General features: G+C 46.6%; 42 protein-coding genes. 21 read left to right on the forward strand and 21 right to left on the reverse strand.

From position 1 onward, the window contains the following. Positions 1–25: 25 nt before the first annotated feature. The 3 genes from DSZ37_RS01165 to DSZ37_RS01175 form a co-directional block, all read right to left on the reverse strand. Entirely contained in the window at positions 26–2,530 is a 2,505-nt protein-coding gene (locus DSZ37_RS01165) for a heavy metal translocating P-type ATPase (RefSeq protein WP_109725141.1), read from the reverse strand. A gap of 104 nt (positions 2,531–2,634) precedes the next feature. Then, positions 2,635–2,985 carry an arsenate reductase family protein gene (locus DSZ37_RS01170; RefSeq protein WP_109725142.1) on the reverse strand — a complete coding sequence of 117 codons (351 nt, stop codon included), beginning with the start codon at positions 2,983–2,985 and terminating at the stop codon, positions 2,635–2,637. Positions 2,986–3,173: 188 nt separating this feature from the next. After that, positions 3,174–4,163 (reverse strand): cell wall hydrolase, encoded by a 990-nt coding sequence (locus tag DSZ37_RS01175; protein WP_242978535.1) that lies wholly within the window; start codon positions 4,161–4,163, stop codon positions 3,174–3,176. Between the two features lie 446 nt (positions 4,164–4,609). Between DSZ37_RS01175 and DSZ37_RS01180 the strand changes: the two genes are divergently transcribed. The 8 genes from DSZ37_RS01180 (at position 4,610) to DSZ37_RS01215 (ending at position 16,285) form a co-directional block, all read left to right on the forward strand. Further along, the gene (locus DSZ37_RS01180; RefSeq protein ID WP_109725143.1) at positions 4,610–5,563 is read left to right on the forward strand and encodes an AAA family ATPase; all 954 of its coding nucleotides are present in this window, start codon (positions 4,610–4,612) and stop codon (positions 5,561–5,563) included. Positions 5,564–5,572: 9 nt separating this feature from the next. Further along, a complete protein-coding gene (locus DSZ37_RS01185; protein ID WP_109725144.1) occupies positions 5,573–6,766 on the forward strand; it encodes a DUF58 domain-containing protein in 1,194 nt (397 codons plus the stop codon). Then, on the forward strand, positions 6,766–9,459 hold the full coding sequence (locus DSZ37_RS01190) for a transglutaminase-like domain-containing protein (RefSeq protein ID WP_109725145.1): 2,694 nt from the start codon (positions 6,766–6,768) through the stop codon (positions 9,457–9,459). Before DSZ37_RS01185 ends, DSZ37_RS01190 begins: the two co-directional genes overlap by 1 nt. A 10-nt stretch (positions 9,460–9,469) precedes the next feature. Beyond that, a complete protein-coding gene (locus tag DSZ37_RS01195) occupies positions 9,470–10,060 on the forward strand; it encodes a DUF308 domain-containing protein (protein WP_109725146.1) in 591 nt (196 codons plus the stop codon). Positions 10,061–10,180: 120 nt separating this feature from the next. Further along, positions 10,181–11,689 carry a TerB N-terminal domain-containing protein gene (locus tag DSZ37_RS01200; RefSeq protein WP_109725147.1) on the forward strand — a complete coding sequence of 503 codons (1,509 nt, stop codon included), beginning with the start codon at positions 10,181–10,183 and terminating at the stop codon, positions 11,687–11,689. 4 nt (positions 11,690–11,693) lie between these two features. Next, positions 11,694–13,013, forward strand: coding sequence for an ATP-binding protein (locus tag DSZ37_RS01205; RefSeq protein WP_109725148.1), 1,320 nt, complete (start codon positions 11,694–11,696; stop codon positions 13,011–13,013). Between the two features lie 11 nt (positions 13,014–13,024). Further along, on the forward strand, positions 13,025–15,262 hold the full coding sequence (locus tag DSZ37_RS01210; protein WP_109725149.1) for a DEAD/DEAH box helicase: 2,238 nt from the start codon (positions 13,025–13,027) through the stop codon (positions 15,260–15,262). Between the two features lie 84 nt (positions 15,263–15,346). Beyond that, positions 15,347–16,285, forward strand: coding sequence for a LysR family transcriptional regulator (locus DSZ37_RS01215; RefSeq protein WP_109725150.1), 939 nt, complete (start codon positions 15,347–15,349; stop codon positions 16,283–16,285). Between the two features lie 273 nt (positions 16,286–16,558). Here the strand turns inward: DSZ37_RS01215 and DSZ37_RS01220 are convergent, their stop codons facing one another. From DSZ37_RS01220 to DSZ37_RS01245, 6 genes are all read right to left on the reverse strand, one after another. Continuing rightward, positions 16,559–17,026, reverse strand: coding sequence for a GNAT family N-acetyltransferase (locus DSZ37_RS01220; RefSeq protein ID WP_109725151.1), 468 nt, complete (start codon positions 17,024–17,026; stop codon positions 16,559–16,561). 119 nt (positions 17,027–17,145) lie between these two features. After that, positions 17,146–18,549: an aminopeptidase gene (locus DSZ37_RS01225; RefSeq protein WP_109725152.1), complete on the reverse strand. Its 1,404-nt coding sequence runs from the start codon at positions 18,547–18,549 to the stop codon at positions 17,146–17,148. A gap of 98 nt (positions 18,550–18,647) precedes the next feature. After that, the gene (gene coaE, locus DSZ37_RS01230) at positions 18,648–19,295 is read right to left on the reverse strand and encodes a dephospho-CoA kinase (protein ID WP_109725153.1); all 648 of its coding nucleotides are present in this window, start codon (positions 19,293–19,295) and stop codon (positions 18,648–18,650) included. Beyond that, a complete protein-coding gene (locus DSZ37_RS01235; protein WP_109725154.1) occupies positions 19,292–20,305 on the reverse strand; it encodes an L-threonylcarbamoyladenylate synthase in 1,014 nt (337 codons plus the stop codon). The genes coaE and DSZ37_RS01235 overlap by 4 nt, the downstream gene beginning before the upstream one ends. 5 nt (positions 20,306–20,310) lie before the next feature. Beyond that, complete coding sequence (gene prfA, locus DSZ37_RS01240; RefSeq protein WP_109725155.1) at positions 20,311–21,384, reverse strand: peptide chain release factor 1; 1,074 nt, start codon at positions 21,382–21,384, stop codon at positions 20,311–20,313. 49 nt (positions 21,385–21,433) lie between these two features. Continuing rightward, the gene (locus DSZ37_RS01245) at positions 21,434–21,622 is read right to left on the reverse strand and encodes a DUF951 domain-containing protein (protein WP_109725156.1); all 189 of its coding nucleotides are present in this window, start codon (positions 21,620–21,622) and stop codon (positions 21,434–21,436) included. A 174-nt stretch (positions 21,623–21,796) separates the two neighbouring features. Between DSZ37_RS01245 and DSZ37_RS01250 the strand changes: the two genes are divergently transcribed. Continuing rightward, positions 21,797–22,153, forward strand: coding sequence for a hypothetical protein (locus DSZ37_RS01250; protein WP_109725157.1), 357 nt, complete (start codon positions 21,797–21,799; stop codon positions 22,151–22,153). A 64-nt stretch (positions 22,154–22,217) separates the two neighbouring features. Further along, positions 22,218–23,138: a S1 RNA-binding domain-containing protein gene (locus DSZ37_RS01255; RefSeq protein WP_109725158.1), complete on the forward strand. Its 921-nt coding sequence runs from the start codon at positions 22,218–22,220 to the stop codon at positions 23,136–23,138. A 34-nt stretch (positions 23,139–23,172) separates the two neighbouring features. On the opposite strand, the gene pfkA is transcribed toward DSZ37_RS01255, so the two are convergent. The 11 genes from pfkA to rpe all read right to left on the reverse strand — a co-directional run bounded on the left by pfkA (position 23,173) and on the right by rpe (position 35,512). After that, positions 23,173–24,135 (reverse strand): 6-phosphofructokinase, encoded by a 963-nt coding sequence (gene pfkA / locus DSZ37_RS01260; protein WP_109725159.1) that lies wholly within the window; start codon positions 24,133–24,135, stop codon positions 23,173–23,175. Between the two features lie 150 nt (positions 24,136–24,285). After that, positions 24,286–27,693, reverse strand: coding sequence for a DNA polymerase III subunit alpha (locus tag DSZ37_RS01265; RefSeq protein ID WP_109725160.1), 3,408 nt, complete (start codon positions 27,691–27,693; stop codon positions 24,286–24,288). Further along, positions 27,683–28,597 (reverse strand): DNA-binding protein WhiA, encoded by a 915-nt coding sequence (gene whiA / locus DSZ37_RS01270; RefSeq protein ID WP_109725161.1) that lies wholly within the window; start codon positions 28,595–28,597, stop codon positions 27,683–27,685. The genes DSZ37_RS01265 and whiA overlap by 11 nt, the downstream gene beginning before the upstream one ends. Positions 28,598–28,615: 18 nt before the next feature. Beyond that, positions 28,616–29,488: an RNase adapter RapZ gene (gene rapZ / locus DSZ37_RS01275; RefSeq protein WP_109725162.1), complete on the reverse strand. Its 873-nt coding sequence runs from the start codon at positions 29,486–29,488 to the stop codon at positions 28,616–28,618. A gap of 22 nt (positions 29,489–29,510) precedes the next feature. Beyond that, complete coding sequence (gene murB, locus DSZ37_RS01280) at positions 29,511–30,416, reverse strand: UDP-N-acetylmuramate dehydrogenase (protein ID WP_109725163.1); 906 nt, start codon at positions 30,414–30,416, stop codon at positions 29,511–29,513. Positions 30,417–30,453: 37 nt separating this feature from the next. After that, complete coding sequence (hprK, locus tag DSZ37_RS01285; protein ID WP_109725164.1) at positions 30,454–31,413, reverse strand: HPr(Ser) kinase/phosphatase; 960 nt, start codon at positions 31,411–31,413, stop codon at positions 30,454–30,456. A 40-nt stretch (positions 31,414–31,453) separates the two neighbouring features. Beyond that, positions 31,454–32,653, reverse strand: a complete 1,200-nt coding sequence (locus DSZ37_RS01290; protein WP_109725165.1) for a putative glycoside hydrolase — start codon at positions 32,651–32,653, stop codon at positions 31,454–31,456. Positions 32,654–32,685: 32 nt separating this feature from the next. Next, positions 32,686–33,258, reverse strand: a complete 573-nt coding sequence (locus DSZ37_RS01295; protein ID WP_109725166.1) for an Rnf-Nqr domain containing protein — start codon at positions 33,256–33,258, stop codon at positions 32,686–32,688. After that, positions 33,242–33,874, reverse strand: coding sequence for an Rnf-Nqr domain containing protein (locus DSZ37_RS01300; RefSeq protein WP_109725167.1), 633 nt, complete (start codon positions 33,872–33,874; stop codon positions 33,242–33,244). Before DSZ37_RS01300 ends, DSZ37_RS01295 begins: the two co-directional genes overlap by 17 nt. Beyond that, entirely contained in the window at positions 33,867–34,859 is a 993-nt protein-coding gene (locus DSZ37_RS01305) for an RnfABCDGE type electron transport complex subunit D (RefSeq protein WP_109725168.1), read from the reverse strand. The genes DSZ37_RS01300 and DSZ37_RS01305 overlap by 8 nt, the downstream gene beginning before the upstream one ends. After that, positions 34,859–35,512 (reverse strand): ribulose-phosphate 3-epimerase, encoded by a 654-nt coding sequence (rpe, locus tag DSZ37_RS01310; RefSeq protein ID WP_109725169.1) that lies wholly within the window; start codon positions 35,510–35,512, stop codon positions 34,859–34,861. Before rpe ends, DSZ37_RS01305 begins: the two co-directional genes overlap by 1 nt. A 237-nt stretch (positions 35,513–35,749) precedes the next feature. Between rpe and sigK the strand changes: the two genes are divergently transcribed. The 5 genes from sigK (at position 35,750) to DSZ37_RS01335 (ending at position 39,926) form a co-directional block, all read left to right on the forward strand. Further along, a complete protein-coding gene (gene sigK, locus DSZ37_RS01315) occupies positions 35,750–36,433 on the forward strand; it encodes an RNA polymerase sporulation sigma factor SigK (RefSeq protein WP_109725170.1) in 684 nt (227 codons plus the stop codon). Between the two features lie 84 nt (positions 36,434–36,517). Then, positions 36,518–37,426: an NAD-dependent epimerase/dehydratase family protein gene (locus DSZ37_RS01320; RefSeq protein WP_109725171.1), complete on the forward strand. Its 909-nt coding sequence runs from the start codon at positions 36,518–36,520 to the stop codon at positions 37,424–37,426. After that, positions 37,423–37,866: an HD domain-containing protein gene (locus tag DSZ37_RS01325; protein WP_109725172.1), complete on the forward strand. Its 444-nt coding sequence runs from the start codon at positions 37,423–37,425 to the stop codon at positions 37,864–37,866. The genes DSZ37_RS01320 and DSZ37_RS01325 overlap by 4 nt, the downstream gene beginning before the upstream one ends. Positions 37,867–37,972: 106 nt before the next feature. Then, entirely contained in the window at positions 37,973–38,956 is a 984-nt protein-coding gene (locus DSZ37_RS01330) for a DnaD domain protein (protein WP_109725173.1), read from the forward strand. A gap of 10 nt (positions 38,957–38,966) precedes the next feature. Next, the gene (locus DSZ37_RS01335; protein ID WP_109725174.1) at positions 38,967–39,926 is read left to right on the forward strand and encodes an ATP-binding protein; all 960 of its coding nucleotides are present in this window, start codon (positions 38,967–38,969) and stop codon (positions 39,924–39,926) included. Positions 39,927–39,963: 37 nt separating this feature from the next. On the opposite strand, the gene DSZ37_RS01340 is transcribed toward DSZ37_RS01335, so the two are convergent. Continuing rightward, on the reverse strand, positions 39,964–41,235 hold the full coding sequence (locus tag DSZ37_RS01340; protein WP_109725175.1) for a hypothetical protein: 1,272 nt from the start codon (positions 41,233–41,235) through the stop codon (positions 39,964–39,966). A gap of 223 nt (positions 41,236–41,458) precedes the next feature. On the opposite strand from DSZ37_RS01340, the gene thyX reads away from it, so the two are divergent. The 6 genes from thyX to DSZ37_RS01370 are packed head-to-tail and all read left to right on the forward strand — an operon-like array spanning position 41,459 to position 46,940. Next, positions 41,459–42,229 carry an FAD-dependent thymidylate synthase gene (thyX, locus tag DSZ37_RS01345; protein WP_109725176.1) on the forward strand — a complete coding sequence of 257 codons (771 nt, stop codon included), beginning with the start codon at positions 41,459–41,461 and terminating at the stop codon, positions 42,227–42,229. 15 nt (positions 42,230–42,244) lie between these two features. Then, positions 42,245–43,135 carry a DUF2156 domain-containing protein gene (locus DSZ37_RS01350; protein WP_109725177.1) on the forward strand — a complete coding sequence of 297 codons (891 nt, stop codon included), beginning with the start codon at positions 42,245–42,247 and terminating at the stop codon, positions 43,133–43,135. Between the two features lie 12 nt (positions 43,136–43,147). Further along, on the forward strand, positions 43,148–43,690 hold the full coding sequence (locus DSZ37_RS01355; RefSeq protein ID WP_109725178.1) for a DJ-1 family glyoxalase III: 543 nt from the start codon (positions 43,148–43,150) through the stop codon (positions 43,688–43,690). A gap of 1 nt (position 43,691) precedes the next feature. Further along, the gene (locus DSZ37_RS01360; RefSeq protein ID WP_109725179.1) at positions 43,692–44,252 is read left to right on the forward strand and encodes a 5-formyltetrahydrofolate cyclo-ligase; all 561 of its coding nucleotides are present in this window, start codon (positions 43,692–43,694) and stop codon (positions 44,250–44,252) included. Then, positions 44,245–45,723, forward strand: coding sequence for an endolytic transglycosylase MltG (gene mltG, locus DSZ37_RS01365; RefSeq protein ID WP_109725180.1), 1,479 nt, complete (start codon positions 44,245–44,247; stop codon positions 45,721–45,723). The genes DSZ37_RS01360 and mltG overlap by 8 nt, the downstream gene beginning before the upstream one ends. Next, positions 45,723–46,940, forward strand: coding sequence for a peptidase U32 family protein (locus tag DSZ37_RS01370; RefSeq protein ID WP_109725181.1), 1,218 nt, complete (start codon positions 45,723–45,725; stop codon positions 46,938–46,940). Before mltG ends, DSZ37_RS01370 begins: the two co-directional genes overlap by 1 nt. Positions 46,941–47,044: the final 104 nt, after the last annotated feature.

Here is a 47,044-nt window from a genome sequence, read left to right on the forward strand (position 1 = left end):
AGCAGCCGTAAAAGCTGCTTTTTTCTTATTTTGTTCCGATATACTTATAGCCAGCATCGGTTATCGCTTTCTTTACCGCTTTTTCATCAAGTGTTCCTGACAGCGTGAGCTTTGCAGTCCCCTGTTCATGGTTTGTTACAGCCTCATCCACAAATGTCAGCTCCTCAAGCGCTTTCTTTACCCTTGCTTCACAGTGACCGCACATCATGCCTTTTATTTTCAGCGTTGCTTCGCTTGTATCATTGCTTGATTCTGCGAGAACATTTTTCCGCTTCTTGTCGTTGCTGCTGTCATGCACCTTGAAGAAGTTGAGTCTAAGAGCATTCGATACTACAAAGAAGCTTGAAAGACTCATGGCTGCAGCACCGAACATGGGATTCATCTGCCAGCCAAAAAGCTTGTAGTAAACGCCTGCCGCCAGAGGTATTCCTATGATATTGTATATAAATGCCCAGAAAAGGTTCTGATGGATATTCCTCAGAGTTGCCCTGCTGAGACGAACTGCCGCAGGAACATCGCTGAGGCGGCTTTTCATGAGTACTACATCTGCCGCATCTATGGCTACATCAGCTCCTGCACCGATAGCAATACCCATATCGGCAGCTGTAAGCGCAGGTGCGTCGTTAATGCCGTCACCGACCATGGCTACCTTGCCTTTCTTTTTAAGGCGGCGGATAACACTCTCCTTGCCGTCGGGAAGTACACCTGCTATGACCTCATCAACACCTGCCTGTGCTCCGATAGCTTTTGCAGTTCTCTCGTTATCACCTGTCAGCATTACAACATGAATGCCCATGTTCTGAAGCTCTCTGACTGCCTGAGGACTGTCGTCCTTTATTACATCCGCAACAGCTATTATTCCCATAAGACTTCCGTCCTTTGTGAAGAACAGCGGTGTCTTTCCCTGCTCTGACAGCTCCTCGGCAGATGACCTCATTTCCTCGGAGACCGTAGCCTGCTCACTTATAAAGGCAAGATTGCCGCCGGTTAATGTACTGCCGTCAGCTTTAGCTGTTAGACCGTTTCCGGCAACAGCTTTAAACTCACTCACTTCGTCGGCAGAGACGCCTTTTTCATCTCCGTATTTGAGAACAGCCTTTGCAAGAGGGTGCTCACTCTTTTTTTCAAGTGCATACGCCAGTCGGAGCAGCTCATCCTCAGCCACACCCTCGGCTGTAATGATATCTGTGACCTCAGGCTGTCCCCTTGTTATGGTGCCTGTCTTGTCCAGTGCTACTATCTGTACCTTACCTGTCTCCTCAAGAGAAACGGCTGTCTTGAAAAGGAGACCGTTTTTAGCACCGACTCCGCTGCCGACCATTATGGCAACAGGAGTTGCAAGTCCAAGCGCACACGGGCAGCTTATAACAAGTACAGAAATGGCTCTTGCCAGTGAATAGCCCACAGGTCTGCCGACAAGCAGCCACACTATAAGTGTAACAAGAGCAATTCCAATTACAACAGGGACAAACACTCCCGAAACCTTATCCGCTATTTTGGCAATGGGCGCTTTTGTGGCAGCTGCATCACTTACCATCTTTATTATCTGGGAAAGTGTTGTATCCTCGCCTACTCTTGTGGCCTCACAGCGCAGATATCCCGATTGATTAATAGTAGCAGCTGAAACTCCATCCCCTGCCGACTTATCAACAGGAATACTTTCTCCCGTTAGGGCTGCTTCATTAACTGCACTCTCACCGTCTATGACAATTCCGTCTACAGGGATGCTCTCTCCGGGCCGTACTGCGAAAATGTCGCCTTTTTTCACTTGCTCAACAGGTACCTCTGTCTCCTCACCATCACGCACAAGGACAGCTGTCTTTGGAGCAAGCTTCATAAGTCCTTTGAGTGCATCTGTGGTCTTGCCCTTAGAACGTGCTTCCAGCATTTTTCCTACGGTGATCAGCGTAAGTATCATCGCCGCAGACTCAAAGTAGAAGTTGTGCATATAATCCATCACAGCATCGGTATTGCCCTTCAGCTGAGCATCTGTCATGGCAAAGAGGGCAACTGTACTGTAAACAAAAGAAGCTCCTGAGCCAAGTGCTACAAGAGTATCCATATTCGGAGAGCGGTGAATGATACCTTTAATGCCGTTGATGAAGAACTTCTGATTGATGACCATAACAATAGCTGCCAGCAGAAGCTGAGCAAGTCCCATCATGACATGGTTGCCCTCCATAAATGAAGGCAGAGGAAATCCGAACATCATATGTCCCATGGATATATACATAAGGAGCAGAAGAAAGCCCAGCGAAGCAATGAGCCTTTTCTTCATAAGAGGAGTCTCCGTATCTTTAAGTTCATCATCAGCAGGTGCAGCGGAAGGCGCTCCCTTTAAGGAAGCTCCGTAGCCTGCATTTTTTACCGCATTTATAATTTCCGAATCGGAAGCTGTCCCCTCTACGCCCATAGAGTTTGTGAGAAGGCTGACAGAGCATGACGATACACCGTCCAGTGAAGATACAGCCTTTTCTACCCTTGCGCTGCACGCTGCACAGCTCATGCCTGTGACGTTGAATTGTTTCATCAAACCACCTCCGAATTTACTTGTTATTATTATATCAAATTCACTGACAAGTGTCAATTAACCAAAGCTAACAAAAAGCGGACTATGTCAGTCCGCTATAATTATTATTTTACTGCTTCCTCATAGTCGCTTTCCTTAAAGCCAACAACTACTTTGCTGCCGTTTATGAGTATCGGACGCTTTACCAGCATACCGTCTGTGGCAAGAAGTCGGAGCTGCTCCTCCTCACTCATTTCGGGGAGCTTATTTTTCAGCTCCATGGATTTATAGAGCAATCCGCTGGTATTGAAGAATTTCTTCAGAGGGAGTCCGCTCATTCCGTACCAACTTTTCAGCTCCTCATACGAGGGATTCTGCTCCTTGATATCTCTCAGATCATAGGAAACACCATTAGCGTCCAGCCACTTTTTCGCCTTCTGACAGGTAGTACATTTAGGATAGCATATAAAATTCATATTATTCCTCCAACTCAAAAAAATTCTCAGAAATGTGTCACATTTCCTGTTTATGTATCGTTTATATATATGGTGAGCATGAGCGGCAGCAAATAACCGCCTACAACAAATATTATATCATATGATCATATCAATAGCAAGAGCGGCGGGCATAAAAAAACAGTCGGCTGTGCGCCGACCGTAATTTCTTATTTCACATAGAAGTGATTGTTTGTACCGTCACCCCAGAAACCATTGTAACCCTGAGTAAAGGATTCAGGCTCTGTAAAGTAAAGTGTAACAGCGTCCTTGACGCTCTGAGTGACATATGAAGAATATGTGCCCAAATTTACATATCCATTTGCTCCCGAGAACTGATACGGCTGAGTAAGTACGTCGTAGATCGTGTTCGGGAATCTAGGTGAATTTACTCTATTCATAATCACCTCTACAACATATGCCTTGTCATATTCTCCTATCCAATAGCAGCCTGCTTCGTGTGCAACTGCATTACAGAGCATTATATACTCCTCATCGGATATCGGAAGTGACCCGCTATCGGAAACTACTTCAACCTCTGTTACTACTTCCGGCTCCTCCGTTACTTCGACGTATGTGGTGGTCGGTTCGGGAGCAGCTGTAGTAGGCTCAGCTGTCGTTGTGATCTCTGCGGTAGTGGTGGTCGTTGTTGCAGCGGTAGTTGTTATCGTTGTAGTTGTAGCAGGCTTTGCAGCCGTGCTTGTTGCCTTTGGCGCAGTGGCTGTTACCTTAGCGACCTTTGCCGCTGTGGTTGCCGCCTGTGTAGAAGGCTGTGTTAATGCAGCCGGCGCGTGAGCCGGTGCTGGCACCGATCTTGAAATCTGAGAAGCTGCTGTAGCGGCCTCGGTACTGTACTGGGAAGATGTGCCTTCCTGTGCGTACATTGAGTATTTGCTTGCAGCCGTTGTATTTTCGGCTGTATAAGATTTCTTGGTGGTTGTTCTTTTGTATGTAGTTGTTTTCTCGTTGTTAACTGCAAATGATGTACTTGCAGTTGCTGAAGTGTTTGTGCTGCTGACGACAGGATCGTCTGCATTTTCCTCAGTAACGAGATCAGCTGTACTTACGGTCGAAGATGTAAGATATGCAACTCCGAATCCTCCGCCCAGGACTGATGCAACTACTCCGCATGCTAATGCTGCGGCTCTGAGATTACCCATCAACTCATCCTTTCCTGAAAAATCATTTTCAATTTTTTTCGGGCTGATGATATGATAACACATATCCTACGAAATATCAATACTTTCAGGATTTTTTCCATTTTGTGGTTGCTTTTTTCCACAATAATTATATCCCCAAAGTAAATCTGCACAGTTTAAATAGATATTTTATGGATTAAATATGAACTCATAATTAATAATTAATCTTATTTATCATCTATTTGTTACAAATCGGTAACAATATCTTGCTGTCAGAGGGTATATCCTCTCATATTCAATCGCCTATTTAACGTCATTTTTTTCATTTTTCGACAGCTGAAATGCTGCATGAAAAGTAACTGAAATATTACATTGGCATATTGACAAAATATACAGACAGCTATTGCAAATGACTGCCTTTAATGATATAATAAATAGGTATAAACATATTTTACAGGAGAAATATTATGAACAAGACGTATTATACAAACCAGATCAATTCTGTTATTGCCGAGGTCAAGAAAGCTGTCATCGGCAAGGACGCTATCATTATCAAGGCTTTGCTTGCTATGCTGTGTAAAGGTCATATCCTTATCGAGGATATCCCCGGTGTTGGTAAGACCACCCTTGCTCTCGCCTTTTCCAAGGCGCTGTCCCTCGAACACAACCGTATGCAGTTCACTCCCGATGTACTGCCCTCTGATGTAACCGGTTTTTCCGTATACAACAAGAGCAACGGCAAGTTCGAGTTTCGACCCGGTGTTGCTTTCTGTAACCTGTTCCTCGCTGACGAAATAAACCGTACCTCCAGCAAGACACAGTCCGCTCTCCTTGAGCTGATGGAGGAAAAGAGCATCACTGTTGACGGAAATACATATAAGCTGCCTGAGCCCTACACCGTTATTGCCACCCAGAACCCCATCGGTTCTGCAGGTACACATAACCTCCCCGATTCGCAGCTTGACCGTTTCATGATAAAGCTCAGCATGGGCTATCCCGATTTTGACGGTGAAGTTTCCATTCTGAAAGCAAAGCATAAGAACAATCCCCTTGAAAAGGTCCAGCCTGTTGCAGACGCTTCATTTATCACCGAGCTTCAGGAGTACATCTCAAACATCTACGTTGATGACAGAATATATGAGTACATAGTTTCCCTTTCGGCAGCTACCCGTAACCATCCTATGCTCAAGCTGGGAGTCAGCCCCAGAGGTACTCTCGCTCTTATGCAGCTTTCAAAGGGTATCGCTGTTGCTATGGGCAGAGATTACGTTATCCCCGAGGATATATCCTATATTTGCAGCGATGTTTTCGAGCACAGGATAATGCTCAACTCAAAGGCAAAGCTCTCGGAAACAAGTGCTTCCGATATCATCACAGAGATTCTGAAAACAGTTCCCGTTCCCGGGATAAGCGAAAAGTAAGGCGGAATTATGATCCTTACAAAAATACTGTTTATTATACTTATAATAGTATGTATCTGCTTCTATGTTCTCTATGTGTGGGACTTTGCTCTGATACTTCTCATCGTTATCGCTGCTCTGCCTGTTATTATGTTCATCACCACATATATAACCAAGAGGCTCATAACCGTGGAATTTGCAGTAAAGGACAAAAATGTTTCAAAGAACAAGGACTTCCCTGTTCAGCTCGTTGTCACTAACAGAAGCATCTTCCCCATCGGTAAAGCAGAAGCACATATTGAATATTATAATGTGTTCAGCGATCAGACATCTGCTTTTGATCTGTATCTGCCTGTTCAGCCGAGAAATTCCCAGCGTATTACTTTCCAGCTCAGTTCAAAGTTCTGCGGAGTCATCAAGATTCGCTCTGCTCGCCTGAATATTTACGATCCGCTGAGACTTTTCAGGTTCAGAACAGCAAAGAATATCTGTACCGATATCGCTGTTATGCCCGAAGGTCACGAGATCGGCGGTATCGTCCATTATACCGACCGCGTAAACGAGGAAAGCGACGTTTTCTCCGAATACAAGCCCGGCGACGATCCTTCTGAGGTTTTCGACCTCAGAGAATATAATCAGGGAGACAAGCTCAATCGCATACACTGGAAGCTGAGTTCCAAAAAAGACGACTTTATTGTAAAGGATTACAGTCTTCCCATAGATGTTCCCTGCTCCGTTTTTCTTGATATGAAATGCTATCAGAACAGCGAGCTTACACTTCCTGTTTTTGATACGCTTATCGAGACTATGATCTCGCTCTCTCAGTTCCTTCTCGAAAACGAGAGAGGTCATTCCGTTATATTCTTCAATTCATCGCTGAACAGGTTCGTCGAGCACACTGTACTGGACAGCTCCGACCTTAACACTGTTATAAATGAGATAATATCATCTGTAAGAGACGATCTCTTCTGTCAGTCTCCAGATGTTTACTTTATGGAAAATCCAACACTTTCTTATGCCTCATTTACTATCATTACCTCATCGAAGGATCAAAAGGTCCTTGAACATATCGATGAGAACATAGAAGCCGATTTCAAGAATGCGCTTCTGATCGTAAATTCAGCTGATGATCTTTCCGATAAACTGGCAGGCTATCAGGCTCTCAGCATCATCCCCGTTGCAGTCGGCAAGATATCCGCTTCAATAAAGGACATAGATATATAATGAAAAGAAAGAACATACAAAACAAAAACGGCATTTCTATCAGTGACAGCATAGTAATGTCCGTAAAAAGGAAACACGCCAATTACCGCAAGCCGTTTTCCGCTGCGATAGCTATTATCGGTTTCGTTTCCATAATAAAAGCGTTTCTCGGAATGTTCCATTTCCATTATTCCGTCAGCACTGTCTTTATGGCTGCTGCTGTCATAGGTGCATTCTATCTGACACTTTCAATTATCAGCAAAAGAGCTTTATGGGTCTACGCCGCTTCAGTTATAGTATTTGTTGTCTGTGCGTACAGAAAAGCCGCCAAGATAGCACTTGGTTTTAAATTTATATATAATATAGTATATAAGGACGCCTATCACTCTGAAATAGAATACTATAAGGGACTAAAGTCGGCTCTTGAGGTATCTTCGGTCAATACACTGTTTATCTTCTATATCTGGCTTCTTGCAATCATAGTATTCTTCTTCACGATATGCCGCCCCAATCCCGTACTGCCGCTAATGGTAACATTCCCTGTGCTTGAGATAGGTATGTACAACGGTATCAGGGTACCTGTTTTCTGGGGAATACTCTGTATAGCCTTCTGGCTGGCGCTTCTTGCCATGTCCACTATCGATGTGGGAGAGTATTCGGGAGGTCAGAGCGGATTTGTACGAAAGAACGATCTGTTCTTCCCCAAGCGGCACATGAAGCTGAAGGTCACTGAGAAGTGCGGTATGCTCATCATCGCTTCTGTTGTTGCGGTGGCAGCTGTTTCCTCATGCTTCCTGAAGCTGACTCACTATAAGCGCAGCGAAAAGATCGACAATAAGCGCCGGGAGATCACAGAGGCTCTCAACGACTTCTCATTCGATAATCTTGCAGAAAGCCTTTCAAATCTCTCAAACGCAATAGGCCTCGACTTTGAGTATGAAAACCATAAGCTCGGTACAAACGACCATGTAAAGTACAAAAATGTCACCGATCTTACCGTTACTCTTGAGCATCCGACAGACAATGCTATATACCTCAAGGATTATGCAGGTGCCATCTACAAGAACAACGAATGGTTCGGTCTTCCGTCATCAGCATATAAAAACGGTACTATCAAGGACTTTGATTCATACGATATCCATCCGCAGGACTATCCCGGACTGTTTTCAAAGCTGCTTGACCCTTCTCTCGAAGAAACCACAATATGGATCAAGCCCAGCGCAAAAAAGAGCAGGCATCTGTATTCTCCATACGGGACCATAAATGTCGGCTCACTCTCCTATAACAAGGACCTTACAGTATCGGACGGCAAAGCAAAAAAGGGCGAATGCTCTTACAAGTTCATAAATCTTGATACAAACTCCATATACGATCAGCTTATCACTGTATCCGAACAGAACAGCCAGCGTAATTCGAGAGAGGTCTATTCGGCTTCCGATATCAAGCCCGCTGCTTTGCGCGACAGAATACAGAAATACTGTGATGAAAAGGGACTAATCTCATACGATGATTTCTTCCCCGTTGATTTCGGTATACCGGCTGATCCCGAATACCTTCTTTCCAAGGGCGATGTTCTGCTTGCAGAGCTTATGCATAACAGCTATAAAGACTTTGTATATGAGAATTATCTTAAAGTCCCCGACACAGCTGCCATGAAAGAAGTCGAGGATGCCTACTCGGATATAATCACAATGTATGATGGCTCCGTCAGCAGCGAGTTCGAGACGCTGAATGCGATCAGGGACCGTATGTCATCGGAATGTACATATTCTCTTTACCCGAGAAAAACTCCTTCAAACCGCGATTTTGTCAACTATTTCCTGCTTGAGAACAAAAAAGGCTATTGTACTCACTATGCTACCTCAGGTGTAATGCTGGCAAGAATGGCAGGGATCCCCGCACGTTATGCTACGGGATATATCCTTGTTGAAAAGGACATCGAAGGCGGTCATTCAAGCTCAGACGGTTCAGTCACCATTGATGTAAAGGACAACAGAAGTCATGCATGGGCTGAGATATATGTGGATAATATCGGCTGGATACCATACGAATTCACAGCAGGTTATTCCGCGCAGGAGATAAACACACAGCCCGTAACAACTGCCGAGCCTACAACAGCTGAGGATGCCACCACAACTACTAATGATCCGGCTTCAAGGACTACGGGCACTGTGAGCAAAGCAGCAGCTACTACCACATCAACAGCTGTAACAACAAAAACGGCAACCTCTATCGCCAAGGGCGGTGCAGGCTCCGGTTCCGGTCATGGAATACATATCCCTAAGGTGCTAAAAAACATTCTTCTGTTACTTTTGGCACTTATCCTTATAACAGCTTTCATTCTTCTGAGAAGGAAGTTTATTCTGAGTCTGAGAGAAAAGCGCTTCACCACCGGAAAGGCAGAGCGTAAGGTTAGATATATGTATGCATATGCAGAAAAACTGCTCGAAGCTCTTGATATGAAGAGTGAAAACGGCAACTATAACAGCTTTGCAGATGAAGTCGAAAAGGCATACGGCGGCATTTATTTCAATGAGGGAGCATTCAGAAAGCTCACCGATACCGCTCTAAGGGCAAGCTTCAGTAAGGATACACCTACTGATAAAGACATCGAAGAGAGCCGCAGGACTATCGAGGCTATCTCCGATAAGCTCTATAAAAAAGCAAGCCGCTTCGACAAGCTGAGACTGATGTATATCAATGTTCTGAAATAGGGGGATCAACATGAAAATCGATAACTCAGGATATCTCTTTAAAGCAATACTCCTTACTGTATGCGGCGTACTTCTGACATTCTTTCCTGGAGTCCTTGCATGGGTATTCTATATAATCGGCGGAATCGTCATTATCGGAAGCCTTCTGACAGGCTTCAGCGGCGGTGATGGAGGTTCACTGTTCTCCGTCGGTATGGTCGGCGCAGGTATCGGATTATTCATAATGTACCTGCCGAAGCTTATAAGCACTCACATTGCAGGCATAGCAGGTCTGATACTTGTAATAGTTGGTATAGTTCAGATAGTAAGGTCACGAAAAAAAGACTTTACCAATGGCATGAAAACAGTCCAGCTTGTATTCGGCATACTGCTTCTCGTAGCAGGAATATTCTTCATGTTCAATCCATTCCATGCCAGCAAGATCATCCGTATTCTCACAGGAGTTGTACTTCTCCTCTTTGCCGCATTCAACTACTATGTTGTCTATGTTATCAATCAGAGAAACGCAGGCAACATAAGCAGCAGTTCAGGCAGCTCTCCTGATATCATCGATACTTCGGGAGTCGAAAAGCCTGACGAGATAAACAATCGCATCGAATAACACTGATACTGCCGAGATATCGGCAGTATTTTTTTGTACAGCAAACCGAACAAGTGTTTGACAACGATAGGGATATGTGATATAATGTAAGTTGAACATTCAGAAAAGGGTGCGTGAAAAATGTCGGATACAAAAGAGATACTTCAACAGATACTCAATGACGAAAAGCTTCTGAAAAGCCGTGCTTTCCGCGACCGCGTCTACACTGACGAACCCATTATCCGAACAGCATCACAGCTTCCGCGCCCCAAAACTCCCGAAAAGATAAAGGAGATGAGAGGACTCGCCTTCACTCCCGAAGCCTACTGGAAAACATCTGCATGGCTTTTCTACACACAGGGAAAATTCATGGAGGACTTTGAGGACGTTTTCCCGTATAATGAGGACTTTGTCAAATACTATCCGTCATACCGCGATATGACAACAGAACAGCTGAGAGGCTATTTTTCATGGCGCACAAAAGTTCGCAAGGGAAAAGTCGAAAAAGCTCCGGAGCCATTTGTATATGTATATCTGTACGAGTTGATAAACTGCATAGGCTATTCAGAGCCGACAGAATGCTTTAAGCAGTTCAGCGGCTTCTGTCAGCAGTACGCTTCCATAGATGACAGCATTGCAAAATACACGGATACATGGCTCAAGGACTTTATCGTGTATTACGGGCTGGACAGCTCATTTGCCGATGAACTTGAAGATATACGCTATGATAAGCAGCTTCTTACCCTTATACACTGGAATGAACACAGCAATGACGAGCTTTTCGCAGCTATTGATGATCTGTCCTCATATCAGCTGAAAAAGTCACTGTTTTACGTAGCATTTCCCGAGGATATAAAAGAAGTCGTTGTCAGAAGCTTCATAAGCCTATCGGACTTTTTCCGCGATAAAAGGAAGAACTCCCTCTGTGACAAGCTTTTCGGCAATATTGTTGAATGCTCGTATAATATGTTCGCTTCATCTATATTCTACGACAGACAGTCGCTGAGAGACTGCGAGTATGCTCTCAACGAAATACACTCATTTACTTGTAAAAGCGGTAAGTGGAAGTGCCGTAAATACTTCGGAAACCGCGGCAGGAACGGTCATCTCGGCGACCTCGTCAAAGCTATTGACAGTCTTATGCGCGAGAAAAAGGACTTTAAGCACAAGATAAGCTATACGGGCGTCTCAAAAACTGCGGTAAAGCTCATACAAGCAGAGATAGACACTCTGTATGAGGGGCAGCGCCGCGCTGAGGCAACTAAAATAGAGATAGACCTGTCGAAGCTTGCCGGGATAAGGAAGTCTGCCGACAGCACTCGTGAGAAGCTTCTGGTCGATGATGAGGAGCCTGAGATAATTACAGCTCCCCATGAGCCTGTTGTTTCTGAGGCTGTCTCCGAGGTAAATGATGAAAGTCCTCTTGACAGTGACGAAAAGCTGTTCATAAAGGCGCTTCTGTACGGCAGAGATACCAATGCAGCGGCAAAAAGCTGCGGAAAGATGGTCTCTATCCTTGCGGACAGCATAAACGAAAAGCTCTTTGATCTCTTCGGCGATACAGTCATAGACTTCTCTGCCGACAGCCCCGAGCTTATAGAAGATTACACAGACGAACTGAGAGAAATGTTCCCCGATAATAAGGAGTAAAACTATGAAAATACCAAAGAGAATAGCCTCCGCAGTCATCAATTCCCTCAAGGGCGGAGTTGTGCCGCGAACAGGTCTGCCTTATATAACCGTCGGCCGTGAGACCGAGATAGACGCTCTCCTCCACGACGTAGATATAATTGCCGACGGCGGAGCTGCCTTCCGCTTTATCTCAGGCAAGTACGGCAGCGGTAAAAGCTTTCTCCTCCAGACCATTAGAAGCCATGTTATGGACAGGAACTTCGTCGTTGTTGACGCCGACCTTTCCCCCGAAAGAAGACTTCAGGGTACAAAGGGTCAGGGACTTGCTACCTACAAGGAGCTGATCCGCAATATGTCAACAAAGACTCGTCCCGACGGAGGTGCTCTTACACTTATCCTTGACAGATGGATAAGCGGTGTGCAGAGCGAAACTGCCGCTGAAACAGGTATGTCCCCTGATTCTCCCGAGTTCGGCAAGGCTGTGGAGAAGAAGATATACGAGGTGATCAACGCTCTCAGCGAAATGGTACACGGCTTCGATTTCGCAAGGCTGCTCACTATTTATTACCACGCATCAGCTGACGGAAATGATGAGGAAAAGGCTAAGGTGGTAAAGTGGTTCCGCGGTGAATATGTCAACAAGACCGAAGCAAAGTCAGAGCTTGGCGTCAATATCGTCATCAGTGACGATGACTGGTATGAGTATATCAAGCTCTTTGCAATGTTCCTGAAAATGGCAGGCTACAACGGGCTCCTCGTGCTTATTGATGAGCTTGTGAATATATACAAGATCCCCAACAGCATAACAAGGCAATACAATTATGAAAAGATACTGACCATGTACAACGACACCCTGCAGGGAAAGGCAAAGTATATCGGTATCATCATGGGCGGCACTCCTCAGTGTATCGAGGACACGCGCCGCGGAGTATACAGCTATGAGGCTCTCCGCTCACGACTGGCTGAGGGACGCTTCGGCCGCGAGGGTGTCAGGGATATGCTGGCTCCCGTTATACACCTTATCCCCCTCACCTATGAGGAGATGCTGGTGCTAACTGAAAAGCTTGCTGATATCCATGCTCAGCTCTTTGACTATGAACAGAAAATTACTCAGGAGGACATGATCCGCTTTATACAGCTGGAGTTTTCCCGTATCGGCTCTGACAGCCATATCACTCCCCGTGAGGTCATACGCGACTTCATTGAGCTCCTTGACATAGTTTTCCAGAATCCGCAGATAAACATAAGCGAGTTCATCGCTTCCGACTCCATGGCTCATGTAAAGCCTTCTGTGGGTCAGGACGACCAGACAGATGAAGAATTCGCCGAGTTTGAGATATAAGGACTTGCAATATGAGTATTTTTGAAAGATACGCTCCTTTTATACAAGACTTCATTTACCGTAATAACTGGGAGTCTCTCCGCGCAATTCAAGCTGCGGCAGGTGATGCTATTTTCAATACCGACGAGAACGTCCTGCTTACTGCTTCGACTGCCTCGGGAAAGACTGAGGCTGCCTTCTTCCCTATTCTGACACTTTTCAGTGAGGATATGCCGAGTACGGTCGGAGCTATTTATATCGGTCCGCTGAAAGCTCTTATAAACGACCAGTTCATGCGTCTCAACGAGCTTTGCGAGGAAGCACATATCCCTGTCTGGCACTGGCACGGCGACGTTGCACAGTCCCACAAGAGCAGGATGCTGAAAAATCCTTCGGGTATTCTCCAGATAACACCCGAATCCCTTGAAGCTATGCTCCTCCGCAAGCACGCTCTTATACCAAAGCTGTTCGGTGACCTGCGATTCATCGTCATAGACGAGATACACTCTCTTATGCGAGGTGACCGCGGCGGTCAGACTATCTGCCTTATCGAAAGACTGTGCAGAATGGCAGGTGCTGACCCGAGAAGGATAGGTCTTTCAGCCACGATCGGCGATCCTACTGCCGCAGGCGAGTTTCTCTCCTACGGCACAGGCAGAGGAACTGTTATCCCAAAGATCGAAAGCAAGGGAGTAAAGTGGAGACTCTCCATGGAACATTTCTATATCAGTCAGCAAAATCAGCCCGACGAAAAGAACACCACCGAGGGACTGCCTGTTTTAGATGACAAAACCGATACTGCACCCGAACACGCTGATGCAGGTATGGGATATATCTTTGAACATACCAGAGGCAAGAAGTGTCTTGTTTTCGTCAATTCACGGGAGGAGTGCGAGGCGGTGACAACTACACTGCGTTCCTACTGCGAAGCTAACCACGAGCGTGACAGGTTTCTCATACATCACGGAAACCTCTCCGCGGCTTACCGTGAGACCGCAGAACAAGCCATGAAAGACGAAGATACCTTTATGACCACCTGCACCACTGCTACTCTTGAACTTGGTATCGACATCGGCAGGCTTGAACGCGCTTTCCAGATAGATGCGCCGTTTACCGTATCATCCTTTCTGCAAAGAATGGGGCGCACAGGCAGACGAGACCTGCCGCCAGAGATGTGGTTCGTTATCCGTGAGGAGCTTCCCGAGCCGCGGTCTATGCTTCCCGAGACTATACCGTGGAAGCTCATTCAGGGTATAGCTCTTATACAAGTATATCTGGAGGAACGATGGGTGGAACCGCCAAAGCTTGACCGCCTGCCATTCAGTCTGCTCTATCATCAGACTATGAGCACTCTCGCTTCAAGCGGCGAGCTGTCCCCTGCGGCGCTGGCATCAAAGGTACTGTCGCTGAAATACTTTCACAGGATATCGCAGGAGGACTACAAGGTGCTGCTCAGACACCTGCTCGAAAATGACCACATCCAGCGTACAGACGAAGGCGGTCTCATCGTCGGACTCGCAGGAGAACGCATCGTGAACAGCTTCAAGTTCTATGCAGTCTTTCAGGAGAATGAGGAGTATACTGTCCGCTGGGGATCTCAGGAACTTGGTACCATAGTCACGCCGCCGCCAAAGGGCGAAAAGATCGCGATCGCAGGTCATGTGTGGATAGTGGAGGAAGTTGACCATAAAAGGCGCCTTGTCTACTGCGAGCAGATAAAAGGAAAAGTCCCCGCATATTTCGGAGACTGTCCCGGAGATATAAACACTAAAATAATCCTGCGTATGAGAGATGTCCTCAGAGAAGATAAAAAGTACCCGTACCTTATGAAAAATGCTGTTGCAAGACTTGCACAGGCGCGTCTGACCGCTCGGAACTCGGGCGTCATCGATCAGCCGCTCATTTGTCTCGGCGGCAATATGTGGTGTCTGTTCCCTTGGCTTGGTACATACGCTTTCTTCGCCATGGAGCGCTTCCTGAAGCTGAAATGCGGCGACAGGTTAGGGCTCCGAGGCATGGACTCCTCCCGCCCGTATTATATACAGTTCACCATGAAAGTGTCTCCGCAGGAATTCTTTGCAATTCTTATCGAAGAAGCCGAAAAGGAGTTTGATCCCCTCGATCTTGTTTATCAGGGGGAAGTACCCGTATTCGAGAAGTATGATGAGTTCCTTCCGCCTGAACTTGTGCGTAAAGGATTCGCTTACGGAATACTGAATATCAACGAAATGAAGTCACGAATACTTAGTTGGAAAGAATTAATTCATTAATCGCAAAAATTGTCTTGATTTTTCAGCTAAAAAGTGATATAATATTAAGCACAAAAATGACAAAGGATAAAGGTAGGATGTATTATGAAAATTCAGCAGCTTGAATATGTAATTGCTGTAGCAAGAGAAGGAAGTATCACTAAGGCGGCAAAAAAACTGTATCAGGCACAGCCTAATATCAGTATCGCCCTTAAAGAGCTTGAAGCTTCTCTTGGCATACAGATCTTCAACCGCTCTCCCAACGGCATGATCCTTACTCCCGAAGGTGAGGAATTCCTTGCAAGAGCTCAGACAATCGTTGACGAAATGCAGAGCCTTGAAAGAGATTATGCACAGACTCCCGAAAATGAGCTGAAGCTCAAGGTCGCAGCCGCTCGTTCAACTTATGCGACTACTGCAATGGGTAAACTCATCAGCGACTACTCAGAAAAAACCGACAAGATCGAAGTACACGTCATGGAGACAAGTACCGCAAAGGTCATGGAAGATATATGTGCAGGTAAATATGATATCGGTTTTATCAGGATACCCAGCACCTACGCTGACATGATCGAAAGCCGTCTCAAAGCCCGTAATCTTGTTGGACGCACTGTTATGGAGTTCCCGCTCCAGATCGTCATGGGTATGAATCATCCTCTTGCAAAATATGAGGATATCCCCTATGAGCTCCTCTTTGATTATCCCGAGATAATCCACGGTGATGATGAGCCTGAAATGATGAGACGAGCTTCCATCAATCAGGACTATGATGATAAGCGCTCCACAAAGCGTATCTTCATCTACGACAGAGGTACACAGGTAAGTATGCTCAAAACAGTTAAGAACTCATATATGTGGGTTCCTCCCATGTCACAGAAGGTACTGAAGTACAATGACCTCGTAACAAGAAAATGTTCATACGCAAACAATCTCAACAGAGATATGATCATTTACCGTAAGGCAAGTGAAAACAGCACACTCATTGCTGACTGTATCAGAGCAGTTTACGAGTATGCTGATAAGGTCGAAGGACTTGAAATATAATTATACCCCGATCAGACGGCTTTCCGTCTTTGATCGGGGCTTTTTTTGGCGAAAAAAAGAATGAGAGCCATTAGGGGGGAGGTTCTCATTCTTAATAAGGGGATATGAGATTGTCATTTATGAAAGAATGACTTTCCATAAATTATTATAGCATAAGGGGCTATTTAATGCAAATATAAAAATTTAATTCCTTTATATGTATTATTTATTATCGATTATTTAAGTAAGCAATTTACATTTCATTAATATTTACTTCGATTTTTCTTCATAATGTTATCCGAAAGTAATAGTTTCCGTCCTTGTTATAACAAAACCAGCGCTTTCATACAGCTGCACTGCCCTGCGGTTCCATTGAGCCACGGTAAGGGTTATTGGCTCATCCGTATAACTTCGTATATGGTTTATCGCCCAAAGCAGAAGCTTTTTCCCGTATCCCCTGCCCTGATATGCACTGTTTACTATCAGATCGTCGATCTCTGTACCAAAGCAGCCCACACTTCCTATGATCGTATTGCCATCGGTAAGCAGATATATTTTTTCTGCTTTTTCTCTCAGCTGTTCAATATCTGAATAATAATCATACGGCTTTATATCCAGCGCCTTCCTCATATTACGGAAGCACTCATTATATATTTTCTCATACTGTGGATAGTACTCCTCACTGAATCGAAAAAGGCTTATATCAGGCATAGCTGCCGCTTTGCCCCTGTATTCCATTTCATATACCTTGAAGCTGTTCATATTATTCTCCGTAAATATTAGTGTTGTATCAATTATACATTATAAATTATATGAAGTCAACAGAAAAGCCATAGTACTTCCAAACAGAAGCACTATGGCTAATTTTATAAATTTAAAGCTTAGTCAGCCATGAATACCTCAAATGCCTTGAATGCCATGTAGGTATCTACCTTTGAAACTATCTCATAGGGAGCGTGCATTGAGAGCACGGGCACTCCAAGGTCGATAGTGTCAACATTGAGGTTAGCGATGTATGCAGCAACTGTGCCGCCGCCGCCTTCATCTACCTTGCCAAGCTCACCTGTCTGCCAGATAACGTCCTTTGCATCCATAAGACGTCTGATGCGTCCTGTGAACTCTGCGGAAGCATCGGATGTACCTGCCTTGCCTCTGGCGCCTGTGTACTTGGTAACAACTACACCGTGGTTGATATATGCGCTGTTGTTACGCTCATTTACCTCAGGGAATGTGGGGTCATATGCAGCATTTACGTCAGCAGAAAGGCACTCGGAAGCCGAGAGGACAGTTCTTCCATCAGAGCCGAGAGCCTCAGCGATATCAGCTACAAAATACTCAAGATATGCAGAGCGGAGACCTGTGTTTCCGTCGCTGCCTGTCTCTTCCTTATCGGTAAGGACAGTTACTACAGTATGCTTGGGCTTTTTACACTCAGCTGTTGCCATAAGTGCTGTGTACGCGCAAACCTTGTCATCGTGACCGTATGCGCCTATCATGCTCCTGTCAAAGCCGATATCCTTTGCCTTGAATGCAGGAACTGCCTCAAGCTCTGAGGAGATGAAGTCAGCCTCTGTGATGCCGTACTTCTCAAAGAGAATGTTCATGATAGCAAGCTTTACGGAACCGCTCTCCTCGTCATCCTTGAACGGACGGGAGCCGATGACGATATTGAGCTGCTCACCTGTTATACCCTTGCCCATGGGCTTCTGCATCTGAGTTGCTGCAAGATGAGGAAGAAGATCTGTGACTACAAATACGGGATCCTTTTCATCCTCACCGATATTTACGGAAATGCTCGTTCCGTCAGCCTTGATGATTACACCATGAAGCGCAAGAGGGATGGTGGTCCACTGGTACTTCTTGATACCGCCATAGTAATGGGTCTTGAAAAGAGCCATCTCGGTATCCTCGTAAAGAGGGTTCTGCTTCAGATCAAGTCTGGGTGAATCGATATGAGCTGCACAAAGCCTTACTCCCTCGGTAATGGGAGCTGTACCGATTATCGCAGCAAGAACTGCCTTGCCGCGGTTGTTGCGGTAGACCTTGTCTCCTGCCTTCAGCTTCATACCTTCCTTGTATTCTACAAATCCCTTCTTCTTCAGAAGTTCGATAGAATAAATAACTGCTTCACGCTCTATCTTCGCTTTGTTCATGAAGTCCTTGTAGCCTTCACAGAACTTCTCGCAAGCTTTGAGTTCCTTGTCGGAAATGCGGTGATAAGCGTTTTTACGCTGCATAAGGAGCTTTTCTTTGAGCTTCTTTGCTGTGTCCTTTTTTTCTGCCATTAATTGTATTCTCCTTTCGCAGAAAATTAATAGCCAACGTCAGAAAGCTCCGACGTTGACTATACATATTGATTTATAGCACAGCCTTTACGGCTGAGTTACTGCACTGCCACGGGAGTCTCCTTGCTTTTGAAAAGCTCCCTTATCTTTCCCGAAACTTCCCATGAGATACCGTTTACGGTATCGAGGTTTCCGTTATTGTGGATTATGTAATCCGAGTGACTGCGGAAAAACTCCTCATTGAGCTGGGAATTCATTCGTTTTCTTGCCTGATCGGATGTGAGTCCGTCACGGGCAATTATACGCTTCTCACGGATATCTGCATCCGCAAGCACTGATATGATGATCTCACAGAAATCATCGGCTCTGCTCTCAAAGAGTGTGGGAGCGTCAAGCAGTATGAGCTTTTCGCCCTTCATTGAATGCACTCTGATCTGGCGGAGTATCTCTCCGGTGATATAAGGATATGAGATAGTGTTTAGCATCTCAAGCTTTGACTTATCCGAGAAAACTATAGCCGCAAGAGCCTTACGGTTAAGGGTTCCGTCCTCGTTGATGACCTGAGAACCGAAAAAATCAGCGATCTCGTCAAGACATTTTGTGCCTTTTTCAACTATTTTTCTCGCTACCTGATCGGCGTCGATAACTGCAAAGCCATTGGAGGCAAATATCTTTGAGACCGTGCTCTTGCCTGCCCCCGTCTGACCAGTAAGTCCGACGACCATGACTCCGTTGAGACTGTTCATATCCTTATCACCTCGAATCCTGCCGCCCTTATGAGGCGGTTATATACTGCAAGTCCAACTCCCTCGGGACTGGGAGCACGGACGTAGACCTTCTCTGCACCTATGTCATCAAGCTCTCGAAGGCGCTGAAAAAGCAGATGTGCCTGCTCGGAGCTGTCTTTGCCGTAGGTCATATATCTGTAAGGGAAACCTTCCCTGTCAGTGTCAAAAATAAGGGCATACACGCCGTCGCCGTAGTTCTCGCCGACATAGTCTATAAAGCCGATGAGGCTGCCTTCGACCATGATTATATCGGCTCTGGGCGAATAGTGCTTGTACTTCATTCCGGGAGAAGCCGCCTTCTGTCCAGCTTCAAGCTCATGAAGGATAGCATGATCGATAATGACCTCTCCGCATATCTCGGAAAGCATCTCCTTAGTGACGCATCCCGGACGGAGTATCCTGACGGTGTTTTCTCCTTCTATGGAGATTACAGTCGATTCAACGCCGAATTCCGAGCTTCCGCCATCGACAACAGCTGCTATTTTTCCGCTCATGTCACGCATAACGTGAGAAGCAGAGGTAGGGCTGGGATAGCCCGAGGTGTTGGCAGACGGAGCTGCTATGGGACATCCCGAAAGCTCGATTATCCTGTGCATTACGGGATGTGAAGGCACTCTTATTCCGACAGTATCAAGTCCCCCTGAGGTTATCATGGGTATCCTGTCATTCTTAGGGAGCACCATTGTAAGCGGTCCGGGACAAAATCTCTCCGCAAGCTTATATGCCAGTTCGGGGATAGACTTTGTATAATCAACTGCCTGTGAAAAATCAGCAAGATGCACTATGAGCGGATTGTCGGCAGGTCTGCCTTTAGCCTGAAATACCTTCGCCACAGCCTCCTCATTGGAAGCATCGGCACCGAGACCGTAAACAGTCTCAGTAGGTATTCCTACTATTTCGCCGCTTTTTATCAACTCAGCCGCCTTTATAAGATCGGATTCCCTGTCGCTAAGTAAAACTGTATCCATAAAAACTACGCTTCCTGATTTGCGAGCTTGGCAGCCTGATCGGCAGTAGCAAGCGCATCAAATACTTCGTCAAGATTTCCGTTAAGGATATCCTCAAGCCTGTATATAGTCAGACCAATACGGTGATCCGTAAGACGTCCCTGCGGATAGTTGTAAGTCCTGATCCTCTCGGAGCGGTCTCCTGTACCGACCTGCATTTTTCTCTCCGATGCGATCTTAGCGTCGTGCTCCTCCTGCATAGCTTCGTAGATCCTTGAGCGCAGAATCTTCATTGCTTTATCCTTGTTCTTATGCTGGCTTCTTTCGTCCTGACACTCTACCACAACATTGGTGGGCAGATATGTTATTCTTACAGCGGACTCTGTTTTATTTATATGCTGTCCGCCTGCACCGCTTGCGCGGAAATAGTCTATTTTCAGATCCGTGGGATTAATTTCAAGCTCGACCTCGTCTGCTTCGACAAGGACTGCCACGGTAACTGTCGAGGTGTGGATGCGTCCCTGTGACTCTGTCTCGGGAACGCGCTGTACACGGTGGACACCGCTCTCATATTTAAGTCGGGAATATGCACCCTCGCCCTCAATAGAGAAGCTGATCTCCTTGAAGCCGCCCAGCTCGGTAGGATTAGCGCTGAGCACCTCCTGCTTCCAGCCGTTGGCTTCCGCATACATTGTATACATACGGTACAGTGAATTTGCAAAGAGAGATGCCTCCTCGCCGCCTGCGCCGCCTCTTATCTCAATTATAACGTTCTTATCATCGTTAGGGTCCTTGGGAAGGAGCAGCACCTTCAGCTCCTGAGTTGTACTCTCTATGAGCTCTCTTGACTCATCGTACTCAGCCTGTGCCATTTCCTTGAAGTCCTTGTCAAGTCCGCCGCCCTCAAGAAGCTCCCGGGCTTCTTCAAAGGACGCCTGTGCCTTTTTATATTCCCTGTATTTCTCGATGATAGGAGTAAGATTCTTAAACTCCTTCATAAGCTGTGCATACAGCTTATTGTCACTGATGACATCGGGGTCGGCAAGCCTTTCGCTGATCTCGTCGTATTTCTGCTCCATTAATGCAAGCTTTTCAAACATTCAGTATTCTCCTTAATGCTAAAAATATTACAAAAAATGTTGCAATAAGCTAACCCTCATCAGCGTGTTTTACGGTACGGATACTCTTCTCGATCTTGCTGCGTGCCACCATAAATTCTCTCGCACACTTCATACATCTGAGCCTGAAGTCCATTCCCGAGCGAATTACAAACATCTCGTTTCCGCCGCAGGGATGATTTTTTTTCATCGTCAGCACATCGCCGGGTCTGATATCCAAAGCAGTATCCTCCTTCCGCAAAAAAATGAAAAATCGTACATTTTTCATTATACCCCAAATACGCTCTCAAATCAATATTTTAGGAGTATATTTTTTTCATTTTGGTGAAAAATAATAAAAACTCCCAGTCAAACATATTGAACACATACAAAAAACAGAAAGGATATTAAAAATATGTTATCAAGAGTTACCGCCGAATTTGAAACTCCTGAGCTTGCGGAATACGCAATGAAGAGGATAAGAGAGAATGTCGATTATGTCTACTCGGCAAAAATGATCTATAACAGGTTCGCTGAACGCGCCGAACGTCTCGGAAGAAGCTCCGCATTCACTATTATCCCGACCTATTATAATACCCATACTAATTTTCTGACCTCTGTAATGGAATCCCCTGCGTCCAAGGATATAGTCCCAGAGCCAGCAAGGAACAGAAAAGCCACAACCTGCATAATCTGCGGAAGTGCCGCAGTTGACAATGTCATTGCCTTCCTAAACGCTATGGGCGGAATGAATATCAAATTCGCTCAGTAGTATACTCCACGATTCCTCTGCATATAATCAACTACAAAGTTTTTATAATTACGGAGGTATAAATATGGACTACAGACCTGAAGGCTGCTTTTTCAGCACAGAATCAAATCAGAGAATGATATCCTCTTATGAGGGCCTTGCAGAAGCTATGGAGAAAGGTATTATTCTGGAGGCTAAGGCTGTTCTTTGTACAAGCACTCACGACCTCATAGTCGAGCTCCCCTGCGCTAAGGGGATCATTCCGCGTGAGGAGGGAGCCATTGGAGTTAAGGAAGGAAATACCCGTGATATCGCGCTTATATCACGGGTAAACAAGGCAGTCTGCTTCAAAGTCAAGGAGCTGGCTCTCGGCGATAATGACGAGCTTATTGCAAAGCTTTCCAGAAAGGACGCTCAGCTGCAATGCACAGAAGAATACATATCCAAACTTTCCGCAGGTGATATTATCGACGCGAAAGTAACTCATCTTGAGCAGTTCGGAAGCTTTGTGGATATCGGCTGCGGTATACCGTCACTTATACCGATAGATGTCATGTCTGTATCAAGGATATCCCATCCATCAGACCGCTTTAAAACAGGACAAATGATAAAGGCTGTAGTCAAGGGAAATGATAACGGTCGGATCTATCTTTCTCACAAGGAGCTTCTCGGAACATGGGAGGAAAATGCTTGTCAGTTCAGAGCAGGTGAAACTGTACCGGGCATTGTTCGCTCCATAGAGAATTACGGTATTTTCGTGGAGCTTGCCCCAAATCTTGCAGGGCTTGCCGAGCCAAAGGAAGGGGTTCATGCAGGTCAGAGCGTCAGCGTTTATATCAAAGCCATTATCTCCGATAAAATGAAGATAAAGCTCATAATAGTTGACGTCTGCAGCGAAAGCAGCGAGCCAATGCCGCTGCACTATTTCACGGACAACGACAGGATCAGTATTTGGCAGTACTCCACCGAGGGCTCCGATAAGGATATAAGGACCGTCTTTGAATAAAAAAAGCACCCGAAATACGGGTGCTTGACTTTTATCAGTATGCGATCTGCTCTGCGATGTGGTGGAGCTTTTCGTCGTAAGGCTTATGCATTGAAAGAGCCTCCTGAATATCGTAATCAACGATCTTGCTGTCCTTGATACCAACAACTCTGTTGCCGATTCCCTGCTCAAGGAGCTCAACAGCATAGTAGCCCATTCTTGTAGCTTCTACTCTGTCTCTTACTGTAGGTGAGCCGCCGCGCTGAACATGACCAAGGATAGTAGCTCTTGCCTCGATGCCGGTCTTCTCCTGAAGAGCTGTTGCGATCTCCTGTGAGTGACCGATGCTCTCAGCAACGATAACTACGAAGTTCTGCTTGCCCTTAGCCTTCTTAGCCAGCATTGTGTTTGCGATAGCGTTTATATCATAAGGAACTTCCTTTGTGATGATGTCAGTAGCTCCGCAGGCAATACCTGTATTAACAGCAATGTGACCTGCTCCGCGTCCCATTACCTCAACAACTGATATTCTGTCATGAGACTGAGATGTGTCACGAAGCTTGTCAACAAGCTCCATAGCAGTGTTCATAGCTGTATCAAAACCGATGGTATAATCTGTGCAGGCAATATCATTGTCGATAGTACCGGGGATACCGATACAGAGAACGCCCTGTGCAGAAAGGTCAGCAGCTCCTCTGAATGAACCGTCGCCGCCGATAACTACAAGGCCCTCGATACCGAGCTCATCACACTTAGCCTTGCCCTTTGCAACGCCTTCCATTGTTCTGAACTCAGGGCATCTTGCTGTATAAAGAACTGTACCGCCTGTGTGAATTATATCAGAAACGCTTCTCTCGTCCATCTTTACTATGTCACCATTTATAAGTCCAACATAACCTCTGCGGACACCGTAAACCTCCATGCCCTTGCTGAGAGCTGTTCTTACAACTGCTCTGACTGCGGCATTCATTCCCGGAGCGTCTCCTCCGCTTGTTAAGACACCGATTTTCTTGATCATACATATTCTCCATTCTGCACTTGGCATATATTGTTGAACCCGCAGTTCTGCTGCGGCATAATTCCATACTCTTATATTTTACTACTTTGTGGAAAAAATGTCAAGTATATTCCGTATTTTTTCCGCATACATACGGCAACGAACTGAATATCAGCTGATAAGTCCGATATTCGCGGCTCCGCAAAGCTCCTTCAGTTCCTCATATGAGGTCTCGTTCACCGATAGTGACAGCTTCACACGGGGAGAAACGGTCTTTTTGACATCTGAGAGATAAAAGCATACAGCTGTGTCCCCCTTGTTCCTTTCGCAGAGTTGTCTCAGCTCGTCACTGACAGAGGCGGCTGATGATGTGGTCTTGATACAAAGCTTCATGGTAGAGACAAGTCTGGTGAACTCGTTCTCCGAACCGATAAATCCGCATATAACCGTGACTCTGTCGTCCTTTACGGATATTTTTCCGCTGATATAAACTATCGCGTCATTGACAAGCTTTGAACCGCTTACCATGTAAAGGTCGGGGAACACCACTGCTTCGATCTCCCCCGTATCATCGGAAAGCTGCACAAAGCTCATTTTGTCGCCGTTTTTTGTCACATGAAGCTTTGAACTCTCCACGGAGCAGATAAGCTTGACTGTCATACCGTCCTTTAAAGAATTATCCGCAAGGATACTGCCGATCTTCTTAGTGTGCATCAGCTCCATGAGCCAGCTGTACGGCGAAAGCGGATGACCGCTGAGATACATTCCCGTTGCATCCTTTTCAAGGGTGAGCAAAGTCTTGTGGTCAAACTCCTGCTTATATGGTATCCTGACATTCATTTCCGAGGTATCGGCTCCGTCAAGGAAATTGAGCTGCCCCTCAATGACTCCCCTGTTGCCTGAGCCTGCCATATCCAGCAGCATCTCATAGCTCTCGAGCATCTGTCGTCTGTTGTATCCCAGACCGTCAAAGGCGCCTGCTTTAATAAGGTTTTCAAGAGCTTTTTTGTTCAGCTCTCTGCCTTCAACTCTCTCACAGAAATCCTGAAGGCTTCTGAAATCGCCGTTTTCGGTGCGTTCTGCGATTATCTTGTCCGCAAGACCGCTTCCTGCATTCTTTATTGCAAGAAGTCCGAAATACATCCTGCCGTCCACAAAGGTAAATCCTTTGTTGCTCTTGTTTATATCGGGACGGAGTATCTCTATTCCGTAATCCCTGCAAGAGTTTATATATTCCGCCAGCTTTCCGCTGACGCCCATGACACTGGACATGAGAGCTGCCATGTATATTCCGCGATAGTGACATTTCAGATAGGCAGTCTGATAAGCAAGATAGGCATATGCAGCCGCATGGGACTTATTGAATGCATAGGACGCAAAGCTTACCATTTCATCAAAAACAGAATTGGCAATATCCTCGGAAACTCCGTTTTCCGAGGCCCCCTTTACAAAACTTTCACGCTCTTTCAGCATGACATCATGCTTCTTTTTCGCCATTGCCCTGCGGACGATATCCGCGTGACCGTAGGAGTAGCCTGCAAGCTTCCTGCATATCTCCATTACCTGCTCCTGATAGACCATACAGCCATAGGTGTCCTCCAGTATATCCTTCAGCAGCGGATGCTTGTAGGTAACGTTTTCGGGATGATTTTTATTCTCAATATACAGCGGTATGGACTTCATTGGTCCCGGACGGTACAGTGAGATTATAACGATAAGGTCTTCAAGGCGCTCGGGACACAGCTCCATGACACGGGCTGTCATTCCCTCGCTCTCAAACTGGAACACTCCCTCGGTGTCACCTGCCGACATCATCCTGTATACCTCCGCGTCATCCGTCGGTATCTGACTGATATCAAACTCAGGCTCGGTGCGGTGTATCTCGTTTACAGTATCTCTTATAATAGTAAGGTTGCGAAGTCCGAGGAAGTCCATTTTCAGGAGTCCCAGAGACTCCAGTATACCCATTGTGTACTGAGTTACTATTGTATCATCATTGCGCTGCAGCGGCACAAGGTCACTGAGCGGTACAGCCGATATAACTACGCCAGCCGCATGAGTAGATGCGTGGCGCGGCATTCCCTCAAGCTGACGCGCAAGGTCAATGAGTCTTCTCATGTTCCTGTCGGTATGATACAGCGAGTCAAGCTCCTCCGATTCCTTCAGCGCTTCGTCCAGTGTCGCCCGAGGGTCTATCTCCTTGGCAGCCTTGTCACACAGTTGATAGGGCATTCCGAGAACTCGTCCCACATCGCGGACTGCCGCTCGTGCTTTCAGTGTATCAAAGGCGATTATCTCGGACACCCTGTCCGTACCGTAACGCCTTACAACATAGTCCTTTACACTCTGACGCCCCTCAATACAGAAATCTATGTCGAAGTCAGGCATACTTACTCTCTCGGGATTAAGAAATCTCTCAAAGAGCAGGTTGAACTTTATGGGATCGATTCCTGTTATGCCGATACAATAAGCACAAAGGCTTCCTGCTCCCGAACCTCTGCCGGGACCTACGGGGACATTATGCTCCCGTGCATAGCGGATAAAGTCCCAGACTATGAGATAATAGTCAGTGTAGCCCATTTTCGTAATAATGTCAAGCTCATACTCCATGCGTTCCCTGACGTTTTCGGGCGGCTCAGCGCCGTATCGCTCTATCATGCCCTTTCGGCAAAGCTCACGGAAGTAGACGGTATTATCTTCAACGCCCTCAATAGTGAACTTAGGGAGCTTTATGTTGCCAAACTCAAACTCTACGTTGCAGCGCTCAGCAATTTTAGCTGTGTTGCTGACTGCTTCCTCATGCCCCTTGAAAAGCAAAGCCATCTCCTCTGCGGACTTAACATAGAACTCTTCTGTCTCGAAGCGTATGGGATTGGGTTCATCAAGAGTTTTTCCTGTCTGTATGCAGAGAAGCACGTTCTGCATCTCGGCGTCGCTCTTATTTATATAGTGACAGTCATTGGTAGCTGCAAGCTCAATGCCTGTTTCCGCCGATAATCTGTACAGCAGCGGAAGTATCCTCAGCTCGTCATTTATGCCGTGGTTCTGTACCTCAATGAAGTAGTTGCCCTTTCCGAATATCTCCTGATACCTCAGTGCAACTGCTTTCGCTTCATCATAGTGCCCGTCAACCAGCAGACGAGGTATCTCTCCTGCCAGACAGGCTGACATACAGATAAGTCCTCTGTTATACTTTTTCAGAAGCTCCATATCTACTCGCGGACGGTTGTAAAAGCCCTCTATACTCGCTGCAGACACCAGCTTAACAAGATTTCGGTAGCCCTCGTTGTTCTCACATAGAAGTATGAGGTGATAGGGAGAGGAGTCAAGCTTTGGCTCACGGTCATGGCGTGTTCTTCGCGCAACATAAACCTCGCAGCCAATAACAGGCTTTATGCCCTCGGCTCTTGCAGCATTCCAGAACTCCACAGCCCCGTACATATTGCCGTGATCGGTAATTGCAACAGAAGTCTGTCCCAGCTCCTTTACGCGACTGATAAGATTCTTTATGCGGCAAGCTCCGTCCAGCAGGCTGTACTCCGTATGAACATGAAGATTTACAAACTCATCACTTCTCATGGGGATCACCTCCCATGCGAAGCTCCTCCGCCATCTTTGCCAGCTTCTTGAAACGGTGGTTCACTCCCGAGCGGCTTATGGGCTCGCTGAGAGTCTCGCCAATCTCCTGAAGGCTCATGTCGATATTATCAAGGCGGAGCTGCGCCACCTCGCGGAGCTCATCGGAAAGGTTATCCAGTCCAACTGCCCTGTCTATCAGCTTTATATCCTCTATCTGCTTCATGGCAGCCTTTACTACCTTGTCGATGTTGGCAGCATCGCAGTTTGCAATCCTGTTGGCTTTATTGCGGATATCCTTGTATATCTTCATGTTCATGAGCTCCAGCGTACACTGGGGCGCACCGATAAAGGTCAGCGTATCCTCAATGGATTCACTGCCCTTGATGTAAACTATATTCTGTCCCCTGCGGACCATTGTCCGAGCGGTAACGCCGATATCGTGAAGCAGGGTCTCGAGCTGCTGTGCCAGACCTTCTTCAGGGCAGGCAAACTCCAGATGGTACTCCTTGGACGGGTCGTTTACACTTCCGCAGGCAAGAAATACCCCTGCTGTAAAAACTCCGAGACTATTGGTAGCAATAATCTCGGAATTTATGACTCTTTTATTTTCTGCAAGTCTGTATTTCTGATAGACTGCCTCAGCGGTGCTGCCCCTGACCTCACAGGTATGGAGCGACGTTCCGTTTTTTCTTGTATGCTGCTCAATGGAAGGCTCAACTTTGATCACGGCTCTGAAAAGGCTGCGGAAAAGCTCTGCGGATATACTGCTTTCGCTCTGAAAGCATATGTGTTCCGCGGAAAGAGTCCTGCTGAACAGGATCATACCGTAAAGGCAGGCAAATCGTTTATCTTTATCATTGACAGAGGAACAGATCTCGCTTCTGACATCATTTGAGAAGGACATCTCTACTCACTCCATTACTCAGAATTTTTTGTCCTTGGTTATGTCTCTGTGATACTTCTGTACCTTGTATTCCTTACTGATGAGGTGGTCTGCCATGAGCTCGGCAAAGGTGATAGAGCGGTGTTTTCCGCCCGTGCAGCCGAAGGATATTACAAGCTGGCTCTTGCCCTCATGAACGTAAAGAGGTATCAGATAGTCTATAAGGTCTGTCATTTTGTCAAAGAGCACACGGGACTGCTCAAAGCTCATAACATAGTCCCTGACGCAGCTGTCACAGCCAGTATGGTTGCGAAGCTCCTCAACATAATGAGGATTTGGCAGGCATCTTACGTCAAATACCAGATCAGCCTCCGTGGAAACTCCATACTTGAAGCCGAAAGACATTACCTTTATAATGAGAGAATCGGAGCTCTTTTCAAGGAAGAGCTCCTTGACCTGCTCCTTCAGCTGTGAAGCTGTAAAGTTGGAGGTCTCTATGTAATAATCTGCTATCTCGCGAAGCTGAGAGAGCTGTACCCACTCATAATTGATGGCTTCATGGATATTGCCGTTGAACTTTTCGGAAAGCGGATGCTTTCGGCGGGTCTCCTTGTAGCGCTTCAGCAGAACGTCATGGTTTGCCTCTATGAAAAGCACCTTCACATCAACGTCACTGCGCTGCTTCAGCTCCTGCCATGAGCGGAATATCTCGGTAAACATATCTCCCGAACGAATATCGACCGCAACTGCGATCTTATGTATCTCAGATTCGGACTGTCTGCACAGATCAACGAACTGAGTTATCAGCTTGGGTGGGATATTGTCGATGCAGTAAAAGCCAATGTCCTCCATAACATCCATGACGCTTGACTTTCCCGAACCTGACATACCCGTTACTATCAAAAGCTGCATACAAATCTCCTTATTATCCAGACTATCTTAGGATCACGGGTTCAAGTTCCAGCAGATAGCCGGTTTTTTCCTTGACGATAGCCCTGACCTTATCACAAAGCTCCAGTACATCAGCACAGGTAGCGTAGCCCTTGTTAATAACAAAGCCGCTGTGCTTTTCGCTGACCATAGCCCCTCCGCAGGTAAGCCCCTTGAGACCGCACTGATCGATGAGAAGCGAAGCATAGCTTCCCTCGGGACGCTTGAAAGTGCTTCCCGCACTGGGGTAATCGAGAGGCTGTTTAGCGCTTCTCTTTGCCATACACTCTGACATAGCGTTCTTTATCTCCTCGGGATCACCTTTTTTCAGTTCCATAGTTACAGAAGTAATGACTCTTTCGGAATCGGAGAAGAAGCTTCTGCGGTATGAAAGCTCCATATCCTCAGCATTGATCGTCCTGATATTGCAGTCCTCGTCAATATATTCCGCCGAAACCACTATATCCTTCATTTCGCTGCCATAGGCGCCTGCGTTCATATAAAGGGCACCGCCCACAGTGCCTGGAATACCGAAAAGGTTCTCCATTCCTGTTAGTCCCGACTGCTGCGCTCTAACACAGGCTGCTGCAAGATGGGCACCTGCATCACAGCGGATGGTATTGCCGTTGACCTCGATACGGGCAAAATCACTGCCGAAAAGCAGTATCACGCCGTCAAAGCCCTCATCGGATACCAGTACATTGCTTCCGCGTCCGAGAACTCCGTATCTTATATTCTTTTCCTTCATTAACTTTATGAGCTCAACTGCTGATTTTGCGGAATTAACGCTGATAAGCGCTCTGCATGGTCCGCCGAAGCGGAAGGTTATATATTCGCTCAATGAGCATTCGGGTGTTATCTTGCAGCCCAGCTTATCGCAGAGCTGTGATAATTCACTTATGTCTATCATAGTTTCCCCCTGAATTATTCAAGAATATTGGAGGCTGTCAGAATGCCTCATAATCACGGACTACTTCCTTGGCATCGGACTCCATGCCAAGGCGGTTGAGAAGCTCACGGGCAGCATTATAGCCCATCTTCTTCTGTCTGTTGTTCATAGCCGCTACTTCAAGTATGACCGCAAGATTACGTCCGGGCTTTACGGGGATCGTAAGGGACGGTACCTTTACCCCGAGAAGGCTTACATATTCGGTATCTACGCCCATTCTGTCGTAGATCTTCTCGGAATTCCACTGCTCCAGCTCCACCACGAGGTCAAGCTTCTCTGTCATCTTTACAGCACCGATACCGAAAAGACGTCTTGCGTTGATAATTCCGATACCGCGGAGCTCAAGGAAGTGGCGGATATTGTCGGGAGAGCTTCCCACAAGGCTTATATTCGACACCTTTCTGATCTCAACAGCATCGTCCGCAACAAGGCGGTGTCCGCGCTTTACAAGCTCTATGGCAGTCTCGCTCTTACCTACGCCGCTCTCGCCTGTAATGAAAACGCCTTCGCCGTAGATCTCGATAAGTACGCCATGGCGTGTTATTCTGGGCGCAAGTGTAAGGTTGAGATAAGCGATAAGACCTGCGATGAAGTTTGAGGTGCTCTCCTTGCTTCTGAGCAGAGGCACCTCATACTCCTTGGCAAGCTCCAGCATCTCAGCAAAATATGGCAGCTCTCTTGTGATTATGAGAGCAGGTATACGCTGGGCAAAGAGAAGCTGAAGGCGCTCGCGTCTTGTCTTCTCGTCGATAGTTGAAAGATACGCAAATTCCATCTTTCCGATGATCTGTATACGCTCGGGATTGAAGTACTCATAAAACCCCATGAGCTGGAGTCCCGGACGGTTTACGTCGTTCTCGTCGATCATCAGTTCATTGGCGTCCTTGTGAACGTATATCGCCTCAAGCTTGAATTCGTCTATGACGCTCTGAAGCGAAACTTTAAAATTCTCTGCCATAATAAGCTCCGTTCTCCGATCTTAGATCGGGAATTATTTTTTAGCCGAGTACATATGAATCGAAACCGTACCCGACGATCTCTTCCTTTGCTTCAAGCATTTCCTGTGTGCTGAGTGTGGTACCCGAAACGCGGACAGCCACATTAAAGTCGGAAACGTCCTCGCTTACAAGATCAAGCATCTTTCTGACGTTTTCGGCAGGAGTTCCCGTGAACTCGTAGACAGTGTCCCCTGTGTATACTCCGTAGCTCATAAGGTCAAGGTCAATGTTGAGTATGATAGTATTGACCTTCAGGAGCATGGGCTGAAGAACATCATTCTTACCCTTCAGCAGGTCGGAGGCATTGACCTCCAGCATCATTTTCGAGCCCTCTGTCATGATCTTGTCATACATCATATTCGCTGCCGATGTGAGCGCCATGTACCTGTCGGGGCTCACCACCTTTTCACCGAGGAATTCAACATCACTGGGACGGAAATCGGGAAAAACGAAATCGTAGCAGACTACTCTTTCAAAGCCTGCCTGAGCTACCTCCTCGGCAATATCGGTGTTGTATTCAACAGCCGATTCGGAAAAGGGAGTCATCCAAGGCTTACCGCCTGCGTTGATGTCATTGTCTATCCACTGCGAGCCGTCATCTACGGTCAGATAGCTCATATCGCGGAAATAATTTGGGATAATATTATCGTTGAAGGTGCTGATGAGAGCAACAGGCTTATACCCCTCGGAAGAAATAGCCGAAACTATTTCGCTGAGCTTGGTGTAGGACTGTATCACGCCCGATGAAGTTGCGTAGTAATTATTGGTGGCATAATAGATATTGCCGCCGCTGACCTTCAGAGGGACCTCGATGTACTCGATCTTTTCCTCCGAGGGAACACGCTTCAGAGCAGCCTTTATGGACTGTGCGTCCGCGATGTCAAGAGGGTCCAGTGCATAGGCTCTGTACACTTCCGCACTGACAGGCACCTGCGGCGCTGCCCCCTCTTCTGTGACAGGCTCTCCGTTTTCGTCTGTAGGTGTAGTGTCGGAAGCGATCATCTCAGATTCGGCAGTGCTGTCGCCTTTTTTCTTTGTGTAGTTTATAAGCGGCTCGGCAACACTGTAGCCAATAAACACTATTCCGCCGATGAGAAGGACCGTAAGACCTACGGAGAAAGCCTTGCCAACAGGGCTCTTTCCGTAATAATTCTTTTCCTTTGTCTTATAGATCTTCCTACCTTTATTCTTGAACTTCATTAAACTAACTCTCCTATATCAGTATATTACAGTTACTTCAGCGAATATACTGCCATTGATATAATTCCAAGATATACAAGCATTGCAGGAAATCCCCTGAATGAAGCCGGTACCTTTGATGAATTGAGCTTTCTGTATGCGGCTGTAAGTATGAGAGCCGCAATGATAAAGCCTATACCCGCTTCAAATCCCGCAGTAACATATCCCCCGAGGTTGAAAACCGTACCGTCCATTGATGCTCTTTTGTTGATGGTAAAGAGCGTTCCCATAACAGCACAGTTGAAAGCAGACAAATGGATGTATCTGCGAAGCTCCTCGAACCACCTGCTGCCGAACTTGTAAACTGCCACAAGAAGTGCAGCATAAAGCACTCCTATGACCATTGTGTAGAAAAGCAGTCTCAGATCGGATATCGACGGCTGAAGGACCAGATCTATCAGATAAGCCGCAGCCGATCCGACAGTGGTAAAAATAGTTATTACTCCTGCGGTGGCGACCAGATTTTTCCTGCTGCCAGCCGCAATGAAAATTGTACTTGTTCCCAGCGCCTGTGATAATATCAGGTTGGCTGCAAGGAGGGCAATGAGGTCATTTATCAGAAACATCCGCGTCACTCCTTACATTATTATTGTTGGAGACAAGTCCCCTGATAAAGCGGTAAACACCGCACATGAGCCCGAGGAAAATAAATCCTCCGAAGGGCTGTGAGAGTCCGCCGATAAGTGTATTCACATCGACTATCCTGCTGTTGATGGTACCGTAAGCGAACAGCTCGCGGAGAAATCCCGTTATCAGCATAACGATGTCAAAGCCGGCTATACAGCTTATGAGTGAGATTATCATATCCGTTTTCTTCATGCGGAAGAACTTCGCCTCAGTCTGGAAAACTATGAGGGAGTTGACCGCAAGAAGAGGATAGTATATCCCGATACGCTCTATGGACTCGGGATAGAATTCCTGCGCCGCAAGCTTTACGGGGATATAGACAAGAGCCGATATCAGCGCATATATAATGACCTTTACCGTGTAGGGCAGCTTCTTGGGCACAAATGACGATATGAGCACCGAGAGAAATGTTATTGCCGAAAAAGCATAGATAAGTGCGACCGCATTCTTCAATGTGTCACCGCAGATTATCACAGGTGATATCACCATGAGTCCCGACAGGACGATGTTATCGCCAAGGACTCCGCCAAACATTGCTTTTTTACGATCATTCATGAGAAGCAGCCTCCTCTCCCGCCGCAGTCACAGCAGCTTCCCCGGCGTTAACCTCGGAGTGTTCCTGTTCGGCTGTATCTATCTTCTTCTCAAGATGTCTGAAGCCGAGAGCAATAGGCGTAAACAGTACGGATACAATGACTATAGCGTTCTCCTTGGCTCCCGTAAGAACAAGTACATAGGAGATGACACCGATGAAGAGCCCGTAGAAAAAGGCGTAATAATCACGCTTGGGAGCAATTCTCAGGTCCGAAACAATGTATATCGCCGAGAACAGCACCATATTGGTAACAAGCGAATATTTCAGCGAGTCTGCTCTGGAGCTTACCATTGGTGTGACTACGGCAAAAAGCCCCGTACCGAAAATAGTACCGAGGAATGCTCCGGCAGAGATGCTTCTTCTCATCATGAGAACGATTGCAGCGACCACAAGCAGCAGTATGCTGACAGCACCCGCAGGTCCGCTGAAATTGCCGAGAAGAACCTCAAAATCCGAGTGGTCAAATGTTCCCGTATGATCAAAAACATAGGAAGCGGACCTTACCAGATTTGTCGGGGTCTCAAACAGCCCCGTCTTGACATGAGGTTCGGTGTACTGCAAAAGCTGCCCGTCCCATGAGGTCAGGACAAATACAAATGCCGCAGCCGCAGGCGAGAATATCATGTTCAGACGTCCGCCGAACAGGTTCTTTGCAACTAATATAGCGAAAAGTACTGCAATAACGGAGATATGGTAGTCCATTACCGCAGGGAACATCAGTGCAAGTATGAGCGCATCGGATGTACAGGTAAGGTCATCTGCCGTAAAACTACGCTTCATAAAGCGCAGAGAAACAAGCTCCGCCACAAAACCTGTGACAACGCATATACCTGCAAGGAAAACCGATCGGATACCATAGTAGAAGTAGGACATTAGTTCCAGAGTGAGGAGTGTTATCATGATATCCAGCCAGATAAGGCGCTCTTTTCTTGTTTTTTTCTGCATTATCTGTCTTCCCTCAGAGAATCAGCTGCGGCTGCCATATCCGCCGCCGCAAACAGATAGCTTCCCGATACGAGGACATTTGCTCCTGCCGCCCTCACTGCGGCAGCCGTATCGGCGTTTATGCCTCCATCAACCTGAACATTCACATCAAGTCCAAGTTCTGTTATCTTATTCCTTACAGCTCTTACCTTGTCAAGAGTTTCGGGAATAAAGCTCTGACCGCCGAAGCCCGGCTCCACGGTCATAACGAGTATCATATCCACATCGGAAAGATACTTGAACACGCTCTCAACAGGGGTAGCAGGTCTCAGAGCAACAGCAGCCTTCAGACCGCGCTCGTGTATCCTATCGATGACAGCAGCTGTATCACTCTCGCTCTCGATATGAAATGATATGATGTCCGCGCCGAAATCTGCAAAGCTGTCTATGTACTTCATTGGGTCGGTGATCATAAGATGGACGTCAAGGGTCATATCCGTAGCTGCCCTCACCTGTTTCAGAACAGGGAGACCGAATGTGATATTATCCACGAAAATGCCGTCCATAACATCGAAATGTAGCATATCTATCCTGCTTTTTTCAAGCTTTTTTATCTCATTTTTCAGCTCAAGCATATCCGCGCTAAGCACGGAAGCTGAAACATAATTCTTCAATTTATCACTTCTTCCGAATTCATTCGCCCGTAAACACAAGGCAAGAGTAGATCTTTCAAAAACCATACACTATTATTATATAATATTTATCGCTCTCAGTCAATAGTTAGCTTGGCTTTTTTCCGTAATTTTTAACAGCAAATAATACGCGAAAGTCAGTAAATTGATTTTATTTGAATATATTGTCCATGCCTTTATGCATAAAATATCACATGATAATTCGGGAGGTATCCTTATATGTTAATGGAATTGCTGCGAAATCTATTCTTCTTCGCCCTTCATGTCGAAAACTCATCCGTATTTCCAAAGCCGTTGTCAAAAAAAGAAGAACTGGAATGCTTTGAAGCCATGTTCTGCGGTGACAGCAAGGCGCGGAGCCGACTTATCGAGCATAATCTCAGGCTTGTAGCCCATATCGTAAAAAAGTACGCTTTCTCTGCCGATGAACAGGATGAACTGATCTCTGTGGGAACCGTCGGGCTTATCAAGGCTGTGTCGACCTTTGACTATACAAAAGGCTCAAAATTTGCCACCTACGCAAGCAGGTGTATCGAAAATGAGATACTTATGCAGTTCCGCGCCGCAAAAAAATCAGCAGGAGATGTGTATATAAACGAGCCCGTTGAGACAGACAAGGACGGAAACACCCTCACTCTTATGGACCTTATCGACGATGGAGTGGATATCCATGAACAGGTGGATATCCTTATCCGCTCCCGTCAGCTGTACAGCTTCATACAGACCTGCCTTGACAAGCGCGAGCTTGAGATAATCACCTACCGCTACGGTCTCTACGGCAGCTCTCCCCACACTCAGAATGAGACCGCAAAGAAGCTGGGGATATCACGATCATACGTTTCAAGGATCGAGAAAAAAGCCATAGGGAAGCTGAAAAAGCAGTTCGACTGTACTTCTTTATGAGCTTTAACATATTACCTCAGTTTTATTGCTATTGTCCGCGATCTATGTTATAATGATCATATCAATTATAATTAGGAGGAAGCTATGGTTATTCTCGTAACAGGCGGAACTGTATTTGCAAGCCGCTATACTGCCGGATACTTCGCATCTATGGGACACGAGGTATTCGTTCTCAACAGAGGTACAAAACCGCAGCCCAAAAATGTCACACCAATTATTGCCGACCGTCACTCTCTCGGTGACACACTCAGAAACCGACACTTTGATGCGGTTATTGACGTAACTGCCTACAACGCCGACGATGTCAACTGCCTACTGGACGGTCTCGGAACCTTCGGATGCTACATCCTCGTAAGCTCCAGTGCGGTCTATCCCGAAACCCTGCCTCAGCCGTTCAAAGAGGACGGAAGTATCGGTGTCAACTCCATATGGGGAAAATACGGCACGGATAAAATCGCCGCCGAGCAGGCACTGAGAAGCAGAGTCCCTGATGCCTATATCCTGCGTCCGCCTTATTTATGCGGTCCCATGAACAATCTTCACCGCGAAGCCTTTGTATTTGAATGTGCAGAGCAGGGACGGTCATTTTATCTCCCTAAGGACGGCAGTATGAAGCTCCAGTTCTTCCATATCGGTGATATGTGCCGATTTGTGGAGCTTCTTATTGAAAAGAAGCCGAAAAAACACATTTTCAACGTGGGCTATCCCGAAGCTGTCACGATAAAAGAGTGGGTAAATCTTTGTTACGAGACTGTTGGCGAAATTCCCGTATTCAATGAAGTATACGATGATATCCCTCAGAGGAGCTATTTCCCCTTTTATGACTACGAATACGCTCTTGATGTTGCCGAAATGCTGGAACTTATGCCCGTGCTGACGCCTTTGTCACGCTCCTTGACGGAGTCCTATGAATGGTTCGCAGAAAATCGCGGACTTATCATTCGCAAGCCGCTCATGGAGTTCATTGATGCCAACAAGGAGACTCTGAAATGATTTATACCGACCTTACCTGCAAAGCAATGAAGCTGGCATATGACGCGCACCACGGTCAGACCGACAAAAGCGGTCTCCCTTACATCTTCCACCCTTTCCATCTCGCAGAGCAGATGACCGACGAGATAACGGTCTGTATCGCACTTCTCCACGATGTTGCCGAGGACACCGACATTACCATCGCAGAGCTTGAAAAGGAGTTCCCGGTTGAGGTCACGGAGGCGCTGAAGCTTCTGACACATGACAAGAATCCGGATTACTTTGACTATATCAGAAAAATAAAGGAGTCCCCTGCCGCTTCTGTCGTCAAGCTTGCGGACCTCAGACATAACTCCGATATCTCACGTCTCAGGAATAATCAGGTGCGAAGCTCCGAAAAGACCGCAGAGCGCACAGAAAAGTACAGAAAAGCTATTGAAATTCTCACGGATAACTGCTGAAAAAAATCAATGTAACATTTGTAAATATTATCGCTCCGAGCATCTTGATATTTTCGTCCTTTTATGTTATAATAGCTTTTGCAGTATTTTTTCGGAGGTGTCTTTATTGGAATTCAAGGTAAACTGCGGTATATGGGGAGCAATGTTTGGTGTCCCTTCAATAGTTGCCGATAACTTTCTCAAGCTTGCTTCGGGCAATCAGATAAAGGTGCTTCTGTATCTGCTCAGATGCTCGGGGAAGCTGTGCTCCACCGAGGAGATATCTTCAAACACGGGGGTATCTGCCGATGAGACTGAGGAGGCTGTCATCTTCTGGCAGCAGGCAAACGTTCTCAGTCCGCAGGCAAACACGGGCTCGGCAGGCATACAGTCCATAATGCCTCAGCAGACCGAGGTAAAGGCGGTCCAGCCGCAGCCCCTTGCAAAAAGCGCCCCGGAGCCCATGCCCGACCATAAGACTAATCTCAGCGGCTCGGAGATCGCGGCTATCATGGACGGTTCTCAGGATATAAGAGAGCTTTTCAAGATCGCGGAAAGCATTCTCGGCGCACTCAAAAACAGCCAGATGAACTCTATGATATGGATGTACGACCACCTCGGACTGAAAAAAGAGGTCATAATCACCCTTATCTCCTACTGCGCTTCCATCGAGAAGATCAATACAGCTTATATGGAAAAGATCGCTTCCGTGTGGGCTGAAAATGATATCAACACCATCAATGCAGCTCAGGACGAGATACAGCGCATGAACGCCTCCAAGGAGTACTCCGCAAAGATAGCGAAGCTTTTTCAGATGCAGAGCCGTCCCACTACAAAACAGAACGAGTTCATTCAGCAGTGGAAAAACGCAGGCATCAGCCTCGATCTCATAAGACTGGCATATGAAAAGACCATCGAGCAGATAAACAAACTCAATTTCAACTACATAAACAAGATACTCATCTCATGGCAGGACAGCGGGTTCAAGACCGTTCAGGACGTTGAGGCTGCCGAGAGCGAATACAAAAAGAAACGAACAGGCGTCAAAAAGAACGCCAATGACCCGGATATCGAACAATACGAGTCGGTAATAAACAAATTCCTGTATTGAGGAGGTCATAATGGACAGCGAAATATTCGATAAAGCACAGGCTATCCTCACTCTGCGCCGCAAAAAGGCTGAGACCGAAAATGAGGAGCGTATCCGCGAGATAAACGAAAAGATCCCCCAGATACGGGAGATCAACGAGGTCATTTTCAATACGGGAAAAGAACTTATCTCCATTATTTCCAATGGCAAAGGCAAGGATATTTCCGATAAGGTGGAGCAGCTGAAACAGTACAATCTCGGCGCTCAGGCTATGTCAAGAAAGATCCTCGCCGAGTACGGCTATCCTGAGGACTACCTCGATATGCACTACACCTGCCCCAAGTGCTGCGACAGAGGCTACAACGGCAGCAAATTCTGTGACTGCTTCAAGACGATATGCGGAAAACTGGCTGCGGACGAGCTCAACAAAAACTCTCAGCTGAGCCTTTCAAGCTTTGACAGCTTCTCCCTTACATATTATTCGGGAGAGAACTACTCGGCAATGAAGAAGATACTGGAGTACACCATGCAGTATGCAGCGACCTTCACTCCAGACTCAAAGAGCATACTGATGTTCGGTCAGACCGGACTGGGCAAGACTCACCTATCCCTTGCCATAGCAAATAAGGTGCTCGAAAAGGGCTACGGCGTCATTTATGATTCAGCAATAAACATTCTGCGCAGTATAGAAAAGGAGCACTTCAGTCACGATCATTCCTCGGAGATGATAGACCTTGTCATGGACACAGACCTGCTTATCCTCGACGATCTGGGCACTGAGTACGAAACTCCGTTCTACAACGCAACTATTTACAACATCATCAATACCAGACTTAACCGCCGCAAGCCGTCCATAATCAGTACAAATCTTGATTTTTCCGGTATTTCCCGCAGATACGACAAGCGCGTGATGTCAAGGATAATCTCAGAGTACTCCTGCCTTGAATTCAAAGGCGAGGATGTAAGACTCCAGAAAAGAAAAAACGCATAAAAAAGGCTGCCATTTTCGGCAGCCTTTAATTAATCACTTATTTTTTGTCGGTCTCAAGCTTCAGCTTGAAAGGCGAATACTTTCTGAAAGCAGAAGTATTTCTGTTGGAGTCATAGCCCTCAGCAATGCTCTTCATCATGTCTGTGAAATCGCTGTAATAGCGCTCACTGAGAAGTGCCTCAACATTCTCCTCGCTCCAGAGGTCGTCTTCTGTCATACGCTCCTTGATATCAGCCTTGATAATGATATAGATAGTGTTCTCGTCGTATTGATACTTCTCAGCCTTGTAATAATCAAGTCCGTCGAAGACATATGTGTTATAATCACGGAAAGCCTTCATAGAAGCCTCCGCCTCAGCTGATGCGGTAGTTGTAACAGGATTGCTCTCGTCGGCTGTTGTGGTTGTGTACTTTGTCATCGTGATCTCTTTTTCGTAGGGATCGGTCGTTGTAGTAGTTGTTGTCGCATCCTTTGCGGCAGTAGTCGTTGTTGTGGTGGTAGTAGTATAAGTCTCGCCCGCTTCCTCGGCAGCCTTCTTTGCAGCTTCCTCGGCACGCTTTGCAGCGTATTCGTTATACTCCTCCTCACACTCGTCGATCTTTGCCAGCTTAGCCTTGTCGGTCTTCTCTGCGTTGATCTCCTTTACATATTGATCTGCCATCTTATTGAGTGTACGGATCTCTTCGTCGCTGTACTTCTCGCCGTTCTCGTCAAGAAGATTGATGGTGAAGTACTTTAGTCTTGTGGTCTTGTCTTGGAAGTACTCCTTCAGCTCGTCCTCTGTGCAGCCCTTTTCGCAGCCAAGTCCGTAATAATGCTTGAAGATAGCCTCCTGCTTGTAGGAATTCTCGATTATCTTCCTGAGAGACTCCTCACCGATACCGTTCTCGCTGAACATCTCGCTGCCCGAGTTTGAAGAAACAAGTTTCTTTATGTTGTCAAGCTCCTCAGCGGAGAGTGACTCACCGATCTTCTCGAACTCTTTCTCATTCGCAACAAAATCCTTACAAGCCTCAACAGCCTTGTTCTGTATCCACTCAGTTGCCGACATATCCTCGATAGTTGCATTCTTAACATCCTCGAGAGAGGGCTCTGTTTTGTTTTTTGCATAGAGCTCATTTGCTGCATTGTTATATGCTGTTATTTCATTATAAATAAACACGCCCGCAGGTACTTCATAACCGTCGATAGTAAGAGCTGTCTGAGTTCCCTTACCTATAGTTATTGCTTCAGGCGCACCGCAGCCTGCTGATGTTACAGCAAGAGCAAATGCTGCAGCTGCAGCAGCGAACTTATTAAACTTATTCATCTGTAATATTCCTCCGATATAATTGTAGATTCCAGATACTGTTTTATTATACAACATTTTTTTCGGTTTGTCCATAGCAAAACGAAAATTTTTTCCTTTTTGTCACCTGTTCAACTTATTAAATAAATTACTTTAATTATTTTTATGTTATTTCCTTGACTTAATGACTGAGAAATGATACAATAAATGTATATGCATTATTATAAATAAGGAAGGTGTCTCAATGAAAGTCAAACTTCTGTCATACACCCCCGAGCCTGAAAAGCTTGTTGCAACAGCTGCCAAGCTCTGCTACTCCAGCAGCGACATCGAGTCACTGAGAGACGGCCTCACCGAGGACAAGATATCGGGCTTTATCGATATGCTCGCTTCCATCGGTCATGAGAGTGTTATGGAACACGTCTGTTTCACATTCGGTGTTGAGGGCATCTCAAGAGCCTGCTCACATCAGCTGGTAAGGCATCGTATCGCTTCCTACTCACAAAAGAGCCAGCGATATGTTAATGAAAACGGCTTTGAATTCATCACTCCCCCCGCTATCGAGGAGGTCCCCGAGGCTAAGGAGGAATACGACAGGGTCATTTCTGAGATAACCGAAAGCTATGAAAAGCTGGTAAAGCTTCTCACTGATAAGCATATAGAGGAATTCACGGCACAGGGACTTGATGAGAAGTCTGCCCGTTCCAAGGCTTCAAAGCTTGCCAACGAGGACGCAAGGTTCATCCTCCCCAATGCTTGTGAGACAAAGATAGTCGTAACTATGAATGTGCGCTCCCTCTTCAATTTCTTCCGTCACCGCTGCTGCAACCGCGCACAGTGGGAAATACGCGCTGTGGCTAATGAAATGCTGAGGCTGTGCCTTGAAGTCGCTCCCCACATCTTCTCCCATGCAGGTCCGTCCTGCGTAGCAGAGGGCAAATGTCCCGAGGGAAAGATGTCATGCGGCAAAATGAAGGAAGTAAAAGAGTATTTTTCAGCCATGAAAGCAAAATGACCCCACGGAGGAACAATGCTTGGATTCAGAGACATCGATATAACCGACAAGGACAGGATAACTGCCGCTCTTGAACATTCACAATTCATGGGCTGCGAGTACAGCTTTGCCAATAATATGGCGTGGAAACGTCTGGGCGATTCGCAGATAGCCTTTCACAAGGGCTTCTACATCTGCTGTTCGTTCCGCTCCGAAGACGGTATACCGAGATTTTTCTTTCCCTCAGGTGAGGGAGACTATAAAGAAGTTATCAATGAGATGAAACAATATGCCGACTCTCTCGGCAAGCCGCTAAAAATCGCAGGCATCACCGAGCCGACGCTGGCAATGCTGAATGAACTTTTTCCCGACAGCTTCACTGTGGATACAGACGAGGGCGACTGGGATTACATCTATAATTCCACAGACCTCATTGAGCTGGCAGGAAGAAAATTCCACGGCAAAAGGAACCACCTTGCCCGTTTCAATGAAATAGGCGCCGAATTCTCGCTGATGACAGAAAAGGATTTCGACGACTGTATCACATTCAGCGCTGTTGAATACAACAGCAAGCCCGAGGATATGGACCACTCCTTTATCGCCGAGCAGTACGCCATCAATACCTATTTCAGCTATTTTGATGAGCTCGGCCTGAAAGGCAGTGTCATAAGGGTAAACGGCAAGGTCGCCGCCTTTACCATCGGTGAAAGGCTCAATAATGAGACCTTCTGCGTCCACATCGAAAAGGCGGATACGTCTTACAGCGGCATTTATGCAGGCATAAACAACCTTTTTGCAAAAGCCTGTGCCGCAGACTATAAATATATCAATCGCGAGGAGGATCTGGGACTTGAGGGACTGAGAAAAGCCAAGCAGTCCTATCACCCTGTTTTTCTCCTGAAAAAATACATTGCTACATTTAAATGAAAGGAACAGATCATGATCTACGTTTTTCTTGCAGACGGTTTTGAAGAGACCGAAGCCATCGCTCCCATCGACCTGCTCAGGCGTGCAGGCAAGGATGTGGTGACTGTCGGTGTCGGCGACAATATCATAAGAGGCTCACACGGTATCCCCGTTGTGACAGATACCATCGCTCAGGAGGCTCCTCTCACTGACGAGCTCGAGATGATAGTTCTCCCCGGAGGTATGCCCGGAACTCTAAATCTCGAAAAGTCCGATTACGTTCAGAGAGCTATAGATCACTGCGTATCAAACAACAAGTACATCGGCGCTATCTGTGCTGCGCCATCTATCCTTGGTCACAAGGGGCTTCTAAACGGAAGGACCGCTGTATGCTATGAGGGCTTTGAAACTCAGCTCACAGGCGCAAACATCGGAAACAGCGGTGTTGCCGAGGACGGTATCTTCATAACTGCAAGAGGCGCAGGTGTTGCCGTTGACTTCGGTCTGAAGCTTGTTGAAAAGGTACATTCAAAGGAAGAAAGCCTCCGACAGCGTAACGCTATACTTTGCGACTGATATGGATAATAAAAAAGAACTGCGAAAACAATACTCCCACACCCGTGCCGAGATAAGAGACAAGGTCTCAAAGGATATGGACATCATCGAAAGGCTCCTTGAAGAAGAAAAGATCGCCAATGCGGACCATATCCTCCTCTATGCCTCATTCGGTTCGGAGGTGGATACATATCTGCTCATTGACAAGCTCATTGAGATGGGCAAGAGCGTTGCACTCCCAAGATGCGGTCAGGAACGCTCCATGACATTCCATCTTATAAAGTCTGTGGCAGACCTCCATGAGGGTATGTACCGTATCCCCGAGCCTGACAGCTCACTCCCCCAGCCTGTTATCACATCCGACAGCGTATGTATAGTCCCCGGACTTGCATTCACGGAGGAGGGCGGCAGGATAGGCTACGGCGGCGGATACTACGACGAATTTATCCTTGATAATCCCGATATATACACTATCGGTCTCATCTATGAGGAGCTTATCGTCGGCGAGCTCCCCCTCATGCAGCACGACCTGAGAGTCGATATGATAGTAACTGAAGAAAGGACGGTGCTCTGCAATGCCTGATAATAAGAATAATGACGTTATCAACGATATTCTTAATCAGCTCGATAATGAAAAGAAAAAAACAGAAGCAGAGTCTGAAAAAATAATTGAAAAGGCGGAGGAAGCTGTTCAGAAGCCTGCTGCTCCGAGACCTGTTGTCTCTCATATGGCTTCACCTCTCCAGCGTGAAGCTGCCGCTCCTCGTCCGAGGACTGCTCAGAACGAGGAAAAGCCTGCGGCTGATGCCCCCAAGCGCCCTGCACAGAGACCTCCCGTGAGTGATCCCGTTCCCATGAGAAACAACGCTGCTGTCAAGAGGAACAGCGTTCACCATAAGAAAAAGAAGAAAAAGAGAAGAAGCAGGCTCCCGGGAGTCCTTATTCTCACTGTTTCAATATTCGCCGTTTCCATCTGTCTCTCCATGGTGATTATCGCTTTCGGCAGAGATATGCTCGGTATCGGCAAGAGCGACAGTACAAAGCTCATAATAGTTCCCGAGGGAGCTACTACCGAACAGATATCCGAGCTTCTCCACGAGGAGGGCATAATCAATTCACCGAAATGCTTCCAGATGTTCACTAAGCTCAGAAAGCAAAACGATATCTATCTCCCGGGTGAGCACTTCGTAAGTCCGAATATGGCTTATGAGACCATTATTGATACCCTCACCAATGAAGAGCAAGAAGAAGCCAAGGAAGCTGTCACAATAACTTTCCGCGAAGGAATAAACATATTTGATGCTGCACAGATACTCGAGGAGGAAGGAGTCTGCAAGTCCGATGATTTCCTGTTCCAGTTCAACTCAGGCGGTTTCGGATACAGATTTGAGAACGAGCTTCCTCAGACTCCCAATGCTTCAAAGTTTGCCGATGCCCGTATGGAGGGATATCTCTTCCCCGATACCTACACCTTTACCAAAGAGATGGAACCTGAACAGGTCTGCCAGAAGATATACTTCAACTTCGACCAGAAGATGACCGACGAGCGTCTTGCAAGAATGAAGGAACTCAATCTTTCACTCAACGATCTTATCATTCTCGCTTCCATCGTTCAGAAGGAGGCTCCCAACAGAGAGGATATGGAGCACGTTGCAGGCGTTTTCTGGAACAGACTTGAAAAGCCTGAAGAAACAGCCGGAAAGCTTCAGTCTGACCCTACAAAGAATTATGCTTATGACGTTATAAAGCCAAGACTTGCCGTATCAAATCAGGAAATGCTCGATGCATACGACACCTATGTTTGTGTTGGACTCCCGCCCGGAGCTATATGCAGCCCCGGTCTTGACGCCATCGATGCAGTTCTTGCCAAGATGCAGACCGATGACTTCTACTTTGTTGCTAATATCTATACTCAGGAGACATTCTTCTCCAAGACCAACGATGAGCACGAAATGAAGAAGGCTCAGGTTAAGGCTGACGAACAGCAGTATGAGCTCGAAGAGGAACAGCGCAAGGAAGAAGAAGAGCTCGCTGCCCGTGCGGAGGAATATTGATGAATAAACTTGAAGTCCTTGCACCCGCAGGTGATGAGGAGCGTTTCACCGCCGCCGTTGATTACGGTGCGGACGCTGTGTATCTCGGACGCAAACAGTTTGGAATGCGCTCCTCACCGATGAATTTTGATTTTCAGCAGCTTTGCAGAGCCGTGGAAACGGCTCATGCAAAGGGTGTAAAGGTATACCTCACCTGCAACACACTACCGAGAAACAATGAGATCCCTCAGTTTGAACAGTTCGTAAAGGAAGCCGTTGAGGCTAAGGTGGACGCTCTTATCGTCGCCGATATCGGACTTCTCATGCTCATAAAAAAATATGCCCCCGATATGGAGATACACATCTCTACTCAGACAGGCATAGTAAACTATGTTACTGCCCGTGAGCTCTATAACATGGGCGCAAAAAGAGTTGTTCTCGCAAGAGAGCTGTCGCTTGATGAGATCGCGGAAATCAGAGCGAAAACAAGTCCCGATCTTGATATCGAGACTTTTGTACACGGTGCGATGTGTGTTTCATTCTCGGGAAGATGTCTCCTTTCACAGTACCTCGTGAACCGTGACGCAAACCGCGGCGAATGCGCTCAGCCCTGTCGCTGGGGCTATCATCTTGTAGAGGAAAAGCGCCCCAACGAGTTCTTCCCAATATTTGAAGACGAAAAAGGCACATACATCCTTAATTCAAAGGATATGTGCATGATAGAGCATATCGACAAGCTTGCAAAGGCAGGCGTAACAAGCCTGAAAATCGAGGGCAGAGCTAAGTCTGCTTATTATGTAACTGTTGTTACCAATGCATACCGCATGGCTGTTGACCACTATTACAAAGATCCGGACAACTTCGTTCTCCCCGACTGGATCAGAGACGAGGTATATAAGGTAAGCCACAGAAAGTACTGCAACGGATTTTTCTTCGGTACTCCCGAGGAGTCACAGTACTATGAGAACAGTGGCTATATCCGCAACTATGATGTTGTTGCAGTTGTGGAAAGCTGTGAGGACGGCATGGTTTACTGTACTCAGAGGAACCGCTTCTTCGCAGGTGATACCGTGGAGCTTCTCGCTCCCTCGCAGAAGCCCGTGGAGCTTATCCTTGACAAGCTCTATGACGAAAACGGCGAGGAGATCGAGACTGCCAACCACGCAATGATGAAGTTCTCATTCAAGTCTGAATTGACTTTCCCCAAGGGCACTGTCATCAGAAAAGAGACCAAATAAAAATAAGGCTGATACATAAGGACGGTACTCTTATAGAAGTTTTACAAGTGATATTGAGGAAAACCCTTTTGAAAAAGGGTTCTTCCTCAAACTCCTTTCCTAAA

It is taken from the genome of Ruminococcus flavefaciens, from assembly GCF_900116855.1.
Classification (GTDB): Bacteria; Bacillota; Clostridia; order Oscillospirales; family Ruminococcaceae; genus Ruminococcus; species Ruminococcus flavefaciens_R.

What these genes read in the sequence shown, in the direction of transcription:
- whiA (WP_109725161.1), bottom strand. Translation starts at nt 28,597, where the DNA reads ATGTCCTTCTCAAATGATGTCAGAAGCGAGATCTGTTCCTCTGTCAAT.
- DSZ37_RS01325 (WP_109725172.1), top strand. Translation starts at nt 37,423, where the DNA reads ATGATTTATACCGACCTTACCTGCAAAGCAATGAAGCTGGCATATGAC.
- prfA (WP_109725155.1), bottom strand. Translation starts at nt 21,384, where the DNA reads ATGTTTGAAAAGCTTGCATTAATGGAGCAGAAATACGACGAGATCAGC.
- DSZ37_RS01165 (WP_109725141.1), bottom strand. Translation starts at nt 2,530, where the DNA reads ATGAAACAATTCAACGTCACAGGCATGAGCTGTGCAGCGTGCAGCGCA.
- DSZ37_RS01235 (WP_109725154.1), bottom strand. Translation starts at nt 20,305, where the DNA reads ATGGATACAGTTTTACTTAGCGACAGGGAATCCGATCTTATAAAGGCG.
- DSZ37_RS01190 (WP_109725145.1), top strand. Translation starts at nt 6,766, where the DNA reads ATGAAAAGAAAGAACATACAAAACAAAAACGGCATTTCTATCAGTGAC.
- DSZ37_RS01180 (WP_109725143.1), top strand. Translation starts at nt 4,610, where the DNA reads ATGAACAAGACGTATTATACAAACCAGATCAATTCTGTTATTGCCGAG.
- DSZ37_RS01210 (WP_109725149.1), top strand. Translation starts at nt 13,025, where the DNA reads ATGAGTATTTTTGAAAGATACGCTCCTTTTATACAAGACTTCATTTAC.
- DSZ37_RS01335 (WP_109725174.1), top strand. Translation starts at nt 38,967, where the DNA reads ATGGACAGCGAAATATTCGATAAAGCACAGGCTATCCTCACTCTGCGC.
- DSZ37_RS01200 (WP_109725147.1), top strand. Translation starts at nt 10,181, where the DNA reads ATGTCGGATACAAAAGAGATACTTCAACAGATACTCAATGACGAAAAG.
- DSZ37_RS01220 (WP_109725151.1), bottom strand. Translation starts at nt 17,026, where the DNA reads ATGAACAGCTTCAAGGTATATGAAATGGAATACAGGGGCAAAGCGGCA.
- DSZ37_RS01175 (WP_242978535.1), bottom strand. Translation starts at nt 4,163, where the DNA reads ATGGGTAATCTCAGAGCCGCAGCATTAGCATGCGGAGTAGTTGCATCA.
- DSZ37_RS01370 (WP_109725181.1), top strand. Translation starts at nt 45,723, where the DNA reads ATGAATAAACTTGAAGTCCTTGCACCCGCAGGTGATGAGGAGCGTTTC.
- DSZ37_RS01185 (WP_109725144.1), top strand. Translation starts at nt 5,573, where the DNA reads ATGATCCTTACAAAAATACTGTTTATTATACTTATAATAGTATGTATC.
- DSZ37_RS01205 (WP_109725148.1), top strand. Translation starts at nt 11,694, where the DNA reads ATGAAAATACCAAAGAGAATAGCCTCCGCAGTCATCAATTCCCTCAAG.
- mltG (WP_109725180.1), top strand. Translation starts at nt 44,245, where the DNA reads ATGCCTGATAATAAGAATAATGACGTTATCAACGATATTCTTAATCAG.
- DSZ37_RS01360 (WP_109725179.1), top strand. Translation starts at nt 43,692, where the DNA reads ATGGATAATAAAAAAGAACTGCGAAAACAATACTCCCACACCCGTGCC.
- thyX (WP_109725176.1), top strand. Translation starts at nt 41,459, where the DNA reads ATGAAAGTCAAACTTCTGTCATACACCCCCGAGCCTGAAAAGCTTGTT.
- DSZ37_RS01265 (WP_109725160.1), bottom strand. Translation starts at nt 27,693, where the DNA reads ATGAGAAGTGATGAGTTTGTAAATCTTCATGTTCATACGGAGTACAGC.
- rapZ (WP_109725162.1), bottom strand. Translation starts at nt 29,488, where the DNA reads ATGCAGCTTTTGATAGTAACGGGTATGTCAGGTTCGGGAAAGTCAAGC.
- DSZ37_RS01225 (WP_109725152.1), bottom strand. Translation starts at nt 18,549, where the DNA reads ATGGCAGAAAAAAAGGACACAGCAAAGAAGCTCAAAGAAAAGCTCCTT.
- DSZ37_RS01305 (WP_109725168.1), bottom strand. Translation starts at nt 34,859, where the DNA reads ATGCAGAAAAAAACAAGAAAAGAGCGCCTTATCTGGCTGGATATCATG.
- DSZ37_RS01295 (WP_109725166.1), bottom strand. Translation starts at nt 33,258, where the DNA reads ATGTTTCTGATAAATGACCTCATTGCCCTCCTTGCAGCCAACCTGATA.
- DSZ37_RS01215 (WP_109725150.1), top strand. Translation starts at nt 15,347, where the DNA reads ATGAAAATTCAGCAGCTTGAATATGTAATTGCTGTAGCAAGAGAAGGA.
- DSZ37_RS01340 (WP_109725175.1), bottom strand. Translation starts at nt 41,235, where the DNA reads ATGAATAAGTTTAATAAGTTCGCTGCTGCAGCTGCAGCATTTGCTCTT.
- DSZ37_RS01250 (WP_109725157.1), top strand. Translation starts at nt 21,797, where the DNA reads ATGTTATCAAGAGTTACCGCCGAATTTGAAACTCCTGAGCTTGCGGAA.
- DSZ37_RS01255 (WP_109725158.1), top strand. Translation starts at nt 22,218, where the DNA reads ATGGACTACAGACCTGAAGGCTGCTTTTTCAGCACAGAATCAAATCAG.
- DSZ37_RS01350 (WP_109725177.1), top strand. Translation starts at nt 42,245, where the DNA reads ATGCTTGGATTCAGAGACATCGATATAACCGACAAGGACAGGATAACT.
- DSZ37_RS01320 (WP_109725171.1), top strand. Translation starts at nt 36,518, where the DNA reads ATGGTTATTCTCGTAACAGGCGGAACTGTATTTGCAAGCCGCTATACT.
- coaE (WP_109725153.1), bottom strand. Translation starts at nt 19,295, where the DNA reads ATGAACAGTCTCAACGGAGTCATGGTCGTCGGACTTACTGGTCAGACG.
- hprK (WP_109725164.1), bottom strand. Translation starts at nt 31,413, where the DNA reads ATGGCAGAGAATTTTAAAGTTTCGCTTCAGAGCGTCATAGACGAATTC.
- sigK (WP_109725170.1), top strand. Translation starts at nt 35,750, where the DNA reads ATGTTAATGGAATTGCTGCGAAATCTATTCTTCTTCGCCCTTCATGTC.
- DSZ37_RS01290 (WP_109725165.1), bottom strand. Translation starts at nt 32,653, where the DNA reads ATGAAGTTCAAGAATAAAGGTAGGAAGATCTATAAGACAAAGGAAAAG.
- pfkA (WP_109725159.1), bottom strand. Translation starts at nt 24,135, where the DNA reads ATGATCAAGAAAATCGGTGTCTTAACAAGCGGAGGAGACGCTCCGGGA.
- DSZ37_RS01195 (WP_109725146.1), top strand. Translation starts at nt 9,470, where the DNA reads ATGAAAATCGATAACTCAGGATATCTCTTTAAAGCAATACTCCTTACT.
- DSZ37_RS01300 (WP_109725167.1), bottom strand. Translation starts at nt 33,874, where the DNA reads ATGAATGATCGTAAAAAAGCAATGTTTGGCGGAGTCCTTGGCGATAAC.
- DSZ37_RS01170 (WP_109725142.1), bottom strand. Translation starts at nt 2,985, where the DNA reads ATGAATTTTATATGCTATCCTAAATGTACTACCTGTCAGAAGGCGAAA.
- murB (WP_109725163.1), bottom strand. Translation starts at nt 30,416, where the DNA reads ATGATAGACATAAGTGAATTATCACAGCTCTGCGATAAGCTGGGCTGC.
- DSZ37_RS01355 (WP_109725178.1), top strand. Translation starts at nt 43,148, where the DNA reads ATGATCTACGTTTTTCTTGCAGACGGTTTTGAAGAGACCGAAGCCATC.